We start from the raw sequence: 57,671 nt of genomic DNA on the forward strand, positions 1-57,671 counted from the left end.
CGGGTCAATCAGGCCGGCAGCTGTTGGAAGCCATCAAACAGGTACATGAATATAACGCAATCGCCTTCATAGACGACAACGAAAAAATCCAACGTTCGATTATCTATGATTTAACGGTATACAGCCCTGCTGAAATCAGCAGTCTGATCCAGCGCTATGGGATCAAAAAAATCCTATTGGCCATTCCGAGTGTGAGCGGTGATGAACGCAAAGCCATTATCCGCTCACTAGAACCTTACCCTTGCGAAGTTCTAACTATTCCGGGTATGCGGGACTTGGTAGACGGGAAAATCAGTGTTAGCTCCCTGAAAAAAATATCGGTCGTCGATTTACTCGGCCGTGACCCCGTTGCCCCCCGTCCGGAGCTGATGGCTAAAGATATTCGGGGCAAAGTTGTTATGGTAACCGGTGCCGGTGGCTCAATCGGTTCGGAACTATGCCGCCAGATTATCCGTCAAAGCCCTGCCAAGCTGATTTTGTTCGAGCTGTCGGAATTCTCCCTATACAGTATCGACAAAGAACTGGCCGAACTGCAAAAAGAGTTCGGCTTACAAATAGAAACCATTCCGCTTTTGGGTTCGGTTCAGCATGAAAAACGCTTGTACAGCGTTATGAAGACTTTCGGCGTACAAACCGTTTACCATGCAGCCGCCTATAAGCACGTTCCCATGGTCGAATTCAACACCATCGAAGGTATCCGCAATAATGTTTACGGAACACTTTTCTGTGCCCGTGCCGCGATTGATGCCTTAGTTGAAACCTTCGTGCTGATTTCAACCGATAAAGCCGTACGCCCCACCAATACCATGGGTGCCAGCAAACGTATGGCGGAGCTGGTATTACAGGCTTTGGCGGCAGAACCGAACCAAACCACGCGCTTTTGTATGGTACGCTTCGGCAATGTATTGGGTTCTTCCGGTTCGGTAGTGCCTGTATTTGAGAAACAAATCGCATCAGGCGGGCCGGTTACATTAACGCATGCCGATATCACACGCTACTTCATGACCATACCCGAAGCGGCCCAATTAGTGATCCAAGCCGGTGCGATGGGACAAGGCGGTGATGTATTCGTTCTGGATATGGGCGAGTCGGTAAAAATCATTGATTTGGCACGCCAAATGATCCGTCTCAGCGGTTTGGAAGTTAAAGATGAAAACAATCCCGACGGCGATATATCCATAGAAGTTACCGGATTGCGCCCGGGTGAAAAGCTTTACGAAGAGCTGCTAATCGGCGATGAAGTACAAGAAACCACTCATCCCCGCATTATGACCGCCAATGAAATAATGCTACCTTGGCAGAAGCTTTCCGACATACTTGAGCGTATGGATAACGCCTGCAGACAGTCTGACCAACAGAATCTGCGCGCATTACTGCTTGAGGCACCCACCGGATTTGTCCCTAAAGACGGTATTTGCGACTTGGTATGGCAACAAAACCATGCCGCCTGAATCATTTTTTCAGACGGCCTCATGTTTAAATAAAAAGGATTATTGTGAAACTCAAACGACTGACCATTATCGGTTTTTCGCTGCTGGCACTGACAACCGGCGGCTGCACAGTGATACCCGGCTCAAGCCTGCCCACCAAAAACAAAACTTGGGTATATAACGAAAACCATACAAGAGGCGAAGATACGCTTGATAGCCGTGTAAACGTTTATCCGATTACCCTTAATCTGATTCAGAGTATGCGGCAGCCTCCGCGCACTGCGCAGCATAATCAAGCATTAAACCAGCAGAAATCCGCTTACCGCTACCGTGTCGGCCCGGGTGACGTACTGAATATCATGGTATGGCATCACCCCGATTTGAACTCTCCCGTTCCAAGCAGCATGAATCCGCAAAGCAAACAGGTCAGCAGCGGCGCATGGGTAGATGAAACGGGCCATCTTTCTTACCCTCTGGCAGGGAAATTGTATGTACAGGGAAAAACCCTGCCCGAGATCCAAAATATGCTGGAAGGCCGTCTGAAACGCTACATCAAAACCCCGCAGGTTTCGGTAAACGTTACCGAATTCCGCTCACAGCGTATATCGATAGCGGGAGCTGTCGGACAACCCGGCCAGCTTCCGATTACCAATATTCCGGTTACCCTGCTCGATGCGATTGACCAGGCCGGAGGTTTGGCAGCCAATGCCGATACACAAAACGTGAAACTCACCCATAACGGTGTGGATCGGACTATTTCGCTTCAGGAAATCCTACAATACGGCGACCTCTCACAAAACCAACTGCTCAGTCACGGTGATATCGTTTATGTTCCCACTACCGAAAACAGCAAAGTATACGTAATGGGTGAGGTTAACCAACAAACCTCGTTACCGATCGGTAGTCACGGCCTATCGCTTACTCAAGCTTTAGGAGAAGCCAAGGGTATGAATCAGGCGTTGGCAGACGCAACCGGTGTTTTCGTTGTACGTAATGCACCGCATGATGTTGAAAAACCAATCCATATCTATCAGTTGAATCTGAAAGACGCCACGGCTTATGCCTTAGGCAACGAATTTAAATTGCGCGCCAATGACGTAGTATTCGTAACCGCCGCACCGTTGTCCCGCTGGAACCGCGTAATGTCTTTGCTGACCAATTCGGTTTCCAACCTCTACAATTTGGACAGTACATTTAAGTAAAGGCCGGCCTTTTATGTATCAAAACATCTTGATCGTTTGCGTAGGTAACATATGCCGCTCTCCCACTGCCGAGCGCGTATTACAAAAAATGCTGCCTACCCACCACATCGAATCTGCAGGTATCCGTGCGGTTGTCGGTGCAGATGCAGACTTTCAAGCGATTAAAACGGCACTGAAGCGCGGTGTTATCGTTGCCGGCCATACGGCACAGCAATTAACCGCCGCACTATGTGAAAAAGCCGATCTGATATTGGTAATGGAACCGTCACATATCGAAGCCGTTGCAGATATCCTGCCCTCGGCCCGCAGCAAAACCATGCTGTTTGCACAATGGCTGCCGCGCAAAAGTATTCCCGATCCGTTTCGCCAAAGTGACGAAATGTTTGAATCGGTTTATCAGCATATCGAAGAGGCGTCAATCAGCTGGGCACAAAAACTCAAGGCGGATTCAGGCACTCGGTAAGTAATGCCCCAACGACATATAAATCCTATTTAAAGGCTCATTATGAACCAACCCTATTCAAACTATCCACCCTCAGAAAAAGACAATGAAATTGATGTAAGCAAACAGCTGCATCACCTGTTGGAACACAAAAAAGCCATCGGCTTGGCAATATTATTAGGTGCACTGGCCGGCGGGCTCTATAGTTTTTCCGCATCACCCGTCTACCGTGCGGACGCCATGCTTGAGCTGCAAACTAAGCAAAACCAAATTTTGAATGAAATTAACAGCTTATTTAGTAGCGAACCCTCTCCTTCCGAAGCCGAAATCGAGCTTATCCAATCGCGCTTGGTTATCGGCAAAACCGTTGAAGATTTACAACTGGATCAAAGTGTTACTCCAAAATACTTCCCTGTATTCGGGCAGTTGGCACACAATCTCAGCAGCGATACCGATCCTGAATTAAAAATACAAGCCTTCACCGTATCCGAAGAATGGCACAACAAGCCTATCATCCTTACGGCTGCCGATAACCAACATTACAGTATCAAACTTCCCGATGGCTCGGTATCCGAGGGCCGCGTAGGCCAACCTTTAAAAGTCGACAACCGCTTGGTGCTGCAAATCAACCAGATTTTGGCTAATGCCGGCCAGCAATTTACCCTGACCAAGTTTTCACGCCTCAATACCATCAACCAAATAAATCAAAACTTCTCGGTCATCAGTAAAGGCAAAACCAGCCCTATTCTGAACCTAGGCTATGTCGGCAGCGACCCCAAACAAATCGAAAATATTCTAAACAGCATTATTAACAACTATGTGAGCCAAAATAAAGACCGTGATGTGCAAGTAGCAGCCAACGGCTTGGCTTTTATCAGTGAAGAGCTGCCCCGTTTGCGCGAAGCCCTGCAAGACGCTGAAAACCGCCTGAACGAATACCGCATGAAAAGCGGCTCTTTAGATATCCCGATCGAAGCCAAAAGCGCATTAGAAAGCTTGGCCAGTATCGAGGCACAAATCACCACATTAAAAACCGAAGAGGCCGGTCTGGCAGAGCTCTATACCAAAGAACACCCGGCTCTGAAATCCGTACTCGACAAACTATCTGTATTGGAACAAGCCAAAAACAAAATCAACCGCCAAATTGCGGTTTTGCCCAATACCCAACAAGAAGTCATCCGGTTAACGCGTGATGTTGATACAAACCAAGCCACCTATATGCAGCTTTTGAACAAACAACAAGAGCTGAACATCCTGCGCGCCAGTGCCCAAGGTAATGTCCGTGTAGTTGACCAAGCCGTTACTGCCGAACAACCCATTAAGCCGCGCAAAGGCATGATTATCTTAATGAGCGCCCTCACCGCCGGTTTAGCCGCTTCGGCTTGGTTTTTATTAAGATCCAGCTTCCGCCGTACCGTTACCTCTCCTGAAGAAATCGAGATGCTCGGTTTGGAAGTGGCCGCTGTCATTCCACTATCTGAAACCCAGAAAAAACGTGATGCGCAAAGCAAGCGTCTGAGCCGTAAAAAAACACCTTCTTCATTCCTCTTGGCAGCAGAAGACTCCTCAGATATTGCCGTAGAAGCCATCCGTTCTTTGCGTACCGGCATTCACTTTGCCATGATGAATACCAAAAACAAAGTATTGATGATCTCGGGTGCAACCCCCGAGGTCGGGAAATCCTTCATATCTGCTAACTTGGCAACCGTTATGGCGCAATCCGGCAAAAAAACACTACTGATTGACGCCGATATGCGCAAAGGCTATCTGCACCGTATATTTGGTCTAAACGAAGAAACCGGTTTGGCTGAGATATTAGCAGGCGACACCAACCCGATGCAGGCAGTACAAACTACTAAGATTGAAAACCTTGAATTTATCAGCCACGGTAAAATGCCTGATCATCCGTCCGAGCTGTTAATGAGCAACCGCCTATATGCGATTTTGGAATGGGCCAAACAGCGTTATGACTACGTAATCGTGGATACACCGCCGATTTTGGCCGTAACCGATGCTGCCGTTATCGGGCAATTTGCCGGCAATACCATGCTGGTTGCCCATCATAACCGCACTACGCCGCGAGAATTGGAAATCAGTATGCAACGCTTTGCCCAAAACAGCATTTCCGTAAAAGGCGTGATTTTCAATGGACTATCCCGTAGCGCGCAAAACGGTCACAGCTATTATGCTTACGCCAAATATGCGAAAAAATAATTGATATACAGCCAAAGGCCGTCTGAAAATTATTTTCAGACGGCCTTATTATTTTGAAATAAACAATATTTTAACGTTTTAAATAATTTGCCAACGTATCCGGAAAATCGGTAAAAATACCATCGGCTTTAGCCTTATCAAATAAAACCGCATACATCTCATCAATATCACCCACATATTCCGGCAATGTTTCTTGGCGAACGGTATAAGGATGAAGCTCCAAACCGTTGGATTTGATATCGTCTACCATCGGAGTTGCCACTACTTTCCCTTTAACCGATTTTTTACCGTCTAAAAGCATATACCAAGCCGGTCCTACACCATCGGCATAACGGGCAATCTCCTTCATTGCTCCCGGACGGAACATCCAATCATAGCTGTAATTTACCCAACTGCTACCTTTACGCTCCTGTGTTTCGTTCCAATCGGTATAAGCAACCAATTGAACCAACTTGATATCCATACCCATTTTCGGCATCAAATCGGTTTTAATGCGTTTGAGTTCATTAAAATCAAAAGTTTGCAGGTAAACCGGATCATTCTTTCCGGTATAACCGTATTTCTTCAATAATTCCAAAGTCGCACGGGCGATATCCTTACCCTCCTGATGATGCAGCCACGGTGCCTTGATTTCAGGATAGATGCCGATTTTTTTACCACTGGCCTTTTCCAAACCGCGTATAAACTGCAATTCTTCTTCGAAAGTGTGGATTCTGAAATTACCCTGCCACAAAGGAAACCGTTTGGGATAAACAGCAATCTGTTTGCCGTTTTCCGTTTTAAAATTTTCCGTCATCCGCAAACTGCGTATTTCGGCCAAAGTAAAATCCGGCACATAAAACTTACCGTCGGCACGAGCCCGACCGGGAAATTTTTCGGCCACATCGGTCAGCCCGTCTAAAAAATGGTCATGAATCACAACCAAATGGTTGTCTTTGGTCATCACCAAATCTTGTTCGAGATAATCCGCCTTTTGTCCGAATGCCAACGCTTTACTCTCCAGCGTATGCTCCGGCAAATATCCGCTTGCGCCGCGATGGGCGATAATTAATTTCTCTGCCGCCATAGCTTGTACGCCCAAAGCGGCGAAACATACCGCCAACATCCATTTTTTCATACCGATGCATCCTTTCCTGAATAAATACCATACGGTGAACAAAGCGATTGTATAGCAGCATGATGACAAAAAGATAACAGCATATACCTGCCTTTTATTCCCCTTATCTCCCTCTCTTCAGGTAAAATCGGTAACATCCATTGTTTTCAGACGGCCTATCATCATGTATTCATCCATTATCCGCCCGCTACTCTTTCGTTTAGACGCCGAAAAAGCCCATCACTTTACACTTGAATTGATTAAGCATAGCCATCCGTGGCTGATGCCGGACGCAGGTTTATGTCACACCAATCCTACCCGCCTAATGGGCTTGGATTTGCCCAACCCGGTCGGATTGGCAGCAGGATTGGATAAAAACGGCGAATATATTGATGCACTGGCCGCCCTAGGCTTCGGTTTTATCGAAGTCGGCACTGTTACGCCGCGCCCGCAAGAAGGCAACCCCAAGCCCCGCCTGTTCCGCGTTCCCGAACACGGCGGCATCATCAACCGTATGGGATTTAATAATTACGGCATCGATATCATGATCAAAAATATCGAAACCAGCCGTTACAATGGTATTTTGGGCATTAATATCGGTAAAAATGCCACCACGCCGATTGAGCAGGCTGCGCAAGACTACCTGATCTGCTTAGAAAAAGCCTATGCCCATGCCAGCTATATCACCGTTAATATTTCTTCCCCCAACACCAAAAACCTTCGCGCCCTGCAAGGCGGTGACGAACTCAGCGCGCTTCTGACCGCCCTTAAAGACAAACAGGCTCATTTATCTGCGGCACATGGCCGGTATGTTCCCCTGGCCGTTAAGATCGCTCCAGATTTGGAAGAAGCCCAAATTACCGATATCGCCCACGTTATCCGACAAACCGAGATAGACGGTGTGATCGCAACCAATACCACTATTGATAAATCATCTTTAGGCAACCATCCGCTTGCAAATGAACAAGGCGGCTTAAGCGGCTCCCCCGTATACCGTGCCAGCAATAAAGTTTTAAAAGACTTGGTATCCGAATTGGGCTGCCGTACGCCGGTTATCGGTGTGGGAGGCATCATGAGCGGGCATGACGCCCGTGAAAAATTGAACCTCGGTGCTTCTGCCGTACAAATTTACAGCGGCTTAATCTACAGAGGCCCTGCATTAGTACGGGAATGTTTGAAATTTTGCACCGGACAACCATAAAATCCACCAACCCGATCGGATACATCCCAAAAGCATACTTCCCCCTGGCAGTATGCTTTTTTTAATTAATCTTGCTATCAGCTACTCGCCAGATAAGCCATACCGACCAATGCCGTCCGAAAGTTTCAGACAGCATTATTTACATAAAAATAAAATAAAATGCCTTTTATAACAACTTACTTTCTTCAAAATCATTTAAATCAAACATATATTATCTTTACCTTTCAGCCAAAATCAAAATTAAAAATCCAACATCCTTATTCCATCACGCTTTGCCGCCGATTCATCATTTTTACTAATGGCTGCCATCAAAATTTAAAGTTTTACACTTTTTTCAAAAAAAACTAAATTCAACCCAATAAGAAAAACACTCTAGGAGAAACACCAATGACTACCCTATCTGCCGGTGCGCGTTTCCGCCAAGCCGTCCAAGAAGAACATCCCTTAGCCGTTGTCGGCTGCATCAACGCCTATTTCGCACGCCTTGCCACCCAAAGCGGCTTCAAAGCCCTGTATCTTTCAGGGGGAGGTGTAGCGGCTTGCTCGTGCGGTATTCCCGATTTGGGTATTACCAGCATGGAAGACGTACTAACCGATGCACGCCGTATTACCGATAATGTCGATACGCCGCTTCTGGTCGACATTGACACAGGTTGGGGCGGCGCATTCAATATCGCCCGTACAATCAAGGCTTTCGAAAAAGCCGGCGTTGCAGCCGTACACATCGAAGACCAAGTAGCACAAAAACGCTGCGGCCACCGTCCCAACAAGGCCATTGTTTCCCAATCTGAAATGGTTGACCGTATCAAAGCCGCCGTTGATGCCCGCACCGACAGCAACTTTGTCATTATGGCGCGTACCGATGCACTGGCAGTCGAAGGCTTGCAATCCGCAATCGAACGCGCCCAAGCATGTGTAGAAGCCGGCGCTGATATGATTTTCCCCGAAGCGATGACCGAGCTGGGTATGTACCGCCAATTTGCCGATGCCGTTCAAGTACCGGTATTGGCCAACATTACCGAATTCGGTGCCACACCGCTGTACAGCCAGCAAGAATTAGGTGAAAACGGCGTATCGCTGGTGCTCTATCCCCTTTCGGCCTTCCGTGCCGCCAGTAAAGCCGCACTCGACGTTTATCAGGCTATCCGCCGAGACGGACACCAGCAAAACGTTGTCGACACCATGCAAACCCGTATGGAGCTGTACGATTTTCTCGGCTATCACGATTACGAGCAAAAGCTGGACAAACTATTCAGCGAAAACGCCTGATCCACACCCTTTCCGTGTGGCGGCTTCTCTTGCCGCACGGGCGGGTAACCCCTTTCAGACGGCCTTTATAACAGCCGTTCAAGAGCCATAAGGCCGTCTGAGATATCAATTATAAAAAGTCTGCAAAGGAGAACCGTATGACTACCACTACCGAAACCCCCGTAACCCCGAAGCCGAAAAAATCGGTCGCCCTGTCAGGCGTTGCCGCCGGTAACACTGCTTTGTGTACCGTAGGCCGTACAGGTAACGATTTGAGCTACCGCGGCTACGACATTCTTGATTTGGCCAAGCATTGCGAATTCGAAGAAGTCGCCCACCTGCTGATTCACGGCCATCTGCCTAACAAACACGAGCTGGCCGCCTACAAGAAAAAACTCCAATCGCTGCGCAACCTGCCCAGCAATGTATTGAGCGTTTTGGAAAACATTCCGGCCAATGCCCACCCGATGGACGTGATGCGTACCGGCGTATCCGCTTTAGGCTGCACCACGCCCGAACGCGAAGGCCATCCCGCCAGCGAAGCGAAAGACATCGCTGACAAACTCATCGCCTCATTAGGCAGCATGCTGCTGTATTGGTATCAATACGCGCATAACGGCAAAGTTATCAGCCTCGACAGTAAAGAAGACAGCATCGGCGGCCACTTCCTACACCTCTTGCACGGCAAACGCCCGAGCAAAGAACATGTGAAAGCCATGCATATTTCGCTGATTCTCTATGCGGAACACGAGTTTAACGCCTCTACCTTCACCTCACGCGTGATTGCGGGTACAGGTTCCGATATGTACTCTGCCATTTCAGGTGCGATCGGCGCCTTGAAAGGCCCGAAACACGGCGGAGCCAACGAGGTGGCCTACGACATCCAAAAACGTTACCGCAGTGCCGACGAAGCCGAAGCGGATATCCGCGAGCGCATCGGCCGCAAAGAAATCGTCATTGGCTTTGGCCATCCCGTTTACACCATCTCTGATCCGCGCAACGTCGTTATTAAAGAAGTAGCGCGCGATTTGAGCAAAGAAAGCGGCGACATGTTGCTGTTTGACGTAGCCGAGCGTTTGGAAACCCTGATGTGGAACGAGAAAAAAATGTTCCCCAACCTCGATTGGTTCAGTGCCGTTTCATACCAAAAAATGGGCGTACCTACCGCCATGTTTACCCCGCTGTTTGTGATTTCGCGTACCACAGGCTGGAGTGCCCACATTATCGAGCAGCGCGAAGACGGCAAAATCATCCGCCCGAGTGCTAACTATACCGGCCCGGATGATTTGAAGTTTGTTCCCTTAGACAAACGCTAAGCAGTTTCAGACGGCCTTTCGCAACACAAAAGGCCGTCTGAACAGCTCCAATAAAATAATGATTTAAATGGAAAACTATTTAACATTCCTTAAACCCTTTTCGTATCCGGCCTGTTCATGCGGCTCTTCTTAATCCCGCTGCAGCTGGTAATACAAAAGACGATACAAAATTTTAAGAAATAAAGGTTTTACGATTAGCAACGGTATTTTTGATATTGCGGAACCCTCGGGGCATTTCACCCTAACTTATCCCTGTTTGCATCTACTGGTGAGACCCACCGCGTTTTTGGCACTTTAATCCGCGATTCCCCGATCCCACTAAAACACCTCTGCTTTGAAATTACCGTTACCAATCCTAAAACCATTATTTTTTACCGGCATATTTTTTCTCCAACACCGTCCGCGCCGGAGCCTCAATTCCCAAAGGAGCCCAGCTGACGATAATGGCCATACGATTCTTATCGCATAGCCGTCATAACGGCTGTACGCAGACAGCAACGTTTGCCAAACCATCCGAACCGGCTCTGAAGCGAGAAAAAGCATATTACTGCTCCCGGTAGATTATTGATTTATCGGCATCAACTGCCTTTTATAAGCATGCCGTATAACAGCCGAAACGGATGAACATAACAAATAATAAATTGTATTTGTAAACAAAAAGTCATCCCTATTTTTAATAAACAAAATTTTTCAGACGGCTAAAACAATCGAGGCCGTCTGAAAACAAATGATAAAAACAACTGCAAAGGAACCGCTATGACAACCCATACCCGCTATCTGAAACCTCTGCCCGACACTGATTTGCAATATTACGACGCCCGCGCAGCCTGCGAAGCAATCCGCCCGGGCGCATACGATACCCTGCCTTACACCAGCCGCATTTTGGCTGAAAACTTAGTCAACCGTGCGGAAAACGTTGATCAAGAAACGTTGGATTCATGGCTGCTGCAACTGCTCGATCGCAAACAGGAAATCGACTTTCCGTGGTTCCCCGCGCGCGTGGTGTGCCACGATATCTTAGGGCAAACAGCTTTGGTGGATTTGGCAGGCTTGCGTGATGCGATTGCCGAAAAAGGCGGCGACCCTGCAAAAGTTAATCCCGTAGTGCAAACCCAACTGATTGTCGACCACTCACTGGCTGTAGAATGCGGCGGAGACGATCCCGAAGCATTCTCCAAAAACCGCGCCATTGAAGAGAGGCGCAACGAAGACCGTTTCCACTTCATCAATTGGACAAAAACCGCTTTTGAAAATGTAGACGTGATTCCCGCAGGCAACGGTATCATGCATCAAATCAACTTGGAAAAAATGTCGCCCGTGGTTCAAGTGAAAAACGGCATTGCCTTTCCCGATACCTGTGTCGGCACAGACAGCCATACCCCGCATGTAGATGCTTTGGGGGTGATTTCCGTAGGCGTGGGCGGTTTGGAAGCAGAAACCGTCATGCTCGGACGCGCCTCAATGATGCGCCTACCCGATATCGTCGGCGTCGAACTCACAGGCCGCCGCCAGCCCGGCATCACCGCCACCGATATCGTATTGGCACTGACCGAATTTCTGCGCAAAGAACGCGTTGTAGGCGCGTTTGTTGAATTTTTCGGCGAGGGAGCAGCCAGCTTATCAATTGGTGACCGAGCCACCATCGCCAACATGACACCCGAATACGGCGCCACCGCCGGTATGTTCGCCATCGACCAACAAACACTGGATTATCTGAAACTCACAGGCCGCGAAGAAAGCCAAGTCAAACTGGTGGAAACCTATGCCAAAACCACCGGCTTATGGGCAGATGCTTTAAAAACCGCCGTTTATCCGCGCGTATTGAAATTTGATTTATCTGCCGTTACCCGCAATATGGCCGGCCCATCCAATCCGCATGCCCGTGTCGCTACCGCCGATTTGGCAGCCAAAGGCATTGCCGCACCTTATGAGCAACCGGCAGATGGCAGCATGCCAGACGGCGCAGTCATCATCGCCGCCATTACCTCTTGTACCAATACCAGCAATCCGCGTAACGTCGTGGCCGCCGCGCTGTTGGCCAAAAAAGCCAATGAATTGGGTCTAACCCGCAAACCGTGGGTCAAATCTTCATTCGCTCCGGGTTCTAAAGTAGCGGAAATTTACCTGAAAGAAGCCGGCCTTCTACCCGAATTGGAAAAACTCGGCTTCGGCATCGTCGCTTTCGCCTGCACCACCTGCAACGGTATGTCCGGCGCGCTCGATCCGGAAATCCAGCAAGAAATTATCGACCGTGACTTGTATGCCACCGCCGTTTTATCAGGCAACCGCAACTTCGACGGCCGCATCCACCCCTATGCCAAACAAGCCTTCCTCGCCTCGCCACCTTTGGTAGTGGCCTATGCGATTGCGGGCAGCATCCGTTTCGATATCGAAAACGATGTATTGGGTACGGTAAACGGGCGCGAAATCCGCCTGAAAGATATTTGGCCCTCTGATGAAGAAATCGATGCTATCGTGGCCGAATATGTCAAACCGCAGCAGTTCCGCGATATTTATATTCCTATGTTCGATACCGGAACCGCCGAAAAAGCCGCCAGCCCGCTGTACGACTGGCGCCCGATGTCAACCTATATCCGCCGCCCGCCGTATTGGGAGGGTGCATTAGCAGGTGAACGTACCCTCAAAGGCATGCGCCCGCTGGCGATTCTGCCCGACAACATCACCACCGACCACCTCTCCCCATCCAATGCCATCCTGCCCGACAGTGCCGCAGGCGAATATCTGGCGAAAATGGGCTTGCCCGAAGAGGATTTCAACAGCTACGCCACCCACCGCGGCGACCACCTCACCGCCCAGCGCGCAACTTTTGCCAATCCGAAACTGTTTAACGAAATGGTGAAAAATGCAGACGGCACGGTACGGCAAGGCTCGCTCGCCCGCGTAGAACCGGAAGGCGAAGTGATGCGAATGTGGGAAGCCATCGAAACCTATATGAACCGCAAACAGCCACTGATTATAATCGCCGGCGCCGATTACGGCCAAGGTTCCAGCCGCGACTGGGCGGCCAAAGGCGTTCGCTTGGCAGGTGTAGAAGCAATCGTGGCCGAAGGTTTCGAGCGTATCCACCGTACCAACCTGATCGGCATGGGCGTACTGCCGTTACAGTTCAAAGCAGGCACCAACCGCCATACACTGGAGCTGGACGGCACTGAAACCTACGATGTTATCGGTGAACGCACCCCTCGTGGCGAGCTGACTTTGGTTGTCCACCGCCAAAACGGAGAAACGCTTGAAGTACCCGTAACCAGCCGGTTGGATACTGCCGAAGAGGTATCGATTTACGAAGCCGGCGGCGTATTACAACGTTTTGCACAGGACTTTCTGGCTACCAACACATAATTAATCAGTACGGTAAATGGCAAAAAATACCCCAGATATTGCCATTTGGATTCATACAACATTAGAGGCCGTCTGAAAAAATTTCAGACGGCCTCCTCCATTACACGCTATTGCTCCCGAAACGGCAGCAGTTAACGCATTTCAAACAATTCTTGGTGAAAATCACCCTTTTCCAAACCATTTCGGCGCAAATCAGCAAACAATGTTTTGCCAAATTCCGTAGGGCCGCAAAACCACACACTTCGCTGCCGCCAATCAGCCACCTCTGCGCGCAATATTTCACCATTGAATCGGCCTCTTAATTTGCTGTCGACAATCTGCAAACGAATACCTTTTATTTCGGCAGCCTTGGCCATTTCGCCGATATACTGCTCGCTGCTGTCCGAAACACAGTGATACCAAACCACATCTTGCCCGTACGGCTCAATCTGCTCCAAACGGGCCAAAAACGGTGTTCTGCCGATACCGGCACTGACCCACAGCTGTCGCTTACCGTCTTGAAAATCAAATTTGCCGTAAGGTCCTTCTATACGCATAGCTGTACCGCGCTGCCAGTTCCTGCCTATATGATTGGTATAATCGCCTAAAGCTTTCACCATCACCTGCAAACGGTTGTCGTCACGCCATGCACTGCTTAAGGTAAAAGGATGCGGCGGCTCTTTATCACTGGCCTTGACAAATACAAACTGTCCCGCCTCATGTCCGGGCCAAGCCTGCCTCAGCTCAATACCTACAGTATGAGTTTGGCAGGAAGCATCATAATCCATAGAAACAATTTCACCACGATACTGACGCGACTTTCCCGTTTTCCCGAGTAATACCCATAAGGCACCCGCCACCCCTGCGGCTACTACGCAAATCATCAGCCAACCGATCGGTTTCGACCAATTCTCATATTTAAACAAAACCAAAAAATGGAAAGCCAATCCCAAAAACAAAACCGCCAACAATTGATGAAATTTGACAAACCAACGGTAAGGAATCCTCTTGATTAAAGCCACCACCAATAAAACTACTGCAGCATAAAAAGCCCACTCTCCCACTGTTTCAGCCAAATGCCGTTGCGAACCCAGCCAATCTTTCAAGGTGAGAATCTGGTTTTCCACTCCTTCGGGGCGCCGGGGACGCGGCCCCATCTGCAACAACCCCAAACCCACCAACCAACCCGGACTTTCCTTCACCATCCAATGCAGCACACTGCCGACTAATGCAGTAATACCCAACCATTTATGAAAACGGTACATCTTATCCAAACCATTGAAATACTTCTCCGGCCAGACAGGGCGGACTGCCAAATACATACATCCTGCCATAGCACCCATCGCCCATATCCCGGTAAGCTGCATCAACAGCTCACGCCAAGCCCTAAATTCAGGTTTTACCGAAAACAAGTCTCCGGTCAATAGCCATAAGGCTGTCAAAATACCGTAAAAAATTACTAAATTAAACTTCACAGAACGCATTTATTATCTCCATCATGCAACCGAATCCAATCGAAACCCGGCTTAAGCAAGAGTAATCGATACCTCAATAGCCGACAAAATAATCCGGTTCCAACCGTATTTTTCCGCAGGGTATATAAATACTCATAATTAAGAGCCGGAAAAATCCGCCTGATAGGCGTTATCTTCCCGGCCATCTCTAAATTTCAACCAACTCAGCATAGCTGCTTTGCAACTTTAACGGTTTAAATAAGGCATAGGATCAACCGCCTTGCCCTTAATTCTTACTTCGAAATGCAGTTTCACCCGATCACTGTCACTACTGCCCATACGCGCAATTATTTGTCCGGCGCGTACCGTTTGGTCTTTTTGCACATTCAAACTATCGTTGTGGGCATACGCCGTCAGCGTATTGCTGTTATGCGTAATCAGAATCAACTTACCATATCCGCGCACACCTTCTCCGGCATACAGGACCTTACCGTCTGCCGCCGCTTTCACCGGTGTACCAAGACTGCCGCCGATATCGATGCCCTTATTGGTCGAACCATTGTAATGGCTGAGAATATTGCTGCTTCCTCCGTCAACCGGCCATTGCAAACGCAAGCGGTTCACCGGCTCTAGCGTACGGGCGGCTCCTGCCCCTACTTTGGCACGCACACGTAAAACCTGCCCCACTTCGATTTGCGAAGGGTTGCGTAAATTGTTCCAAGCACTAAGCGTATTAACACTTTGCCCAAACCTCTGACCGATACGGTAAAGCGTATCGCCCGATTGAACCCGATAATACCCTTCGGGAACAGGGCCTGAAGAAGTACCACTGGCGCAAGCCGCAGTAACGATGATAAGAGCGGTTGATAAACCGCTCTTCAAAACAGATAACAAAGAATTTTTCATAAAACGTAGAATATCAAACAGACACCTGCTTACGACACACAAAAAGCACGAGCAACAGCAGCTTTAACTTTTTTTTACTTTAAACCTTACTCTTCAAGCACTCTGTCTGCATACCTCATCTATCCGCTTCATATGAATATGTATCATCTTATAATGATGATAATTAAGCCGTCTGAAACAGCCGGGCTGTATTTAGTTACCTCAAAAAGTTGGCAAACCGTTGTTTTACCCGTTTTCACAACAATAAAACTTGCAACTTGGCAAAAGCGGCCTTATGTTAAAGCCGTTAACCATCATTTCTGATTAAGGAAACACATTCATGCGCTTTTTCGGTATCGGCTTTTTGGTGCTGATTTTTTTAGAAATCATGTCTATCGTTTGGGTGGCAGACTGGCTGGGCGGCGGATTAACCCTGCTGCTGATGATTGCCAGTTTTTTTGCAGGTATCTTTATGCTGAGAAATACCGGCGTGTCCGGCATACTAATGGCCGGTTCTGCCATACGCAGCGGCGGCGATGTTTCGCTCTACCAACTGCTGTGGCCTATCCGTTATACTGTTGCCGCCGTGTTGTTGATGAGCCCCGGTTTCGTTTCTCTGCTAATTGCCCTGATTTTATTGTTACCTATTAAGGGACAACCGATTGCACAAATGAACGGTACGGTATTCACAAATACACAGAATCCCTTCCAACGCCCCCGCCGCCCGGACGACGAAGACATTATCGAAGGCGAATACACGGTAGACGGCGACAACCGCACAAACCACCCGCACATTTAGCATAAAAACAATGATTTCAAATAAAATCATCACCTTAAAATAGATTTGGCAAAGCCCTTATCCGATACTAAAATAGTATCGGATTCATTCCGAATTCAAACCGAATACAAATTACCCACCACTCAAGGAGTACCATATGGCCGTATTAGTTGGCAAACCCGCCCCTTTTTTCCACGACAACGAAAAAACTTTCTCTGCTGTGCTCGGCGATGGCAGCATCGTAGATAATTTCAATTTTGCCGAAGCTACACGCGGAAAATATGCAGTGGTATTTTTCTATCCGCTGGATTTTACTTTCGTGTGCCCTTCCGAAATCATCGCCCACGACCACCGCGTAGAAGCCTTCCGTCAGCGCAATGTGGAAGTAATTTCGGTTTCTATCGACAGCCAGTTTACCCACAATGCATGGCGCAACACCCCCATCAATGAAGGCGGCATCGGCCCTGTGAAATTCACGATGGTTGCCGATGTAAAACATGAACTGATGAAAGCCTATGATGTAGAAAGTGCCGACGGCGTGGCATTCCGCGGTTCTTTCCTAATCGACAAAGACGGCATTGTGCAACACCAAACAGTGAACAACCTGCCGTTAGGCCGTAATGTAGACGAAATGCTGCGTATGGTTGACGCTCTTCAATTCTTCGAAGAAAACGGTGAAGTTTGCCCTGCCGGTTGGAACAAAGGTGACAAAGGCATGCAGGCCAGCCCTGAGGGCGTTGCCTCTTATCTGTCTACTTCAGCCGAAAAACTGTAATAGACGGTATAACTGCCCGCCGCAAAGGCGGGCTTTTCCATATCTCCAATAAATACGCCCTTATCATACGTTGCGATATGAAAGATGCCGTCTGAAAACTTTTCAGACGGCCTGATAAACTGCAATATACAAGCAACGGTTTCAATAAAGCTCGCTTAAAACATTTTATTCCACTATAAGGTTATATCCATCATGAAAACAGCTTTAAGCATTATCGTATTCTCTTTGTTACTTTCCGCTTGCGCGGCCAGCGGCGGTGCGCACAACCAGATATACGGAGAAATCAAAGGCGGTATCGAAACCTCTCATACCAAACGTTGAGGATACCGTTAAACTACGGCATTAAGATCCGATTAAACCGGATGCGATATTAATCATCAGCGCCAATACCGCCGCATTGTAGAAAAAAGCCAGTACGCAATGCACCGTACCTACCCGCCGTACTTTGGCACCGCCAAAAGAAACATCGGCTGTTTGCCCGGATGTACCGATAATATAGGCAAAATACACAAAATCGGCATAGTCCGGCTCTTCCTGCCCCGGAAAAATCAGACATGGCGGCTTACCCAATGCCATATCGCGATAATACATATGGGCATAATGCATCGCAAACATCATATGGGTGAAAAGCCACGATAAAATAATCGTAACGATTGTCAGCCATACATGCGGCCATTTCTCTTGCCCTTGCAAATGTATGCCAAGCCCCAATTCCTTAGCAATAGCCAATAACGAAATACCGGCCGCTGCGATAGCCAATATTAAAATCGTACGGCCGCCTTCGTATTCTTGCTGTACCCGCCTCATCGCGGCATGCGAATCTGCTTGCGTAATCAGCCTCACCATCAGCACTAGATAAACAAGCATGCCCATATCAAATGCCAACACATACCTGCTCACCGCATGTAAATTTTCAAACCGACCAAGCAGCCCATAACACAATAGCCCGCAAACTATTCCCGTAACAAGGCGACGGTGTTGCCGCCATATTGAATGAAGCGAAAAATACATCCCGTATCCAACCTTCTACAAGTCACAACCACCACTCTTCGGAAAAATCTACCGAACCGAACAGACCGAATACTGTACAATTCTCCAACCCGAAGCCATACCGTTCTCGTGCCGTCTGAAAAATCAGCTTTCAGACGGCATATCATAAAATCCACATCTAAATCGGATAAAACCGATTTTAATATCTAAGCCGTCTGAAAATTTGTTCATAGTGTATTTATAGCATATAAAAAGCCGGATTCCGTTGATAACGAAATCCGGCTGTAGAATCAAACCGCCTAAAATATCTGAAATTTTTCAGACGGCCTTTTTCTATCAGTCAGAAAAGCCGAGATACTGAAACGGTTCTTTCCCGACCGCGCTTTTTTAGTTTACAAAACCTCAATCAGGCCTGCCGCACCCATACCTGTACCGATACACATCGTTACCATGGCATAGCCTTTTTCACCACGCAGGCGCATACCGTGGATAGCGGTGGCGGCACGAATGGCACCGGTCGCACCCAAGGGATGGCCGAGGGCGATTGCGCCACCGTTAGGGTTCACCACTTCGGTGTTCAAATCCAAATCGCGGATAACAGCCAGAGATTGGGCAGCAAACGCTTCGTTCAGCTCAATCCATTTTACGTCATTCAACGCCACGCCGGATGACTTCAACACAGCAGGAATCGCCTCTTTCGGACCGATACCCATAATTTCAGGCGCAACTCCGCGCACGGCGAAACCTTCATAGCGGGCAATCGGAGTAAGATTGTAGCGTTTCAACACCTCTTCGCTTACCACCAGCAATGCACCGGCACCATCTGACATTTGCGATGAGTTACCGGCGGTTACGCTGCCTTTTGCAGCGAATACGGGTTTCAGCTTGGCCAAACCTTCAAGCGAAGTATCGGCACGCGGACCTTCGTCGGTATCACACAAGCGGCGTACTTCTTTTACTTCGCGGCTATTCAAATCAGCACTACGGTAAACGGCTTCGATCGGGGTGATTTCGGCTTTAAACTTACCGGCTTCAATGGCAGCCAAAGCCCGTTTGTGGCTTTCATAAGCGAAGGCGTCTTGATCTTCACGGCTTACATTCCACTGCTCGGCAACTTTCTCGGCAGTCAAACCCATACCGTAGGCAATGCCGTAGTTTTCTTCTTTAGCGAAAATTTCAGGGTTGAGTGATACTTTGTTACCCATCATCGGAATCATCGACATGCTCTCGCTACCGGCGGCGATTACCGCTTCTGCTTCACCCGTACGGATGCGGTCGGCAGCAATTTGCAGTGCATTGATGCCCGAAGAGCAATAACGGTTGATAGTAATACCGCCCACGGTGTTGGGCAGCCCTGCCAACAAAGCACCGATACGGGCGAAGTTTAAGCCTGATTCAGCCTCAGGGAAGGCACATCCTGCCACAACATCATTGATTTCGCGGGGATCCAAACCCGGAGCTTGGGCAACGACGGCACGGATAACGTGTGCCAGCATATCGTCGGGACGGGTGGTTCTCAACATGCCGCGGGGGGCTTTGCCGATGGGGGTACGGGTAGCGGCTACAATGTAGGCGTCTCTTAATTGTTTCACAGTGTTCTCCTGTTGCTTGAGGCCGTCTGAAAAATCCAAGCTTCAGACGACCCGATATGCATTTGAATGGATATGGGCGCGGTTTAGTTGCGCAGCGGTTTGCCGGTAGAGAGCATATTCTCGATACGCTCCAGCGTTTTCTCGTTTTTGAGCAGATCGACAAACACTTTACGCTCAAGGTCGAGAATCCATTGTTCGTCTACTACCGTACCGGCATCAACATCACCGCCGGTCATCACCCAGGCAATCTGGCTGCCGATATGCATATCGTATTCACTGATAAAGCCGCCCTCTTTCATGTTCAACAGCTGGCCTTTAATCGAAGCTGCGCCGCTACGGCCAGCTACTTGGAAAGTGGCAGGTACGTCAGGGCGGAAGCCACTGTCGGCCATGGTACGCGCTTCGTTCAGTGCGACATGCAAGAGTTCGTAGCTATTGAACACCACCACATCGCTCGGACGTAAGAAGCCCATTTCTTTAGCTTCGATGGCACTGGTGGCAACCTTCGCCATCGCAAGATTCATATAACGGTCTTTCAAGGCTGCTAACAAATCTCCTTGGCTGGCGCGTGCCGCTTGCAAGGCGAAGTCTTTTGTACCGCCGCCCGCCGGAATCAGGCCGACGCCTACTTCCACCAAACCGATATAGCTCTCCAATGCGGCGACTACTTTGTTACAGTGCATTAAAAATTCACAACCGCCGCCGAATGCAAAACCTTGTGCCGCCGCAACAACCGGAATTTGGCTGTAACGCAGGTTCATAGAGGTGTCTTGGAACAGTTTCACCATACTTTCGATAGCAGCAAAATCACCCGTGGCAAATTCCGGCATCATCGATTTCAAATCGGCACCCACAGAGAATGGTGCTTCAGGCGCATACAACACCACTGCTTTGAAACGCTCTTCGGCAATGCGGATAGATTCGTTAATACCTTCCAAAACCGCACGGCTGATGGCGCGCATTTTGTTGTTGTTTTCAACAATCAGAATTTCGCCGTCAAGAGTGTAGGCACGGATAACGTCTGTTTCGTAAACGGTTTCGCCCAACAGCGGCAGGCTTTCGCCCAATAAAGGCGCAGGGCGGTATTGGCGTTGGTATACATCCAAAGAAGAACGCGGATCGTATTTGCCGGTAGCAAAGTTCAGGCTGCCTTCGTTGGTATGGAAGGCTTCCACACCTTTGAGCCATGCCGGTAACGGTGCATTACTCATGGTTTTGCCTGCATCGATATCTTCCTGAATCCATGCGGCTACCTGTTGTACGCCTGCCGCCTGCCAAATTTCCAACGGACCTTGCTCCCAGCCGTAACCCCAGCGGATAGCAAAATCGATATCGCGGGCGGTGGTGGCGATTTGCTCGGCATGGTATGCGATGTAGTGGAAAGAATCGCGGAAAATCCCCCACAGGAATTGTGCTTGCGGATTCTCACTGGCGCGCAAAGCTGCCAATTTTTTACCCCAGTCTTGCTCTTTCAAAATATCGGTTACTTCGCTGTCGGCTTTTTGGTTGGAAGCCACATATTCGCCCGTTTCGGGGCTGAACATCATGATGCGTTTGCCTTCTTTTTTGAAAATACCGGCTTTGGTTTTGGCACCCAATGCGCCATCTGCAATCAGTTTTTTCAGCCATTCGGGGCTGCTGAAAAAGCCGTGCCACGGATCTTGCGGCAAATTATCTTCCATGGTTTTGGCAACATGGGCGAAAGTATCCAGGCCTACCACGTCCGCCGTACGGTAAGTCGCCGATTTGGCACGACCCAAACGCTTGCCGGTCAAGTCGTCCACCACGTCGAAACGCAAACCGAATTTTTCGGTGTTGTAAATGGTAGCCAGCATCGAGAATACGCCGATGCGGTTACCGATAAAGTTAGGGGTATCTTTGGCTCGAACCACGCCTTTTCCCAATACGCTCACCAAGAAGCGCTCGAGATTGTCGAGGTATTGGGGATCGGTAGCGGCTGTCGGAATCAGCTCTACCAAGTGCATATAACGCGGCGGGTTGAAGAAATGTACGCCGCAGAAGCGGTGCTTCAGCTCGGCGGGAAATTTACTGCTGAGGGTTTCAATCGACAAACCCGAAGTATTGGTTGCAAAAATAGTATGTTCGCCCAAATGCGGTGCTACTTTGCCATATAAGCTTTCTTTGATATCGAGGCGTTCCGCAACCGCTTCAATCACCAGATCGCAATCGCTTAATTTGTCCAAATCGTCATCGTAGTTGGCTGCACTGATATAAGCTACTGCTTCTTTAGTAGCCAGCGGAGCGGGATTTTGTTTTTGCAAAGCGGCAATGGCTTTTTCTACGATACCGTTTTTGGGACCTTCTTTAGCCGGCAGGTCAAACAAAACCACCGGAACTTTGGCATTAGCCAAATGTGCGGCGATTTGCGCCCCCATCACGCCGGCGCCGAGTACGGCGGCTTTGCGGATGACGAAGTTTTTTGCGGTCATAATGTTACCTCTCTATCTCAAAATGATCGGTATCCAAACGACCCCGCTTTCAACCGGGGCCGTCTGAAAATACCGGGTTAAAACTTATACGTGTATTGCAGGCCTAAGATATCGGCGCTGCTCTTGAAGCTGGCACTGCCATTGGTTTTGCTGGATACGCAACCGGTAGAGGCAGCACTTTCCCCGCCGCAATAGCCGTTTACATTGGCTTTAGCGTTTTTAATGAACAGATGGCTGTAAGCCACATTGATACTGTGTTGCTTGCTGATATCGTATTTCGCACCAAGCGATAACCAAATACGGTCGTTATCGGGCAATGTGCTCATACGGTAATTGGCATTTTTAACCGGAGACTGGTCGTAAGCCACACCGAAACGCAGTTGCAGGGGATCGCTGTATTGGTATGATGCGCCCAAGGCTACTTTATAAGTGTTACGCCAGTTGGGTGTCAGTCTGGTAACGTTAGACTGCGTACCGGCCTTGTCGGGATTGGTATCGCCGCTTTCTGCCGGCAATACTGTTTTTTCATTACCCCAGTAAAGATTGGCGGTATTGAAACGCGAATGGCGCGTCCATGTTACGTCACCGAATACGTTCCACTTCGGATTGACCTGATACATACCATGTACAGACAACGATTCGGGGGTGGTGATTTTTACCGAAGCATCTTCTTTGGCTGCATAACCACGGCCGCGGATACCTTGTTGGATCGTAGGGTCGTTAAAGGCTTGTCCCACCAAATGCCATTCGCCATCGCCTTTCAGGGTGTGGCTGATTTTAGAACGGTAGTTCATACCTACGCGGGCACGCTCGTTGATATCCCATAACCAAGCTAGGTTATAACCGAAACCCCAATCGTCACCCTTCACTTCGGCATAGCCGTCTGCCGCACCGTTACCTACTACTGCGGGGCCGAAGTTGGCATATTGGCGCAAACTTGCCTTCGTATGCTGTGCCACCAAACCAACGGCAAAAGAATGTTGATCGTTTAATTTATAAGCAACAGTCGGCTGAATAGCTAAGGTTTGCAAACCCAATTCATTCAGGTTGTAGCGCAATACGGAATTGTGGTCGTATTCAGTTCCCGAACCGAACGGTACATATGCGCCCAAGCCGAGTGTTACTTGATCGTTTAATTTATGCGAAGCATACAAATGGGGAGCAAATGCGATATCGTCGGTAATCTTGCCGCTGGTTTGGCCTGAAACATTCTCTTGCGTACCGCCGTTGGGCGGATACTTTGCTTCGGCATCGTTATATTTCACGTTAGGCGCCACAATATTCAAGTTGATGGTCGCCTGAGTACCCTCCAGTTTGCTCAAACCGGCCGGGTTGTAGAAAATGGTAGAAGGATCTGCTGCTTCGGCTGCCGACGAGTTGGCAGTAGATTGGCTGCTGACAGACTGCGTACCAAAATGGTAGCCCGACGCGAATACCGATTGTGCCAATAATGCGCTGCCGATGATCAATACGCTTTGTTTGATGCGGCGGATTTTCATGCTTTTCATGAGATTTCTCCTGTGGTTTTACGACGTTTTCAAACAAGTTTTTGCGCAAAATGCGACAAAGGTAACGTTATAAAACAATTTCTCCGTTTATGGAATCATTACTTTAATTTTATTTACCCGGGGCTTTACACCCCGGGCTTGTTTTACCAATCTGCTTTCAGACGGCCTTGATTAGCAAGGTTTTCTAGCCGCAAGATTGTGTTTATGATTCCTAGAAAATGTAGCGTTTCAACAAATTCTCATCATGTTTTTCGAGTTTCATATCGAAATCATCTACCATGATGACATTACGTTTGAGCTGCCGGCCTCGGGTAACGAGATCAAACTCTTCTTGGGTAATCACGCCGTTATCCAAAGCTTCCTGCAAACGCAAAGCCGGGGAAGGTGCCTGCAACCGGCCTTCGCGGGTAAGGTTGCGCAATTTTTTCTCTACCGGCTCGGCTGCCAAAACCGCCGTATGGGCAACAGGCAGAAGGCCGACAGGTTCTTCTTCATTTGCCGGAACAAACATACCCTTAGTCAAACGCGCCAACATACCTTCGTTTTTCATCAACTCACCGGCTACTTGACTAGCCAATTTATCCGACGGCGCCTTGATATTGTGACCTAAAGGCATAGTCAGAACACGCAATAACCAAGCCAACGGACGCATAGGCAGGTTGCGCAATAAGCCGTCAAGTGCGGTTTGGGCATCAAACAAAGCCTGTTCGGCCGCGTAGCGCATGATTGCTTCATCCTCTTTCAGGCCGCCTTGGCTTTCAAAGCGTTTCAGTACGGCACTGGCAATAAACAGGTTTGACAACATATCACCCAGCCGTGCCGAGATTTTTTCTTTGAATTTCAAGCTGCCGCCCAAGCTGAACATGGCCATATCGGCAACAAAGGCAAAGTTGGCCGCCACGCGCGTCATACGGCGGTAGTAAGCGGCAGTGGCCGGATGGCTGCCCTGCGGTGCCTTAACAAATGCGCCGTTGGTCAGCGAAAGCCAGAAACTGCGGAAAGCATTGGTAAAGGCAAAATGCAGATGTGAGCCGAAAGCCTGTTTGAAGCCTTTAGCATCGTTATCCATAGCCGCACGCATTTCTTTCAATACATACGGATGGCAACGGATTGCGCCTTGTCCGAAGATAATCATGCTGCGGGTTAAGATATTCGCACCTTCTACGGTAATCGCAACCGGCACGGCCTGGTAAGCGGACGCGAGATAGTTGCGCGGGCCTAAAACAACTGCGCGGCCGCCGTGCACATCCATCGCGTCATTCAAAGTTTTACGCATGCGCTCGGTATTGTGGTATTTCAAAATTGCCGAAATCACGCTTGGCTTCTCGCCGCTGTCTAATGCGGTCAACGCCAGATCTTGTGCCGCTTCCATTTGGTAGGTATACATACCGATGCGGGACAATGCTTCGTCCACGCCTTCGAACTTACCGATCGGCAAGCCGAACTGATCACGGATACGGGCATACAGCGAAGTGGTATAGCTGGCTACTTTACCGGCAGCTACCGAATTGGCAGGCAACGAAATACAGCGGCCTACTGACAGGCATTCCACCAGCATCTGCCAGCCTTTACCGGCATAATCGACACCACCGATAATCCAATCCAAAGGAATAAAGACATCTTTACCCCAAGTCGGGCCGTTCATAAACGCGCTGCCCCCGGGGAAATGGCGGCGGCCGATTTGTACGCCTTCATGATTGGTCGGAATCAAAGCACAGGTAATACCGATATCTTTTTTATCACCCAACAAGCCGTCGGGGTCGTACATTTTGAACGCCATACCCAATACGGTAGCGACAGGCGCCAAAGTAATCCAACGTTTTTCCCAAGAAATACGGATACCCAATACGTCTTCATGCGCTTCGCCGGTGATCGGATCGGTATAGTTGCCGCGGCACACGATGCCGAAATCGGGAATACTGCCCGCATCTGAGCCTGCATGCGGACTGGTCAGAGCAAAACAAGGGATTTCCAAGCCTTTGGCCAAGCGCGGCAAATAATAATCTTTCTGCGCCTGAGTACCGTAATGTTGGAGCAATTCGCCCGGGCCGAGAGAGTTCGGCACCATCACGGTTACGGCGGCGCTGCCTGCACGGGTAGCAATCTTCATCACTACTTTTGCATGGGCATAGTTGGAAAATTCCAAACCGCCGTATTGTTTTTTGATAATCATACCGAGCATGCCGCTGTCTTTGATGAACTGCCAGGCTTCAGGCGGCAAATCTTTGGTTTCGTGCAGAATTTTCCAATCATCCAGCATTTTGCACAACTCTTCCACCGGACCGTCGATAAAGGCTTGTTCCTCGGCAGTCAGCTGGGGGGTATTGAAGTTTTGCAGTTTTTTGAAATCGGGTTTGCCCGAAAACAGCTCGCCGTCCCACCAAACCGTACCGGCATTAATAGCCTCGGCTTCAGTTTCCGACATAGCCGGTGTGATTTTCTTATAAACCGCAAAAATACGGTTCAAAATCATATCGCGCACAGGGGGCACGCAGCATAAGGCGGCAATGAGCAATACCGGAATATATGCCCACCACGCAGCTCCCCCGAGCAGTAATCCGACTACGGCGGCAAGCGCCATGAGCCAGGCCGGGCTGCGGAAATACGCCGCCGCGCCGACAAATACCAATAACAAAATTAAAGCCAACATCTTTTTTACTCCTCCTTATTACCGGACATCGTCCGGGAAAATCCTTATCGCACCGCTTCAAAACTACTGGCAGCAAACCACCTGGCTATCGGCAGGCGCTTTCAAGCCTGCAATGACAAATGGACGTACATAATGCGCCACCTGCTGGACATTTTTCGCACTTACTACGCTGGCTGGAGCCAAGGCCTTCAAGACATCATTGCCTGCGAAAGCATTAAAGAGCGTACTGAGCGCCAAATGCATACGCCAACGCAGCATTTCCGGCGGCAAATGCGGCAACGCCCGTCCGAAAGCAGCATGAAGACGATCCGCCATTTCCGAAAACTGTTTGGCCAGTTCTTCACGGAAAATCTTGTATTCATCCAACATCAACCGTGACACCAACTTTGCCGCCGTTCCTGCCAACTCGCCCTGCTCATTCACTAATTTCAAGCAAGCCGCTATAAAACTGTCGATCAAATCTTCGGGAGTCAAAACCTGCTGCTGTGCTTCGGCTTCTTGCAGCATAGTCAGCAAGTCTTCCAAAAACGGAGCAATACGGCGGTTGAGGACAGCTAAAAACAAAGCCTCTTTCGAACCGAAATGATAATGCGCAGCCGCCACGTTCACTTTTGCATCCCGCATAATCTGCCGCAGCGAAGATGCAAAAAATCCGTGCAAAGCGAAGTGGGACTCTGCAGCGCTTAGGATACGCCCGATCGTTTGGCAGTCTCCGTTAGAGTTCATACGCAAATCATTCAAAAAAATTAAATCAGCTGTTTGATTGAAACATACGTTTTAATTTTATTTGTGTCAACCAGTTAGCAGATACTATTTTAGAGCAGTGCATCCAAATATAGGTAACGTGGCATATGATTATTATTTACTGGTCATAGGTATGCCGCTACAAATAACAAACAACTTGGCTGCAACCATATCCACAAATAAACCCACCCGCTTCGTCCGATACAACCCGGCATTACCCCAACTCGTCCAAAGGTTGATTTCAACTGCACAACACAATAGCCAACCAACCCTTTTGCCGCTACACTAAATGCTTTGCACTATAACTGCCCGCTTGCTTTATGAAACGGATATTCACTTCCCTGCCTGTTTGGATCGTATTGGCCGACATGGCTTACGGCTTCGTACTAAACATTCTCCAAAGCTTAAATCTTTCGGAAGCCCAACTGCCCAAAGACGGCCTGCCCGTATCGCCCGATATTGCTTTCAGCGGCTTACAGGTTGTAGCCAACGGCGGGATGATCGTCATTATCGGCTTCGGTCTGCTGGTACTGTTGCAACTTAACCGCACAGTATTGCGCGGTACTATTCTGCCTATCGGTATTTTCCGCACCCTAGGCCTATTGGCGGTAATGGCATTCAGTCTGCCTTCTTTATGGGAATGGTTTTGGGCCTTGCTGCATTTCGCAGGCGGCAGCAGTACCATTGCCTTTAACAATCCCCGTTACCTCATCACTGCATTCTGCCAACCACTCATTGCCCTGCTGTGCCTCTGGCGGCTTGCAGGTTGGTACCGCTTACACAAACAGCCTGCAGCTATGGCTACTCAAACCACCGCCGATATATAAGTTATACATACCCGGACAATAAAAAATGCCGTCTGAAAATTTTTCAGACGGCATTCTGATTTTCGTGCTGCCTAATTTATGATTATTGGCTGACAGGCCGTTTACGGATTTCTTCGAAAATATCCAAAAGAGGCTGCCATTTTTCAAACAACTCATCTGCCAACCGACCTGATGGAATACGCAACCAAGTAGAAGGTTCCCAGTTTTTTAAATCACCGCTAAGCCACTCATAAAAAGGCCAACTCGAGCTTTTTGATCCATTGGTAGAAACTCTTAATTCCTCAATTTTTTGTGATAAAACCTCATCACTTAGATATGCTTGCTCCTTCCAAACACCATAACAACAACTATGATAATAAGTACCGCTAAACTCAATCCCGACTCCCGCATCATTTTTCAGATAAAACCCAAGCCACATATATCTTGAATACGGCTTAAAATCCGATCCCGATCCGATACTCCACCCTGCCGCTACCAAACACGGATAACGCTCACGGCACTTACAACCCAATTGCTCACAAAGCCGCTGCCACAAATACTTGCGGATTTGCTGCTCCGCCGCAATAACTTCTAATGCAGACTCCAGATTTTTCTCATCACCGACAATATGTTCTACCAGCTCATTGGTATCTACGGTTTCTCCCATTACATCTTCCTTTAAAAACTGTATAAAGTACTCAACAAACTGGCGTATCTTGGGTGCGATTATCGGTGCCTCTTGAAGCCAATCTATCAAGCCGCCCGCATCCAACACCTTTAAATGGCCGTTCGTGGATACTAACCCAAAATTTTCTTTACTAATGGAGTGCTCGGACGGGATGCGCTCCAAAGAAGGCAAATAAACCAGGCAATACTGATCTTTAGATTTGCTCTTCAAATCCTCAATATAATCTTGTATTTGCTGTGGCTGATCTGCCGCATCGCGTAATTTATTTTCTATCGATAAAGCCCAAACACTCTTCGAACCGATAAATCCTTCGATAAAAATATCGTGCCGCCGCTTGCTTCCTATGGTTTTTTCCAACGAAACCCCAACGCTTTCATAGCCTAAAAACGAATACAGCTTCATTCTTTTCAAAAAAGCATTCAACAGCAAATCGCCTTGGCCATGGCTTTCCTTCGGATCCAATAAAAAAGCCAATACTGCCGACAAACCGTTTTCATTAGTAGTGAAAAAGCGGAACGGATTAAATCGGTAAGCATCATGCAATTCCGTTTTCCGTGCTTCTCTCCGCTGCTCTTGCAATGCCTTGTAAACCGACCGGAGAAAATCAAGATGTTTTCTAATAGATTCAGACATATTCACACTTAATTTATGATGAAAAAATTTACCCGTTATATCGACATTTTTTCAAACCAAATGTCGCCTGAAAAGCTTTCAGACGGCATTCAGTAACCCTGGTTGATAGTGCTTATTCAACTTTAAAAGGCAGAAAGGATAAATCCATAATATAGGCTTCTGGGTTTTGCCAATCCACCGTTACCTGCACGCTGTCGGCCAGATATGGTGCGGGATCTTCCCCCATAGGCGGGCTGACGAACTGCTGGATTTTACCGGTGTTTGGATTAGGTGCAACGGCAATGATTTCATAGCGGTCAACCACCGTTTCGCTACGCTTTTGGTTCCAATGTCTTACCTCTTGTACCGCAGCTTGTATCTTCACGCCGTATTGCGCAGCCTGTTGCTGGCCATCATACTTCGGCCACAACACGAAATACAGTAATGCCCCCATCGCAATGGTCATCAGCCAAGTAATCGGGTTGGGTAGTGCCAAACTCACCAGTAGTAAAACTATGGTGAAAACGGCGGCGATAATCAGCGTGGTCAGTGAAATCATTTCAGGTACTTCCTAGTGATGTTTAGATGCAAAGTTAAGAATCCTGCCGCACCGGCTTGTTTTGCCGTAACAGGCTTTTCCGATTTGCCAACTATTGTTATTGTTACCCACTCTGCAACATACACCGCCAACCTTTAAATCCATCAAAGACAACATAGGCTGGCTTATCGGTTACAGATTTCCGGTTTCAAAAAGCCCGACAATTCAAAAGGCCGTCTGAAATTTTTAATATAAAAGTTTCTTACGCGGTTTAACAGCAGTTCCGGCACTCGCCGGTTTCGCTTGAAGCGCGCCCAAAACGGCAATATCCAAAGTGCTTTCATTTGCACAATCCAGGCCCAAAGCATCTTTGTAGTGTGCGACTATTTTGACGATACCGTTAAAAGGTGCCGGTACAGAGCGGGAAGCCAACGTATCGAAAGCCGCAAAAACACTACCGTACGTTTCCCCTGCCGCCAACATATCGAGGCCGTCTGAAAAAGCCGTCAAAGGTTTTACACTCTCGCTCAACACATCGGCAGCAGCACTACCGGCTATGCTTTAATAGTTATAGATTAGATATAAAATTTTCACTTTAAACAATTCAAAGAGAGTTATCAAACTCTCTTTGAATTGTTTAAAGTTAAGCTGCCATAGCTCAGCTTAAAAAGATTCGTATAGATTTAATCAATATGTATGCGCAAGCTAGGCAAAATTTTTCAAAGCCGTTAATAAGTATTCTCTTGCTTTTCGACTTTCATAATTTATTGAACTAGGATGCTGAATACGATAGCCTTTTATTTCGTCACAGCCATCTATAAATATCTTACAACTTTCTAAATATCTTTTATGCAAATCCGCCCCATCAACTGCGAGTCCAGAAAACTGAACATTGAGGCATTCATCACGAGTTTTTCTTGTTACCTTATCTACCCCACACGCAATAATAATTAATTTTGGCTGCAACACTTTAATTTGAGCAACTAAGAGTTTTTTTGATACCTCTTCAATTTCCCTAAAGTACTCACTCTCTTTCGGATGACTTTTTTTATATGAGAAAGCATAAAGGTTACCCCAAAGAACTTTTTCTCTACCAATATTTTTTGCCACATTGCTAAAAAATCTAAAAAAAGAACAACCTTTCCCAGTTTTTTTATTCAATATTTTTTCTGCATACATTTTCTCCGACCATGATTTGGATTTTTCCATCGAATTCTCTATGTATTTTTCATTATAGTCACCTTCCAAGCCATACCATCCACGCGTTTCACGCCCAAGAATAAAGACATTAAAATTTTCTTTTCTAAATCCATCAGGGACAAATCCTAAATGAACTTGACTGAAATAATTTTCAGTATTTTTTAAAAATTCTGTATTTTCACTTTCAAATTCTTTTAAAATTCTAAGGTACTCTTTCGCAAGTTCTTGATTTAAATACTCCATTTTACTCCTTAAAATTATTTCAACATTCATCTAGCTTTTGACAGGTTACAACAGAGAAATCATCTCTAAACGCCTCTCTCTTAACTTCACATTTCAATGCAAATAACCGCTCAGTATGTGTTGAATACTTCCTCCAAATCGCTTCTCGCTTTTCGGCTGAAATATAATTTGTTAACCCATCAGAACACAGTAATAAGGTTTCCCCTGATTTTAGAACTGTCTCGGTTTGAAATATATTAAAATCATTTTCAGCATAATCAGCGATTAAACAATCTGTTAAACCATAATACATACCAGCATAGTCTTTCGATTCACAATTTTCAGACTCAACTAATTCGTTTAATAAAATATGATCATAACTTAATTGTTGCCAGTATCCTGCTTCAGTAATTTTATACGCTCGGCTATCTCCAACATTTAAAATCACTGTTTTTCCTGAAGAAAAAACCTGACAAGCAACAAATGTTGTACTTGCTCCATAAGCTGACCGAACAAAGAGATCACAAAATTGTGAGTGTGTCTCTTTTAGCCATGATTTTGATAATTCTTGACTTGTTTTTAATTGCTCTGCCCAGAAATAACTTGCCAAGTACCCTTGTGGGCTGCTTGAAACACCATCCATTACTCCTAAAATAAAACCATCTTGATTTAATTGAAAATCTTCAACTTTTTTATTTTTAAATTGATATGTTTCAACGCCATTAAATAAGGCATCTTGATTTCGTCTATTAGGACACGCCATTTGGGTAAAGGTAATACTATACATATATACACAATTTTATTAAAATAGGTCATATTAAATAGCTTAATAAGCAAAAATACTAATAATAACCTCTTCGCCTAAGTCTCTATTCACGCTTATGGACCTCCCTAAACCTATATTTAGTGTTTCACCCCTAAACGCTCTTCAATATACTCCATAACTATATCAGATCCATATGGAAATTCTAAATCATTAGCTGAAGAAAAATTAACTAGAATAATTTCTTTGTTGGACTTTAACCAAGCATCATTAGGAAAATTAAAATCCAATCTTTTTTAATAGAAAAACGGTAATATTTGATCCACTTTCTGCCTAAAAACATACTACTAATATCTGCAAAATCCACATTAATTATTCCTTGCTCTAAAATTAACTCCAGCATAGTATTTATTATTTCAGCACATTGCGGTATTGATTAATCATCTAATTTAAAAGCAATAATTTTTTCTTTTGGAATCTTTATTTCCAATTCATCAATTTAACTTTCACTCTGACAAAAAACAAAAATACAATCAACACTCTCACTATATTTACTCTCTAAATCAAATTCGACCAAATCAAGAATCTCACTTTCTATGCTCAGTTTAACGGCATAAGCCGCTCCCTTTCCGTGGCTGGATAGCGATATCGATTAAGTGCAGCGCATCGGCAGCCGGCTGCAATACGGCATGCAGTACGGGGCGGATATTCTCATGCTGCAACAAGGCCAAACGTTCGCTTTCCTTTTGACGTCTCATCAGTGAAAAACGGCAAAACAAATAGCCCAACAAGACCATTGCCAAAGCCGCCACCGCTGTAAGTACGGTAGCAAAATCGGCCGGATAGCCGTTCGGATTAAACCATACGGCAGCAGTGAGAAATCCGAGAAAGAAAATCACAACATATAAAACCGGCGCAAACACTTGCTGTAATTTATCTGCCATCGTTATCCCTTGAAAATGCTTTTGGCAGAGCCTGCAACTCAGAGTACCGCCTCCCTATTACTAAGCTTCAGCAACGAAATCCCGCGGGAAGGTTTTTTCGCAATAGTGGCATTTTAGTTTGGTTTGGCCACCGCTACCGCGTACATAAAAGCGGCTTTTTACCGGCTCGCCGTGACTGGCGCAATTGGTATTGGGGCAGCGCAATACTTCACTGATGGTATCCGGCAACCTCAGGTGCATTTTTTGAACCACTTTGAAGTCTTCAATCACATTCACAGTGGCTTCGGGAGCAAACAAAGCCAAGCGGTTGGCGGCTTTTTCATCCAAATGCACACCCGAAATCTTGATGATATCTTTGCTGCCTTGTGTTTTACTGGGCAGATTAAAGCCGACGGTGACGGCACTACCGTAATGCAGCAATTTAAACTGGCGCAAAATCGCCAAACCCCTGCCTGCGGGAATATGGTCGATAACGGTACCGTTTTGAATCGCTTCAACGCTGTATTGTTTTTGAGTCATCCCGCGCTCCTTATACTTCTTCGTTCAAAATCAAAGACAAAATCGCCTGCCGTGCATATACGCCGTTGGCTGCCTGCTGAAAATAATAGGCATAGGGCGTATCGTCGACATCAGGGTGGATTTCGTCCACGCGCGGCAGCGGATGCAGAATACGGAAATTGTCTTTGGCATTAGCCAACATAGATGCCTCCAAATTGAACTTGCCTTGGATTTTGGCAAACTCCTGCTCGTCAAAACGTTCGCGCTGCACGCGTGTCATGTAGAGAATATCCGCCCATTCCACTGCTGCTTCCAGCGAGGGCAACACCTGATAACGGCAGCCGGCTTCGTCCAACTCTTCGGTAATATAATCCGGCATAGCAAGACTGGGAGGAGAAACAAAAGCGAATTCGCAACCCCAACGCTTAAGCGCCTGTGCCAGAGAATGCACCGTGCGGCCATATTTGAGATCGCCGCACATGGCGATTTTCAAACTATTCAAAGTACCTTGGGTTTCGTAAATGGTCACCAAATCAAGCAGGGTTTGGCTCGGATGCTGGTTGGTTCCGTCGCCCGCGTTAATCACGGGTACGCTTGAAAATTCGGCCAACACCCGCGCAGCTCCGTCTTTGGGATGACGCTGAATAATCGCATCGGTATAGCTGGAAATCATGCGGGCGGTATCCGCCAGCGTTTCGCCTTTTTTCGCACTGGTATTGGCACCATCGGCAAATCCGATTACTTTGCCGCCCAAACGCTGCACGGCGGTTTCAAAAGAAAGACGCGTACGCGTAGAAGGCTCAAAGAAACACGAACCGATTAATTTGCCTTCCAGCAAATCGTTGCGCGGTTCGGCCTTGAGCTTGAGGGCAGTATGCAACAGCAGCTCAAGCTGTTCGGTAGATAAATCGGCGACAGAAATCAGATTTTGTCTGTAAAGCGGATTTGGCACGGGCTACTCCTTTTGCTTTTCCGAAAAAAAGCCCGTTTATGCACGGGCTTTCAATATTGGCAAACAATAAAACCGCTGCGGCGGGCAACGCACGAAAAAATGGCGGATGCGCGGGTTGGAATCATCATAGCGGCTTAAATAATTATCAAACAAACGCCTAGGATTATCGCATAAATCAAAGGCCGTCTGAAAGCAAAGTTTTCAGACGGCCTGCTGGTATATTCCAATTACTCAAACAAATTGGGATAAGCCGCCGCCAATCAGCACCGAAGTCATACTTAAAGACTTACCGATGATTTCATCATTGAAAAACACCAAATCCTCACCGGCTTGCCGAACTGCCGCAATATAGAGCAACGGCCAAAAGTGTTCGGGGGTAGGTACGGCAAGGGCGAAATCGCCCGAATAAGCATTTTCGTCAACCAACGCGGCAACATCGTGGTTTTCCAACCAGCTGTTCACCTGTTTCCGAACAGATTCGGCCCATGGGTATGGCTCATCAGCAGTCTCGCTTTCCCGCCAATCCATCATACGCAGATTATGTACGATATTGCCGCTGGCGATAATCAGTACGCCGCGCTGACGCAAAACCGCCAAACGCTGTCCCAGTTCGAAATGGCCGCGAGCATCCAGATTCATATCCAACCCCAACTGCACCACCGGAACATCGGCTTCAGGAAAAACATGGCGTAGCACGCTCCACACTCCATGATCCAAACCTTGCCCGAAATCGGCGCGAACCCGCTCCGTTCCCAATAGCACCGCTACCTCCGAAGCGAGTTCCGGGCTACCGGGAGCAGGATAACGCACATCAAACAAAGCCCGGGGAAAACCACCGAAATCATGCACCGTATGCGGCCGCTCCGATGCGGTAACCGCCAAGCCTTCGGTACACCAATGGGCCGATACGGCCAAAACAGCACAAATACCGCCGCCGTAATGGCGACGCAAGCCCTGTCCGACTCGTACCCACGAAGCCGAATAAGCGTTCTCTTGAAGTGCGTTCATCGGGCTGCCGTGACCGAAAAAAATTGCCGGAAGTTTCATAATGCTTTTTCACCATGCTATTTGACAGATACGGCAATATAAACCTTTCAGACGGCATGAAAAACCCTCTTTTCATTGATGCAGGATTTCCTGTCAAGAAACAAAGATCTCCGTATCAAACCAAACTTAAAACTTCAAGCAATAACAATAAGTGGAACTCTATCGTTCTTCACCTACACCCACGCGGCAATACCTTGAGAATCAGCCGGTTTGGCTTATGAGCCTGCTACCGTCATCCCCTCTACCCATACCGAACCGATTTTATTGGCCGACCGTTTCAACGCATCGTCGGCCACGCCGGCGATATTCAGATACATATCCTGTAAACGCCCGGCAATGGTGATTTCCTGTACCGGATAGGCAATAACACCGTTTTCTACCCAGTAGCCTGCTGCACCACGGGAGTAATCACCGGTCAGCATATTCACGCCCTGCCCCATCAATTCGGTAATCAACAGACCGCTGCCCATTTCCCTCAACAAATCGCTTTGGGAAGCATGGCTGGCAGACGCATAAAGATTATGTGCGCCACCGGCATTGGCTGTGGTTTGCATTCCGAGCTTGCGGGCGCTGTAACTGCTGAGGAAATAGCCTTGCACCACACCTTTTTCAATTACAAAACGGGGTTTTGTCGCCACACCCTCCGCATCGTACCAAGCGCTGCCGAGTGCGCGCGGGATATGCGGTTCTTCGCGCAAATCAAACCATTGCGGCAAAATCTGCCGGCCTAAGCTGTCAACCAGAAAACTGCTTTGACGATACAGCGCACCACCGCTCAAGCCACCGACCAAATGCCCGAACAAACTACCTGCCACCGTAGTATCGAACACCACGGAATAGCTGCCAGTAGGCACGCTGCGGCCACCCAAGCGGGCCACCGTGCGCGCCGCTGCCGTCCGGCCTATATTATGCGGCGTATCCAAATCATTCCGACTGCGGGCAAGGTCATACCAATAATCCCGCTGCATACCGCTTTTATCCGCAGCCACGACACTACACGAGATACTGTGGCGCGTACCCTTTGCATGATGCAGAAAGCCGTGGCTATTGCCGTATACATACTGGTAATGCCCCGTATGGATCTCTGCACCTTCCGAATTTTCAATACGCGGATCAAAGCCCAAAGCCGCCGCTTCGCAGTCCCTAGCCAAAGCCGCCGCCTCATCTGCCGGCAAATCCCATTCATGATACGCATCAGGTTCCCCGAATTCCGTAGCCATCAACCCGGCATCGGCCAAACCTGCACAATCGTCTTCAGCCGTATATCGGGCAATGGCCAAAGCGGCCTGCACGGTATCACGCAAAGCATTATCCGAGAAATCGGCCGTACTGGCGCGGCCTTTCCGCTGCCCTACGTAAACGGTGATATCGAGAGATTTATCCTGTTGAAACTCAATCTGTTCGATTTCCCCCAAACGCACGTTTACACTTTGGCCCAAAGACTCGCTCAAATCGGCTTCGGCCGCCGTTGCCCCGCCGCTGCGTGCCAAGTCGAGAGCTTGTGTACACAATACAGCCAATTCGCTTTTCTGATGATTAAACATGGATTTTCCGAAGTAATAGTTTGCTTGTATTTTAACCGTTTTCAGACGGCCTCTGCCAAAAATGTGCCTATCATCCGGATTGTGCTTTACACGGCTGTGATACAATCCTGCTTTATTGGCTATTGCATCCGGCACAAAATATGAACAATCAAAACGAACAAGAGTGGATCAGTAAAACCCGCATGAAAAAGCAGATGAACGATCTGCAGGACTTAGGCGTACAGCTCACCAAGTTATCAGCCGAAACACTCAAAAAAATCAATCTTCCCGAGGAACTGCTCGAAGCGGTATTAGCACATAAAAAAATTACTTCGAACGGCGCGCTCAAACGCCAAACACAATATATAGGCCGATTGATGCGTGACATCGATCCCGCCCCGATCGAAGCTTATCTCGCCCGCCTCAGAGGAGATAATGCCGCACACAACGCACTGATGCAGCGCATCGAACAAGCACGCGTGCGCCTGATTGCCGATGATAATGCCATTACGGCATTCATTGCCGACTACCCGAATGCCGACGTTGGCAAATTACGTACGCTAATACGCAATACGCGCAAAGAGCAGGAACAAAACAAACCGCCGAAAAATTTCCGCGCACTCTTCCAAGAATTAAAAATCATTATGGGCGGTGAAAGCGAAACCATACAAAATAATGATTACGATGCCGATGAGGGCTGATGTGATATAAAGCCCCTACGCACAAACAAGCCGCCTGATCTTAAGATAGGCGGCTTTTAAATTTTTATAAATTGAAAAACTGGGAATCCGCACCCCGCACTATGGTTTCAGACGGCATTAAATAACCTACGCGTACACACCCCTCAAACATACAAAAATTAACATAACGTCGGTTTGTGTAATAAAAAAAATAAAGCTTGCTTATCTCCGCCATAACACCCATACTGCGTACTTGTTCGATGTACGAAGTTTCTGGTTCTTGTTTTTCTTTGTGTTTCTTTTGGCATTCTGTTTCAGTTTCCCCAAGCATTCCTTAGTCTTCAGTACCCTTAATTTTGCAGTTCGGCAGTTTTTAATATTTTGACTAAGGAAATTCTTATGAATACCCAACAATTCGGCGCAGTAAAATGGTTCAACGAGAGCAAAGGCTTCGGCTTCATTACCCCTGATGCAGGCGGTGCAGACCTGTTCGTACATTTTTCAGCCATTGAATCCGACGGCTTCCGTACCCTCCAGGAAAACCAACGCGTAAGCTATACTGCCGGTACAGGCGCCAAAGGCCCCCAAGCCTTGAACGTAAAGGCCGCATAATGAGTGCTGCCCAGCGCAGAGTCCGGATTTTCTATATGCTGCAAAAGCAAAAAGAAATTCCCGTAAGAGACTCGAAAAATTAATAAAAAGCCCGAAGCAAACGCTTCGGGCTTTTTTACACCCTAACTTTCTATTTAAGCTCCTTTTTCAACCGTGGGCCGGCTGCTACCGCTTTCCCAACGGTATAGGGGCATAAGACAGTTGTGGCTTAGTTCGGTCTGGTCATCACGCTTTCTGCCTGCCATGCACATTTTGAATCCGTTTCTGCACGATAATCGACCACACAAATAAAAAGTTCAACTGTACAAGCAATACGATACCCACTACCTCAAGTACCTCTTGCAGTGTCCAACTGCCTACCAATGGTCGAGAAAGCAAAATATGGTATTTATCCACCAAGTAGTAAATTCCATATAACCATAAAGCCCAAGTCAGCATCATCAGAAGCCAGCTTTTCAGGGTAATCTTCATACAGGGTTTACGCGCTTTATTAATCACCATTTGTTTGCATAAGATTTGATCCGCCATGTTTCTCTCCTATTATTAAAGCAGATATCCCCTTTTACCTGCTTACTGTATGCCCCTATCAGGGCTAACCCAAACCGCTAATGTGTTTTTATTGCGGAACACCGCTTTCGGAAAGCCGTGTACCAATGTGATACTGTTAATCAGCCAAAATGCATACGGATACCAAATGCAACTGAGGAAATAACGGCCTAATCCGCGCTCGTATCTGTTGTCGATCGCCATCGACACGGAAAACTGAATGACAAACAGCATCAAAGTAATCAGGCTGCTTACCTCCAGCAGATGTAGGTTGAAATTACCGCTGTACAGGCTCTGATAAATACCTACCGCCATCAGGGCAAACAAGGAATAGGCCCAAATCAGGGTCACGAAATATTCCACATAAAGCGGCCACAACCGGAAATTGCGTAACCTCCATACCCAGCTGAAATATTTCAAAATCACTTCGGCGCCGCCTTGCGCCCAGCGCAACCGCTGTTTGTAAAGGCCACGTAATGTTTCTGGCATCAATACCCAGCACAAGGCTCTGGGCTCGTAGGCAATGTTGTAGCCAGCGGTTTGGATTTTCCAACTGACATCAATATCGTCGGTTACCATATTGGTACTCCATCCGCCCACTTGTGCCACCACATCGCGGCGCAATCCGACGATGACTCCTGAAACGGTGAATAACGTACCCATGATGCTTTGAGAGCGTTTAATCAGGCCGATAATCGAGCTGAACTCGGCCACTTGAAGCTTGCCTAATACCGTACTGCGGTTACGTACGCGCGGATTACCGGTAACCGCACCCAGCATGGGGTTTTCCTCCAAGGTTTGCACGATATAATCGAGTGCGTAGTAATCGAGTACCGCATCACCATCTATACCCACTATGTATTCGCCGCGAGCCTTCATTAAACCGTGATTCATGGCTGCCGCCTTACCGGAATTTTCCTGGGTGAGCGCAACTACCTTTGGATTAATTTCGGCCCATCGACGGATAATCGATAGCGTTTCGTCTTTGCTGCCGTCGTTGATAAAAATCAGCTCGTAATTCGGATAGTTCAGCTTGAGCAAATGGGGAATCGAATGATCCAAATTGTCGGCCTCGTTAAAACACGGTATCAACACACTCACCATGGGCATTTCTTCTTGCCCGTATTCGAAAGCCGGCTCCGAAGCTTGGTTTTCGAAAAAAATGAAATACAAGATCCCTGAAAGAGTCCAATAAACCGCCATTACGCCCGGGTAGAGCATGACGAAAATGCCCAACCATTCATACCATTGCAAAGTCATAATTCATTTCGCCGCATATTCAGGCCCCGCCTATATGCCGGAGGCCGTCTGAAAGAAAAGTTTTATCGTTTTATAGAAAAGTAAGGGTGTAATGCCTGCCGGTTTGGTTGATTATTAATAAAATCATCCGGGTAATAGCCGATATTGCGTATGCCTTCTTGGCGCAGCATTTTGATCCAGCCGACAAACTCTTCATCGGAGACAAGCTGTCCGGTACGCCAATTAACCGTTTGCAATTCGAAAATGGTTTTATCTTCGGATACGCCAGCCTCACGCACTTTTTTCACCAGTTTGCCTAGCCAATGCTTCGCTTCTTTCTGGTTGATATGTTGCTCGTTTTCCATATAAGGCATAGCCATAATGGGCGTATAGTCGTAAGCGGCCACAAACTTCGGCAGGCTTTGCGCAAACCATTTTTCGGCTTCGGGATTCATTACCACGCCGGCGTAAATGTTGCGGGCGGTTTTGAGCATATCGCTACCGTTGAAGGTATATTTCAATACCGATTGTTTAAGTGCTTTCGAATATTCGATAAGGTCGTCGGTTTTCTGAGAAGCTTCTTTTAACGTTTTCGTTTGGCGGCCTTTCCTGTTTTCAAAATCTGTCAGGAAGCCGTCGTCATGAAAGAGAATTCCGTTAAAACGGCTATGGAATGCCAAATCCTGATAAATTTCAGCGACTTTTTTACGGTTTATTTCGCTATAGGGTGACAAGCGCAAATAGTGTTCGGTATCCGGCCGGCCGGTACGGTAATTGGATACATAGTCGTAGCCTTTACCCAAATCAAATGCCATCATCGGCATCCACGCATAAACCTCCACATTAGCCCGGGTCATCAGCTGCCAAGCTGCGCGGCTGAACAAATCAGCCTTCATTTTGATATGGCGGTTAGGAAAGTACACGGATTCGGCTACACCGTTACCGTCTTCATCTGCATAAGCCTGTAGGTAAACGGTACTGATGCCGTAATCGGCTATACGCTGTACCAACTTATCGAAATTACGTTCAACCTGCTTGGGGTCCGGATCGTATACATAGTCTAAATCCACATGCACTACCCGCTGTATTGAGGGCTTGAAAACTTTGCCTTCGAGATATGCTTGGATAAAGTCCAAACGGCTTTCCTGATCAATAAGCTCCCGCCCCTGACGGCGTTGGTCGGCGGTGTTCAGATTTTTGTCTATCAACGTGAAGTTGCTGTCCAAACCTTCTTCACGGGCAATCCGCTCAGCTGTTTCGTTAAACTGCCCGTATGGCCAAACCAATACACGCGGCTTAACCCCCGTATGGCGGGCGATAGACTCTACCGAACGGCGGAAATCGCGACGCAGGCGATCGGCATATTCCTGTTCGGTTTCATAGCGGCCGTTACGGTAATTGCCCGGTTGGATAGCTGCAAACTGCGATCCGAACGGGTTACCTGTCAAGCTGTAATGCATATTGTCGGTATGCGAAGCAATTTCGACCAAACCGCTGTCATGCATTTCCTTAATCTGCTGCCAGCTCACAAATGCGCTGCGCGGTAGTTTTTGCCTACCGTAAGTAATCAGACTACCTTCCGGGCTATTCAACCAACTGGTTACAACGGCAAACACGGCAGGATATTGATAAGCTTTTAATAATGGGTAGACCAGCCTGTAAAAGCTTTCGTATCCATCATCAAAAGTAAGCAATACGGGTTTTTCCGGGAGACTGCCGCGGCCTTCGCGCGCATCGATAACCTGCTGCCAGCTCACCGGTGTATAACCGTTGGCTTTCAACCAGTTAAAGTGCGCCACCAGCTTTTGTACGGTAATGGTTTGCGGGTAGTATTTACGCTGCAAATCACCTTCGCGCTGCTCACCTATATATTCGATACCCGGGCGGGTTTCATCCACAATATCGTGATAACACAATGCCCCGTAACGCACCTCTCCCGCTTGCTTGGCAATTTGACCGGAAGCTTGCGCAGAGATATTGAGTAAGCCGAAAACAGCGGCAACTATAAGAGATCGGAATTTCATTTTTCAGACGGCCTTTTCAATCTATTCGAAACGGAAGTTAACGCCGATATTGCCGAAGTTCTGATATTCGGCTTCACCGTCATAAACGGTTTTTTTACGGCCTGCTTCGTAAGACACCCCTAAGCGTTTGCCCAAACTCCAATCGTGGCCGAGTTTCACCATCCAGGTATTCTCAGCCAGCTCTCCCGCCTGCCAGTAACGGCCCGCACCTACGCCCAGGGTTTGGCTAAAGCGGATGTTGTTGTCCAGCGGCAAGGAATAAGTCAGGCCCAAATCACCGCTGAGCGTTTTACTGCTTTTCGGGTTGTAGTAGTAAGTGCCGGCAATTTCATCATTACGACTGAAGTCCGCCCATAAAGAACCGCCTATGCGCCAACGGTTGTGTTGCCATATATCTTGCGATAACCATACATAGCCGCTACGGCGGCGGTTGCCATCGTCAAAAGCCAAAACCCCTAATCCAAAACCTGCCCGGGTTGCGCCGGAATGGGTATAGTTGGCCGATATGCCGTATTCGTTGGCATAAACGCCTTGCTCCCAGGCTTTAGTGGGCGTATTGGCACTATTGGTAGCCGCACGGGCATGAAATGACCAATTCTGGTTATGACGGTAACCCACTCCGGCCGAAACATAGGCTTTATCGTTCAATTGGGTGCCGCGCCCGCTTTCTATATTCACGGTAAACGGATAAAGGCTGAATTCTCCTCCCGCTCCTATTCTGCCGTAACGCAATTCATTACCGTGATTGGGAACAAAACCGCTTTGTTGGGTAATGTATGCGCGATGCCCGCCTTCGCTACGAGGTGAGTATAAAGTTGCGTTTTGCGACCACTCATTACCACTGTCACTTGGCGAAGTCGTTTTGTTAACGCCGCCTGAAATACTCAAACGTGCGGCACGCGCCTCATCGTAACGCTGCCAAAAACCTTTATAGTCGGGATCGTTTCGGTCAATACTGGCAGCCATTTCTTTCACGCCGGCCCAGTTGCCGTTATTCATAAGGATCGAGCCGCGGTTGGTTTGCACCCACACCCGGCTATCCGGGGGTATCCAAGGCATAGCTTCAGCGAACCATTTCTCCGCCTCATCGTTACGGCCGTTCCATTGCGCCAATTCACCGCGCAATATCATGGCCCACGGATCCGCCGGATGCTCGGCAAGCCATCTATCCATCATGCGGATAGCAGCTTTCATATTGCCGTTCCAAGCTTCCAAACGCACCTGCCAGAAATATTGCTTGTCGAAATAAGGATTTTTTACCTCTGAAGTATGAGTAAAGTCGGGCACCATCTTTTTGCCGGAGGGGTTTAAACGTGTCAGCTCTTCGTGCGCCCGGCTGTACAACCCCAAATCAGCAGAAGTTTGTACTTGTTTTTCAACTATTTCAGTTGTAACTTGCCCTTCGGCTGCATCTTGCCGCGCTGCTATTTCCTGATAAATCCGTGCGGCACGGTGAGGGCTGCCCTCGGCAGACAATGCTTGGGCATAAGCATCGCGTACGAAATCGGGCTGCTCTCCCCAACGTTCCAGCTTCTGATAATCTTTTTGTGCCTGACGGTAACGTCCGATCATCACACCCGCTACTACACGATCCCGCAAGGCACGCAAATAAAGCTCGCTACCCGGCTCGCTTTGCTCAACCACCTCTCCCAAAGCCTGAAAAGCATGCAACGAGTTTTGATGCGACATTGCTTCTCTAGATGCACGCAAATGACTGACCGACTCGGTGTAAGTCAGCCACATACGGTCTTTTTGATTAAAAAATTGCGGATAATCTGTCAGCAACTGCTCCAACATTGGATAAGCATGCAAACCTGTCGCAGTGCGATAAAGCTCCACCACAGTGTTTTTATCACCGGGAGACTGCTTCAGCCGGCTTTGCAAAACGCCCAGACGTTCTGCCAATGATTGTGTTTCTAACTTCAAATAATCTTCAGCCGCGCTGATATCGCGATCGTTACCAAAGCGTTTGCGGTAAGCGGCGATATGATTTTGGGCGGCGGTATAATCACCTAGCTCGACAGAAGTCAGGGCTCCACCCAACCAGCCGATTTTCTGTTTCGGATCACGCTGCTGGAGTATTTGATATAACGACAAAGCCTTTTCAAACTGACGGCTGTCGCGTGCGGCCTTAGCCAAGTTTTCCAACTCGTCCGTACGGTAATCGGCAGGCGTACACGAAGGACAAACCGCCAAAGCATCCCCCTGGCGTCCTTGACGCAGTAAAAGTGCTGTCAAATCGGCACGCACGCGCGCATCACTGCTCTGCTCATAAAGGCGCTGCAAAGCAGAAACGGCTTCCGCCAATTGGGCTTCGCCCGTACGCGCATAGGCTGCCCAATGCTCGCGTTCACTTTGTATGTCGGCCGCGATGGCAACAACAGGCATACCAAACCCGGCCAAAGCGAGTACCGTTTTCAAACGATACAAAAATGTACCCATGTTTATCTAACCAAATTGTTTTGTAAGAAATATTTTCAGACGGCCCGATAAAGGGCATCTGTACCTAAAAATACGGGATGCAAACTTATTCGAACTGTAAAGTTCGTTTCCAACCCATCTTTGTAAAGGTAGAGTGAGTCGTAAAACCGGCCCGGGTATGACTACCGTAGCGCCGTTGGGAAGCGTCAGATGTGTGTAACTGCAATATTTTTTTAGAATATTCGGTGCATAAAACCGGGCAAATCAATCCACCTGATTCCAAGTGGGCCCCATACTAATAATTTCCTTAACACGCTTATGTGACAGATAACCAAACGGCAGAACAAAACGATAAGCGGATAGCATTAATTTATTTAAAAACAAAAATTAATAAAATAATTAATTTAGAAATAATTTAACTATTTGCAAAATTCATCCGCTACACCATTCGATTAATGGCCTACCGGAAAAAAATCTTTTAAAATACCGAAATGGCGAATTACAGCCTGATACCCGATAATCAGCAACGGTCGGAAGAAATTTGGCCGGCCGCCACAACTTCCGCATTACAGGAAAACACCAAAATGGAACTAACTCACTTTAATGAAAACAGCGAAGCCCACATGGTTGATGTGGGCGAAAAAAATATTACTACCCGTACTGCACGCGCCAGCGGCCGTATCCATATGAGCCATGAAGCAATTACCCACCTGACCCAAGGAAGTGCAAAAAAAGGCGATGTATTGGGTATTGCCCGTGTCGCCGCCATTCAAGGCTGCAAACAAACAGGCTTTCTGATTCCCTTATGCCATCCCGTTGCACTCACCCATGTACGCGTGGATTTCAACGTGGATGTGGAACTGTGCATGGTGAAAGCAACGGTTACCGCCAAAACCGATGGCAAAACAGGAGTAGAAATGGAAGCGCTAACCGGCGTCAACATCGCCTTACTGACTATCTACGATATGCTCAAAGCCGTAGATAAAAACATGAGCTTTACCAATATCCACCTGGAAGAAAAAACAGGTGGTAAGGGCGGGCATTTCCTTTTCGACAACCGCTACGAGAATATTTCTTTCTAAATTGCCCCCGATATGGATGACCGCGATTTACTGCGCTACAGCCGCCACCTACTATTAGATGAAATCGGCATTGAAGGCCAGCAAAAACTGCTGGATGCCACTGTTTTAGTGGTAGGCTGCGGCGGCTTGGGAACAGCCGCCCTGCCTTATTTGGCTGCAGCCGGTGTCGGCCGTCTTATCATTGCCGATCACGACAACGTAGACGATACCAATCTGCAACGCCAAACTGCTTTTAGCGAATCTGACATCGGCAGAAATAAAGCACTGGCTTTAAAAAACCGCCTAAACGCTCTTAATAGCCGTACCCTTATTACTGCGCTCCATGAGCGCTTAGATGAATCCCTTCTCGTCACACTGGCTGCAGAAGCGGATCTCGTACTCGACTGCTGCGACAACTTTGCCACCCGCCAAGCCGTTAACCACGCATGTATCCTTACCCGGACACCGCTGGTGTCGGGAGCTGCCGTACGCTTCGAAGGGCAAATCGCGGTTTACCGCCCCGATTTACCCGATACACCCTGTTATGCCTGCCTGTTCGACGGAGAGCACACCAATGACGGCGCTTGCGCGCTTTTCGGCGTTTTCTCGCCCTTGGTCGGCATTATCGGCACGACCCAGGCCGCCGAAGCCCTAAAACTGCTAATGGGCATAGGTCACGACAGTCATAGTGAGCTGCTTACTTATGATGCGCTTGCCAACGAATGGCAACGTTTCTCTTTCCAGAAAAATCCTGCCTGCCGTGTGTGCGGCCATACCTAGCCATCTGTTTCCAAACCTATAAACTATATTTCAGACGGCCTGTTCCACTCTGGCAGTTACTCTGAAGGTTATTGATTATGCGTGCCGTTATCCAAAAAGTTACCCAAGCCGAAGTCCATGTTATCGAATCCGATGCCCGCCAAAGCAAGGGTAAAATCTCAAACGGCTTTATGGTACTTCTTGGCGTCGCCCACGATGACAATGAAACCGATGCCCGCTATATTGCCGATAAAATCGCCGGTTTGCGGATTTTTGAAGATGAAAACGGCAAACTGAATTTATCGCTTAAAGAAACCGGCGGTTCAGTATTGCTGGTATCTCAATTTACACTTTATGCCGATGCGCGCAACGGACGCCGCCCTTCTTTTTCAGCAGCAGCCCGTCCTGAAACCGCCCTCCATTTATACGAGACGGTTGCCAGTATGTTACGCGGACACGGGCTAACAGTAGAAACTGGAAAATTTCAAACTCATATGCAGGTAGAACTGTGTAACGATGGCCCGGTTACACTGCTGCTTGATTCCAAAAAACTGTTCTAACTTTGCCGTTATTTAAGCCGTAAACAGCGTTAAACCTTTTTCAGACGGCTTTTCCCTACTTACAAAACAATAGTCCTATGCGCCAACCCATTTACCGTTTCAAATGATAAAAGGCCGTCTGAAAAACTTCAGACGGCCTTTTCAAATACATCAGGCGATAACCATAAAGTAAACGACCGGTATTAATCACAATTCTTTATTCTGTGGCCTGCTCCGCAATAAAACCGATTTTACCGACACCAGCCTCTCGCGCAGCATTCAAAGCCTTGGCGACAAAGTCATACGGTACTTTTTTATCGGCGGCAATAGCCAATACTGTATCTTTATCAACCGCATGCGCTTTTTTCAATTCGGCTTCCAATGCCTGTAAATCCTGCTTTTTATCCGATTCTGCCCCCAAATAATAAGCACCGTTTTCATCAATCGTTAAACGCAGCGGCTCCTTAGGCGGACTCTCCTGCTCTGTATTTTTTGATATTTCCGGCAGTTGCAAAGGAATAGAATGCGTCAGCACCGGCATAGTTACCATAAACACAATCAACAGTACCAACATCACATCAACCAGCGGTGTCATATTGATATCGGCCATTGGCGAATCATCACCGGAATTCATCGAACCGAATGCCATGATTTAATCCTTATCATTTAACAATTGCACATGTAAATCATGGGCAAATACATCCATATCCTGCCACAAGGTTTTATTACCTCGGTTAAGGAAGTTGTATCCCAATACAGCCGGAATAGCTACAAACAACCCTGCCGCAGTTGCCACCAAAGCCTCACCGATCGGCCCGGCTACCGCAGCAATACTCATCTGCCCGCTCTCACTGATATTAATCAAAGCATGGTAAATACCCCATACCGTTCCAAATAGTCCGACAAACGGCGCGGTGGCGCCAATCGAAGCCAATGCGGTCAGCCCGCCGTCGAAACGGCGCAAAATCCGGCTCATACAGTTACGGATATGGCGTACAAGATATTCATTTAAAGGAAGTGCGGCTGCCATATTTGCAAGTTGCCAACGATTGTAATTCCGATATGCCTCTACGGAATCCGCTGTCAGCTCGCTGATGGGCGCACCGGCATGATCACGCGCGCGTGCCAATGCCTCATCCAAACTACCTGCTTCCCAAATCAACTGCCGCACAGCCGCATTTTCCTTTTTAGCACGGTAAAGCTTAACTGCACGAATAATCAAAACACACCAGCTGACTATACTCATCAGCACCAAAATCAAAAACGTACCGATTAAAACAAAATCACCTGATGCAAATACCAATCCTAAATTCATTGTTTACTTCCGTTACCATGTTAATTTTTTTTGCAGACCGCCAGTCATTTTCAGACGGCCTTCACACTTAACTTGAACCGATCCGTTTTACCTACTAGTAAATCAACAGCAGTAGAACACCAAACATAGACAATAGTACGGCCAAGCCTTAATCCAACTTAAAAGATATGGGTATCGTATAAAGCGTCCATCCGCGAGGCTGAAAACTACCTTTTTGCGCTGCACGGCGGGCGGCATTATCCAATATTCTAGATCTACTGCTTTTCACAACCTTCACATCAGATACTTTACCATCGGGTGCAACCAAAACAGACAAAACAACCGTACCGTATTCACCGTTTTCCCTTGCCAGATCAGGATAAGGCGGAGTCGGAATCGAACCTTTTGCCTTTAATGGATTGGCAGCACTCGATCCTGCTCCCATACCTTCACCGCTTCCCGCTTTACTACCATTTCCCATACCATGCCCTTCGCCATCGGTACTCTTTCCACTACCGCTTTTATTACCAACAACAGCAGAACCTTCGACTATTGCGGAAGAAACAGTATTTGCTTCTTGCCGCGCCGTTACTACGGACTCAGCCGAAGTTTCTTTGGCAACCTGCCGATGCGTCTGCTTTGCCGTTATTTTTTCAACTGCCTTCGGCTGCTTGGTTGGAGAAATATCTGTTGCCGGTTTATCCGTTATTACAGCTTTCACTTGCGGTCTAGGCTGCGGGGAATGTACGGCGGCAGCCTTACTTTTCTTCACTATGTTTTTTTCAACCGGCTTGTTTGTTTGAATACTCGACCCTTTATCTTTTTGTATCGCACCTCCTCCCACAGGTACTCCAAAGCCGCCGAGATCGACAAACTGAATACTGTGCCCCGTAGCTATACGGACAGGGCTGTGCTGACGCCATAGCAACATTGCCAAAACAGCATGTATCAACATAACTGCCCCAACAATATAAATATTAAAAACAACTTCATTTCTCATAATAAAAATATATTAATGCAAATTGTTTCTATTTGCAATTAATTTATAAAAAAACTGAAAACTACTGACAGCCTGCTCTTACTCACACTAAATTTCAGACAAAATATCTTGATCTGCTGATGATACATACCCATACCGTATTCAAGTTTTAAAAATATTCCCCACCCTATCAGAAATATTCTGTATTTCACCAATAAGGCTAATGCCTGCGCATATAAAACTTTCAGCTGAAATTCTGTTTCGTACGATTAACCAAAGCCTATCTGCCGTGCATAAAACGACACAACAACCAATCAAGATCACAAAAAAGGCCGTCTGAATTTTCAGACGGCCTTTTTTGTTTGGAAAGTAAAAATACCAATTGCTTTACAAACTGCTACTGCCCGTATTCCTCCCACAAATCATTTTGTAAGCTCACCGCAACATCCCCTTCAGCGAAAGGCGCACGGATATATGTGCCGTCTGGCTGCATCAACCATGCTTGCTGATTATCCTCCAACGCCAAAGTCAAACCTTCACGGATTACCCTTGCTTTCAACTCTGGAGCTTCTATGGGGGTACAGGTTTCGATACGGCGGTAGAAATTGCGGCCCATCCAATCGGCACTAGAGATATAAGTGTTTTCCGCCCCACCGTTATAAAAATAGAATACGCGGGAATGCTCAAGCTGGCGGCCGATAATCGAGCGTACACGGATATTTTCCGATAATCCTTCTACGCCCGGACGCAATGCGCACATACCGCGTACAATCAAATCAATTTGCACCCCTGCCGCACTGGCCGCATACAGTGCTTCGATAATATTCGGTTCAATCAGTGAGTTCATCTTAGCAATAACTCGCGCCGGCAAACCGTTTTTAGCATTTGCAGATTCCTGTTCGATTCTCTCCAACAGCATTTTATGTAAAGTAAACGGGCTTTGATACAGTTTGTGCAAACGGTTGGGCTGGCCGAGTCCGGTAATTTCCATAAACAACGTATTCACATCGGCAGTAATATCTTCATCAGCGGTAATCAAACCGAAATCAGTATAAATCCGCGATGTACCCTGATGGTAATTACCCGTTCCGAGGTGAGCGTAACGTTTCAATACACCGTCTTCCCGCCGCACCACCAAAGCCATTTTTGCATGGACTTTATAACCGAATACGCCGTACACCACATGAGCACCCGCATTTTCAAGCTGCTGCGCCCAATTCACATTATTGGCTTCGTCAAAACGCGCCATCAATTCCACCACAACGGTAACCTGTTTGCCTGCCAAAGCGGCGGTCATCAAAGCTTGCGCCAATTCGGAATTGGTACCTGTGCGGTAAATCGTCATTTTCAAGGCGACTACGTCGGGATCACGGGCAGCATCTCGGATAAACTGCACCACAGGTTCAAACGACTGATAGGGATGATGAAACAGAATATCGCCACGGGCGGCGGCATCAATAACCGAATCGCCTTTACGTAAACGCTTCGGCACACTGCCGCGGCGGGGGCTGAATTTCAAATCCGGCCGGTTCACCATATCCGGAACCGACATCAACCTTACCAAGTTGACCGGGCCTTTCACTTGATAAAGCTCGGCCTGAGTAAGTTTGAAATGACTGAGTAGGAATTCGTAAATATGGGCCGGGCAGGTTTCGGCGACTTCAAGCCGCACGCCATCGCCGTATTGGCGGTCGTGCAACTCGCTTTGGATGGCGGTACGGAGGTTTTTCAAATCCTCTTCGTCAACCGTCAAATCACTGTCGCGTGTCAGGCGGAACTGGTGGCAACCCTTAACCGTCATGCCGGGGAACAGGCGGTAAACATATTCATGAAGAATAGAAGACAAAAATACGAAACCATTGTCACCATTACAAATTTCCTCGGGCAGCTGCAAAACGCGCGGAAGAATCCGCGGTGCCTGCACAATCGCCATGCCCGAAGCACGCCCGAAAGCATCTTTACCGTCTAATTCAACGGCAAAATTCAGCGATTTGTTGAGCGGGCGGGGAAAAGGGTGTGACGGATCCAAGCCGATAGGGGTAAGAATCGGCAACAGTTCGCGGTTGAAATAATCTTCGATCCAAGCGCGCTGTTCTGGCGTCCAATTGCGGCGGCGGTAAAAGTGAATGCCTTCGCGGCTTAATGCCGGCTGTAATTCTTCGTTAAATAAAGCGTATTGCTCGCTGATGATAGCGTGCGCTTCGGCCGATACCGCAGCAATGGTTTCAGACGGCGTTTTACCGTTGGCCAAACGCATGGCGGGATTGAGCTTGTGCTGCCGCTTGAGCCATGCCATCCGCACTTCGAAAAACTCGTCCAAATTAGAGGATACGATACATAAAAAACGCAAACGTTCGAGCAGGGGCACCCGCGCATCTTGAGCTTGTGCCAATACGCGGCGGTTAAAAGCCAACAAACTGAGTTCGCGGCACAACAGACGGCTGTTTTCAGACATATCCATCTCCTAAAGATTTTCGATTAAGCTTTCCAGTATAACTGGTTTTGATTAAAGATTCATAAAAGCGGCAGGCGGTTGCTTCCCTTATCCCGTCGGCTTGATCAGTTTCGCTGCAAACAAGAAAAATATTATTATTTTTCTAATGCTTGCCCGAACGCCAAATCGACCAAATAATCCAAAGACTGTTGGTAAATGCCAGCAAATAACCTACAAAACCGATAAATTTCGAACCGGTATCGATACTCATCACAATAGAAGAGCCGATAATCAATGCCGCCGTCACTATACCCATAGTCAGGCGGTTGGTGGCCTTATCAATTTGATGCATTATTTGCTCGGAGCGTTTCAACTCGATGCTCACGCCCAACTGTCCTTTTTGTATGCGACGGCTCAAGCGCAATAGGTTTTGCGGCAATTCGTCTGCCGCCTGCCATAAAGTTTGCAGGTGCATTTTGCTTTTACGCGCCATGTGTTCAGGCGAAACACGCTCTTTAAACACTTCAGCTACAATCGGTTTGGCCTGTTCAAGCAGCTCTGCACTGCCGTCCAAACGCTTCACTACGCCCTCAAGGGTAATCAGCGTTTTAAACAGCATTACCAAATCTCCGGGCAGAGTCAGCCCGTGTTGGCGCATAATTTGGGTAATGTCGTTAATCACTTGGCTGATACGCAAATCGCGCATCGGGGTATGCTCGTAGTTTAACAGCATTTCCAGAACATCCGCCCCCAACAGGTTCTCATCGGGCAGCTCACCTTCAGCCCAATTACTCAGCACATACTGCATGGTGAATTGGTCGCGGCGGGCCAACGCGGTAATCAAGTCGATAATCTCGCGCCGGCGTGTACTGCTCAAATGGCCGACCAAACCGAAATCAATCAGGGTAATGCGCCCTTGCGGGCTGACAAAAATATTACCCGGATGCGGATCGGCATGGAAAAAGCCCTGTTTCAAAATCATGGTAAACAGCGTATCGGTAATGCCGTTGGCGAGTTTGCGGCGCATACCATCTGATAGACTTTCAGACGGCATGCTTTTGAGCAAGGTATCGCCGATATACTCTTGAACCAAAATATGTCGGTTGGAATACTCCTGATAAACCTTGGGAATATGAATAAAGGGATGCCCTGTAAAAGTGGTTTCAAACCGCTGCATATAGCGCAGCTCTACCGACAAATCAGTCTCTTTGGCCAAACTACGGGCAAAATACTGAACCATCTGTACAGGTTGGTAGCGGCGCGTTTCCGGTATTTCCGATTCGATAAGGCCGGCCAAATGAGTTAAAATACGCAAGTCGGCCTGAATAGTGCGCTCGATATCGGGGCGTTTCAGCTTTACGGCTACCGTTTCACCATTTAACAATTCGGCACGGTGTACTTGAGCGATTGAAGCACTTCCTATCGGGCGGGCATCAATATGCCGAAATACTTCGCCGGTCGGTCGTTCCAAATAACTTTCCACCAATACGCAGATATCATCGCTATTGATGGGGGCGACATTACTTTGCAACTGTTCAAATTCCTCTATCCACTCGGCATCAAAAATGTCGACGCGGGTAGAGAGCACCTGACCGAGTTTGACGAATGTCGGCCCCAGCTCTTCAAAAGCCAAACGGAAACGGCGCGGCGTGCTCATATAACGGCTTTCAAGCGCAGCCTCCCCTTCTCCATCCAAGGCTTTATGGGAAAGTTTGATGCGCTGCACAAACTCGCCTAAGCCGTGTTTGGAGAGTATGGTGATAATTTCACGCATACGCGCAAAATCTCGCATGGCAAGTAATGTTGGAATCATCATGGTTTTTGCTGTATTGTTGCGCCTAACAATATAAAAACCTAAGCATAACACAAAGCAGACCGCCAAACGGCGCAACGGGAAAATCTGCCGTCTATTGAAATATACAATATCGGTATGGCTTTCATATCAAAACCTTAGCCTACAATACCGTATATTTCAAAATACCCGAAACCTGCCGTCTGAATTTTCAGATGCCGGCTCCTGCCAGCCGGAAAATTACGGAATACTGATGCATGAATTTTTGGAAATATTTTTTGGCCGCCCTCTCAACCGTGGTTTGTCTGCAGATATCGGGCATACCGTCTGCCCATGCCGATGAATTGGAAAATCTGATTAACCGCCAAATGGTCGCCGCCACCGATACCCAAAGTAGCAACCGCAGCGATGCCGACCAGCTGATCAGCAGCGCCATGGGGTTATTAGGCGTAGCCTACCGTTACGGCGGCACCTCGGCCAGTACGGGTTTTGACTGTAGCGGTTTTATGCAGCATATTTTCCGCCGCAGTATGCAAATCAACCTGCCCCGCACCTCCGCCGAACAGGCACGCATGGGCGTAGCCGTAAGCCGTAGCGATTTACAGCCGGGCGATATGGTTTTTTTCAGCACGGTAGGCGGGCGTATCTCACATGTAGGACTTTATATCGGCAACAACCGCTTTATCCACGCCCCGCGAACGGGAAAAAGTATCGAAATCACCAGCATGAGCAACAAATACTGGAATGCCCGCTATGTGACGGCCCGACGCGTGAAGAAAAACGACCCTTCCCGTTTTTTGCAATAAGGAGTGAATATGAATATGCCCGAAATGCCGAAATGGTATGACGATAACGGCCAAATCGTTTCATGCACCGAAAAAATCAAAGTCATGCAGGAAAACATGAGTGAACTCTACCAAACCGCACAAGATGCGTTTGAAGATGCGCTCCTAATGGGCTGTAATGAATCCCAATTGCGCGATTACCTCAGCCGGCTGATTGAAAATCTCGAAAACCCTTACAAATAAATTATTTAGAACCCCAGTATCTTTTAATAATAACGGAACCTTTTGACAGTGTTCCGTTTTTTATGGCCGTCTGAATATAAAACGTCTTTTCAGACGGCCTCTTAGCCGTTATCATTTACATAGTTTAACCTTACGGCACGATACAGTATTTTTTACCATTTCGGTAAGGATCATTGCGGTATGCCGACACACAGCCACAGGCTCCCAGCACATCAAACAAGGATAAAAACATGATTCGGGCTCTCAGTATTATTTTCGGGTTTCTGGCACTCGGAGAAGCCTTCATTCACTTTAGCGGCCTTCCCTTGCCCGGCAGCATCATCGGTATGGGGCTTTTATTTGCTGCCTTGCAGGCCGGATGGGTTAAGGCTTGTTGGCTGCAACAGATCGTCGATGTACTGATGGGCAATTTGGCGCTGTTTCTGGTTCCGCCCTGTGTTGCGGTGATGAGTTATCTGGATGTGGTTGGAAGAGATGTCGTATCTATTGTAACCGCTACGATCATCAGCACTTTTTTGGTATTGTTTGTAACGGGGAAAGTGCATGAATTGGTACGGAGGTACTGGTAATGGAAATGCTCGCCCATCCTGCCACTCTGCTTTTTGTAACCGTAACCGTTTACTGGATTACCAATATCGTCCGCGCCCGCACCGGCAGTTTTCTGTTTAATCCGGTGGTGCTGAGCTCAACCGTGATGATTTTGTATCTGCTAGCCTTCAAAATCGACTATGCCACTTATCACGAAGCCGCACAGATGATCGATTTTTGGCTAAAACCGGCCGTAGTTTCTTTAGCGGTGCCGCTCTATATCAACTGGAAAAAAATCCGCAGCCAATGGTTGCCGATTATCATTTCCCAAGCGGCCGGTAGTGTAACCGGTATCGTAACCGGGGTTTATATTGCCAAATGGATGGGCGCCGAACGGGAAGTCGTACTCTCTTTGGCTGCCAAATCCGTAACCAACCCGATCGCCATCGAGATCACCCGAACCATAGGCGGTATTCCCGCCATTACTGCCGCCACGGTGATTTTAGCGGGTATGATGGGGCAAATGATCGGTTACCGCCTATTGCGTGCCAGTACCATCCGCACACCGACATCGCAGGGCATGTCTATCGGCGCTGCCTCACATGCTATGGGCATCGCCGCCTCTCTTGAGCGCAGCCGGAAATTTGCAGCCTATGCCAGTTTGGGATTAATTTTTAACGGCGTACTGACGGCAGCTCTAGTACCGATTTTAATTCCGTTAATGGGTGTATAAATCATTTTCCAAGTGATGTATTAAATAATCAGGCCGTCTGAATTTTCAGACGGCCTGATTATTTAACAATACTGATGCCTTAAGAATATACAACTGACTGCTTCAAAATATCCGTCAAAACCGTACGGGAAGGCTGAAATATCTTGTTCCAGCCTATTCGCAAACAGAACTGGTTATTTACCACTCTACTGATAATAAGCTGATTCCGATACTCTCTACCGATTTAATGGGTTTAACCTGTTATCACTATCCACCGGTAACCACACAATCATCTGCCAGCCCCCTGCATCGACTACGGGAAAAGCCAAACGGCTGAAACGCTTGCTGCCTTTTGGTGTATGAAATACATACTCCAAACTCGGTTTGTACCGGCGTTTGGCAACAAAATGTCGGTAGATTTTTTCAAACATCGGGCTTTGAGCGCGGCGTTCAGCTACAAAAGCGGCGACCTGTTCATCATTTTGAAACTGTTCCGTAGTACCTAAAAAATGCCCTACCCACAGCGAAGTACATTTTTCCCAATTTTGGATAAACAGGCGGCTGTGCGGATCAAGCAGCAGATAGTCAATAAAATTAGTGTATTGCACCTGTTTCCCCAACCAATGGGTAAACAAACGGGCGGCACTTTTATTCCAACACACCCGCTCCCACAAAGAATTGACTACATACGCCGGATGTTCCAAACCATCGAGCATTTTTTGCAAATACGGCACCAACTGTCGCTCTGGCACGTCTTGCCAACTTTCAGGTTGCCAACCGGCTTGCCGTAACAAAACTTCCTGCTCTTGTTTTTCAAAACACAACGTTTGCAATACCCGCCGCAAAGCAGCCGTATCGGTTGCCTTGAAGGTGCCTTGCTCCAAACGCGACAGCCAACGGGTTGTTACGCCGCTCAATACGGCTACCTCCTGTTGGCTCAAACCTTTCCTACGCCCTCCTACCTGGGGTAGGCCAACATCACCCGGTTGTAATACCAACCTCTTTTGCTTTAAGGTTTCTCCAAGTTGCTTTAATAAATCCGACATCTATTTTCCTTCTTGTATGTATGTGCAGATCTCTAAAAGCCACCTTCATCCGTATCAATATAATCAGCTTTAACCTAGAGCTATGACGCAGCCCTCGAACACTGATTTTACGCCCGCCATCAATACAAAATACGGATTAAGCGCGACTTTACTTTATTAATATTTTATCTTTATATTTAAAGCACCCCATTCATCACAGGGTAAAGTGGAACTATTCGAGAAATATTGTTATCCGCCCAAATAAAACATAGTTTTAGCCAAAACTACAATGGCAATCATATGTAGTAAAACGGCTATATGAATATATTTGGACCAAGCTGCCGTCAGCGTACCTCGCCGCATCTTAACCACAGCTATCAGAAAATGTATCAATACGCTAAAAGCCAGCAGGATTTTCAAAGCCAGCTGAACGGCAAAAGCACTTCCGAACGGAGACGATAATACCGCTGCATAACGGTGCGCCATAGCCAAACCCGAAATAAAAAGTAGCCCGACTACCCACGGCATCACGCGCGGCGCCCGATACGATAAAGCTCTGTCAACCTCGCGCCGTACTTCACGCCCAACTTTATCGGTATGCAGTACCGACAAAACCAAAGCTTCGAAAAAAACACCGCCTACAAAAATAACGGCGCAAAATAAATGCACAATGTGGGCAACGGCATAGGCAGACATAACTACTCTCTAACAAATAAAGTGGAACTTTAGCATAGGTTTAACCGTCTTTACGCAGTTGAATATACGTATTGCAACTAATTTATGCCATACTGCCCAAGTATCAGCAAACTTATACCGACTTACATTCTATTTAACTTAACCCGTCCTTATTCCAATAGGAGCATAAAATGAAAAATATCGTAACCAAAACTT

At 47.6% G+C, this 57,671-nt stretch carries 52 protein-coding genes (2 of these 52 running past the window's edge); 22 read left to right on the plus strand and 30 right to left on the minus strand.

Annotated elements, in window-relative coordinates; all coding sequences use genetic code 11:
- The 4 genes in view from ACEPPX_RS04375 to ACEPPX_RS04390 are tightly spaced (at most 44 nt apart) and all read left to right on the plus strand, a layout consistent with a single transcriptional unit that may run on beyond the window.
- Positions 1-1,451 carry the 3' portion of a polysaccharide biosynthesis protein gene (locus ACEPPX_RS04375; protein WP_416623082.1) on the plus strand. Its footprint begins 448 nt before the window's first position, so 1,451 of the gene's 1,899 nt are visible here — the last part of the coding sequence; its start codon lies off the left edge, out of view; its stop codon occupies positions 1,449-1,451.
- A 44-nt stretch (positions 1,452-1,495) separates the two neighbouring features.
- Positions 1,496-2,632, plus strand: a complete 1,137-nt coding sequence (locus tag ACEPPX_RS04380) for a polysaccharide export protein (RefSeq protein ID WP_416623083.1) — start codon at positions 1,496-1,498, stop codon at positions 2,630-2,632.
- 13 nt (positions 2,633-2,645) lie between these two features.
- Positions 2,646-3,095: a low molecular weight protein-tyrosine-phosphatase gene (locus ACEPPX_RS04385; RefSeq protein ID WP_416623084.1), complete on the plus strand. Its 450-nt coding sequence runs from the start codon at positions 2,646-2,648 to the stop codon at positions 3,093-3,095.
- A gap of 42 nt (positions 3,096-3,137) precedes the next feature.
- Positions 3,138-5,288, plus strand: a complete 2,151-nt coding sequence (locus ACEPPX_RS04390; protein WP_416623085.1) for a polysaccharide biosynthesis tyrosine autokinase — start codon at positions 3,138-3,140, stop codon at positions 5,286-5,288.
- A 70-nt stretch (positions 5,289-5,358) separates the two neighbouring features.
- On the opposite strand, the gene glpQ is transcribed toward ACEPPX_RS04390, so the two are convergent.
- The gene (gene glpQ, locus ACEPPX_RS04395) at positions 5,359-6,405 is read right to left on the minus strand and encodes a glycerophosphodiester phosphodiesterase (RefSeq protein ID WP_416623086.1); all 1,047 of its coding nucleotides are present in this window, start codon (positions 6,403-6,405) and stop codon (positions 5,359-5,361) included.
- 163 nt (positions 6,406-6,568) lie between these two features.
- Here glpQ and ACEPPX_RS04400 point away from each other — a divergent pair, with 163 nt between their 5' ends.
- The 4 genes from ACEPPX_RS04400 (at position 6,569) to acnD (ending at position 13,509) form a co-directional block, all read left to right on the plus strand.
- Positions 6,569-7,585 carry a quinone-dependent dihydroorotate dehydrogenase gene (locus ACEPPX_RS04400; RefSeq protein ID WP_416623087.1) on the plus strand — a complete coding sequence of 339 codons (1,017 nt, stop codon included), beginning with the start codon at positions 6,569-6,571 and terminating at the stop codon, positions 7,583-7,585.
- A gap of 387 nt (positions 7,586-7,972) precedes the next feature.
- Positions 7,973-8,854: a methylisocitrate lyase gene (prpB, locus tag ACEPPX_RS04405; protein WP_047759954.1), complete on the plus strand. Its 882-nt coding sequence runs from the start codon at positions 7,973-7,975 to the stop codon at positions 8,852-8,854.
- Positions 8,855-8,991: 137 nt separating this feature from the next.
- On the plus strand, positions 8,992-10,149 hold the full coding sequence (gene prpC, locus ACEPPX_RS04410) for a bifunctional 2-methylcitrate synthase/citrate synthase (RefSeq protein WP_047759955.1): 1,158 nt from the start codon (positions 8,992-8,994) through the stop codon (positions 10,147-10,149).
- A 756-nt stretch (positions 10,150-10,905) separates the two neighbouring features.
- Positions 10,906-13,509, plus strand: coding sequence for a Fe/S-dependent 2-methylisocitrate dehydratase AcnD (gene acnD / locus ACEPPX_RS04415; RefSeq protein WP_416623088.1), 2,604 nt, complete (start codon positions 10,906-10,908; stop codon positions 13,507-13,509).
- A 131-nt stretch (positions 13,510-13,640) separates the two neighbouring features.
- On the opposite strand, the gene ACEPPX_RS04420 is transcribed toward acnD, so the two are convergent.
- The gene (locus tag ACEPPX_RS04420; RefSeq protein WP_416623089.1) at positions 13,641-14,972 is read right to left on the minus strand and encodes a ferric reductase-like transmembrane domain-containing protein; all 1,332 of its coding nucleotides are present in this window, start codon (positions 14,970-14,972) and stop codon (positions 13,641-13,643) included.
- 216 nt (positions 14,973-15,188) lie between these two features.
- The gene (locus ACEPPX_RS04425; protein WP_416623090.1) at positions 15,189-15,848 is read right to left on the minus strand and encodes a peptidoglycan DD-metalloendopeptidase family protein; all 660 of its coding nucleotides are present in this window, start codon (positions 15,846-15,848) and stop codon (positions 15,189-15,191) included.
- Positions 15,849-16,167: 319 nt separating this feature from the next.
- Between ACEPPX_RS04425 and ACEPPX_RS04430 the strand changes: the two genes are divergently transcribed.
- The 3 genes from ACEPPX_RS04430 to ACEPPX_RS04440 all read left to right on the plus strand — a co-directional run bounded on the left by ACEPPX_RS04430 (position 16,168) and on the right by ACEPPX_RS04440 (position 17,701).
- Complete coding sequence (locus tag ACEPPX_RS04430; RefSeq protein ID WP_416623091.1) at positions 16,168-16,626, plus strand: FxsA family protein; 459 nt, start codon at positions 16,168-16,170, stop codon at positions 16,624-16,626.
- Between the two features lie 136 nt (positions 16,627-16,762).
- Entirely contained in the window at positions 16,763-17,380 is a 618-nt protein-coding gene (locus ACEPPX_RS04435; protein WP_416623092.1) for a peroxiredoxin, read from the plus strand.
- Between the two features lie 192 nt (positions 17,381-17,572).
- The gene (locus ACEPPX_RS04440; protein WP_416623093.1) at positions 17,573-17,701 is read left to right on the plus strand and encodes a hypothetical protein; all 129 of its coding nucleotides are present in this window, start codon (positions 17,573-17,575) and stop codon (positions 17,699-17,701) included.
- Positions 17,702-17,722: 21 nt separating this feature from the next.
- Here the strand turns inward: ACEPPX_RS04440 and ACEPPX_RS04445 are convergent, their stop codons facing one another.
- From ACEPPX_RS04445 to ACEPPX_RS04470, 6 genes are all read right to left on the minus strand, one after another.
- Complete coding sequence (locus ACEPPX_RS04445) at positions 17,723-18,391, minus strand: DUF1345 domain-containing protein (protein WP_416623094.1); 669 nt, start codon at positions 18,389-18,391, stop codon at positions 17,723-17,725.
- Positions 18,392-18,762: 371 nt separating this feature from the next.
- The gene (locus tag ACEPPX_RS04450; RefSeq protein WP_047759962.1) at positions 18,763-19,962 is read right to left on the minus strand and encodes an acetyl-CoA C-acyltransferase; all 1,200 of its coding nucleotides are present in this window, start codon (positions 19,960-19,962) and stop codon (positions 18,763-18,765) included.
- 83 nt (positions 19,963-20,045) lie between these two features.
- Positions 20,046-22,412: a 3-hydroxyacyl-CoA dehydrogenase/enoyl-CoA hydratase family protein gene (locus ACEPPX_RS04455; RefSeq protein WP_416623095.1), complete on the minus strand. Its 2,367-nt coding sequence runs from the start codon at positions 22,410-22,412 to the stop codon at positions 20,046-20,048.
- A gap of 77 nt (positions 22,413-22,489) precedes the next feature.
- Positions 22,490-23,911 (minus strand): OmpP1/FadL family transporter, encoded by a 1,422-nt coding sequence (locus ACEPPX_RS04460; protein ID WP_416623149.1) that lies wholly within the window; start codon positions 23,909-23,911, stop codon positions 22,490-22,492.
- Positions 23,912-24,131: 220 nt separating this feature from the next.
- The gene (locus ACEPPX_RS04465; RefSeq protein WP_416623096.1) at positions 24,132-26,570 is read right to left on the minus strand and encodes an acyl-CoA dehydrogenase; all 2,439 of its coding nucleotides are present in this window, start codon (positions 26,568-26,570) and stop codon (positions 24,132-24,134) included.
- 63 nt (positions 26,571-26,633) lie between these two features.
- The gene (locus tag ACEPPX_RS04470) at positions 26,634-27,296 is read right to left on the minus strand and encodes a TetR/AcrR family transcriptional regulator (RefSeq protein ID WP_416623097.1); all 663 of its coding nucleotides are present in this window, start codon (positions 27,294-27,296) and stop codon (positions 26,634-26,636) included.
- 338 nt (positions 27,297-27,634) lie between these two features.
- Between ACEPPX_RS04470 and ACEPPX_RS04475 the strand changes: the two genes are divergently transcribed.
- Complete coding sequence (locus tag ACEPPX_RS04475; RefSeq protein ID WP_047759966.1) at positions 27,635-28,141, plus strand: hypothetical protein; 507 nt, start codon at positions 27,635-27,637, stop codon at positions 28,139-28,141.
- 82 nt (positions 28,142-28,223) lie between these two features.
- Here ACEPPX_RS04475 and ACEPPX_RS04480 read toward each other — a convergent pair whose 3' ends face one another.
- From ACEPPX_RS04480 to pmbA, 10 genes are all read right to left on the minus strand, one after another.
- A complete protein-coding gene (locus ACEPPX_RS04480) occupies positions 28,224-29,441 on the minus strand; it encodes a PD-(D/E)XK nuclease family protein (RefSeq protein WP_416623098.1) in 1,218 nt (405 codons plus the stop codon).
- 112 nt (positions 29,442-29,553) lie between these two features.
- Complete coding sequence (locus ACEPPX_RS04485; RefSeq protein ID WP_416623099.1) at positions 29,554-29,979, minus strand: hypothetical protein; 426 nt, start codon at positions 29,977-29,979, stop codon at positions 29,554-29,556.
- 225 nt (positions 29,980-30,204) lie between these two features.
- Positions 30,205-30,489, minus strand: coding sequence for a hypothetical protein (locus ACEPPX_RS04490; RefSeq protein WP_416623100.1), 285 nt, complete (start codon positions 30,487-30,489; stop codon positions 30,205-30,207).
- A 174-nt stretch (positions 30,490-30,663) separates the two neighbouring features.
- Positions 30,664-31,401 carry a hypothetical protein gene (locus ACEPPX_RS04495; RefSeq protein WP_416623101.1) on the minus strand — a complete coding sequence of 246 codons (738 nt, stop codon included), beginning with the start codon at positions 31,399-31,401 and terminating at the stop codon, positions 30,664-30,666.
- Between the two features lie 19 nt (positions 31,402-31,420).
- Positions 31,421-32,167: a PP2C family protein-serine/threonine phosphatase gene (locus ACEPPX_RS04500; RefSeq protein WP_047759970.1), complete on the minus strand. Its 747-nt coding sequence runs from the start codon at positions 32,165-32,167 to the stop codon at positions 31,421-31,423.
- A gap of 581 nt (positions 32,168-32,748) precedes the next feature.
- Complete coding sequence (locus tag ACEPPX_RS04505) at positions 32,749-33,087, minus strand: hypothetical protein (protein WP_416623102.1); 339 nt, start codon at positions 33,085-33,087, stop codon at positions 32,749-32,751.
- 60 nt (positions 33,088-33,147) lie between these two features.
- Entirely contained in the window at positions 33,148-33,606 is a 459-nt protein-coding gene (gene pyrI / locus ACEPPX_RS04510; protein WP_416623103.1) for an aspartate carbamoyltransferase regulatory subunit, read from the minus strand.
- A 10-nt stretch (positions 33,607-33,616) separates the two neighbouring features.
- Positions 33,617-34,537 (minus strand): aspartate carbamoyltransferase, encoded by a 921-nt coding sequence (gene pyrB, locus ACEPPX_RS04515; protein WP_047759972.1) that lies wholly within the window; start codon positions 34,535-34,537, stop codon positions 33,617-33,619.
- Positions 34,538-34,768: 231 nt separating this feature from the next.
- On the minus strand, positions 34,769-35,584 hold the full coding sequence (gene ygiD / locus ACEPPX_RS04520; RefSeq protein ID WP_416623104.1) for a 4,5-DOPA dioxygenase extradiol: 816 nt from the start codon (positions 35,582-35,584) through the stop codon (positions 34,769-34,771).
- 215 nt (positions 35,585-35,799) lie between these two features.
- Entirely contained in the window at positions 35,800-37,128 is a 1,329-nt protein-coding gene (gene pmbA / locus ACEPPX_RS04525) for a metalloprotease PmbA (protein ID WP_416623105.1), read from the minus strand.
- 140 nt (positions 37,129-37,268) lie between these two features.
- On the opposite strand from pmbA, the gene yjgA reads away from it, so the two are divergent.
- On the plus strand, positions 37,269-37,808 hold the full coding sequence (gene yjgA / locus ACEPPX_RS04530; protein ID WP_047759975.1) for a ribosome biogenesis factor YjgA: 540 nt from the start codon (positions 37,269-37,271) through the stop codon (positions 37,806-37,808).
- Between the two features lie 378 nt (positions 37,809-38,186).
- The gene (locus ACEPPX_RS04535) at positions 38,187-38,399 is read left to right on the plus strand and encodes a cold-shock protein (RefSeq protein ID WP_047759976.1); all 213 of its coding nucleotides are present in this window, start codon (positions 38,187-38,189) and stop codon (positions 38,397-38,399) included.
- 225 nt (positions 38,400-38,624) lie between these two features.
- Here the strand turns inward: ACEPPX_RS04535 and ACEPPX_RS04540 are convergent, their stop codons facing one another.
- The 4 genes from ACEPPX_RS04540 to pgaA form a co-directional block, all read right to left on the minus strand.
- On the minus strand, positions 38,625-38,927 hold the full coding sequence (locus ACEPPX_RS04540; protein ID WP_416623106.1) for a hypothetical protein: 303 nt from the start codon (positions 38,925-38,927) through the stop codon (positions 38,625-38,627).
- Positions 38,928-38,969: 42 nt separating this feature from the next.
- Positions 38,970-40,205: a poly-beta-1,6-N-acetyl-D-glucosamine synthase gene (pgaC, locus tag ACEPPX_RS04545; protein WP_416623107.1), complete on the minus strand. Its 1,236-nt coding sequence runs from the start codon at positions 40,203-40,205 to the stop codon at positions 38,970-38,972.
- A 62-nt stretch (positions 40,206-40,267) separates the two neighbouring features.
- Positions 40,268-42,208, minus strand: a complete 1,941-nt coding sequence (pgaB, locus tag ACEPPX_RS04550) for a poly-beta-1,6-N-acetyl-D-glucosamine N-deacetylase PgaB (protein WP_416623108.1) — start codon at positions 42,206-42,208, stop codon at positions 40,268-40,270.
- Between the two features lie 21 nt (positions 42,209-42,229).
- A complete protein-coding gene (gene pgaA, locus ACEPPX_RS04555; protein ID WP_416623109.1) occupies positions 42,230-44,650 on the minus strand; it encodes a poly-beta-1,6 N-acetyl-D-glucosamine export porin PgaA in 2,421 nt (806 codons plus the stop codon).
- Between the two features lie 563 nt (positions 44,651-45,213).
- Between pgaA and moaC the strand changes: the two genes are divergently transcribed.
- The 3 genes from moaC to dtd all read left to right on the plus strand — a co-directional run bounded on the left by moaC (position 45,214) and on the right by dtd (position 47,009).
- Positions 45,214-45,711 (plus strand): cyclic pyranopterin monophosphate synthase MoaC, encoded by a 498-nt coding sequence (gene moaC / locus ACEPPX_RS04560; RefSeq protein ID WP_416623110.1) that lies wholly within the window; start codon positions 45,214-45,216, stop codon positions 45,709-45,711.
- A 12-nt stretch (positions 45,712-45,723) separates the two neighbouring features.
- Positions 45,724-46,470: a HesA/MoeB/ThiF family protein gene (locus ACEPPX_RS04565; protein ID WP_416623111.1), complete on the plus strand. Its 747-nt coding sequence runs from the start codon at positions 45,724-45,726 to the stop codon at positions 46,468-46,470.
- A gap of 77 nt (positions 46,471-46,547) precedes the next feature.
- A complete protein-coding gene (gene dtd, locus ACEPPX_RS04570) occupies positions 46,548-47,009 on the plus strand; it encodes a D-aminoacyl-tRNA deacylase (protein ID WP_416623112.1) in 462 nt (153 codons plus the stop codon).
- Positions 47,010-47,205: 196 nt separating this feature from the next.
- Here the strand turns inward: dtd and ACEPPX_RS04575 are convergent, their stop codons facing one another.
- The 5 genes from ACEPPX_RS04575 to ACEPPX_RS04595 form a co-directional block, all read right to left on the minus strand.
- Positions 47,206-47,637, minus strand: coding sequence for an ExbD/TolR family protein (locus tag ACEPPX_RS04575; protein ID WP_416623113.1), 432 nt, complete (start codon positions 47,635-47,637; stop codon positions 47,206-47,208).
- A gap of 3 nt (positions 47,638-47,640) precedes the next feature.
- Entirely contained in the window at positions 47,641-48,303 is a 663-nt protein-coding gene (locus tag ACEPPX_RS04580) for a MotA/TolQ/ExbB proton channel family protein (RefSeq protein ID WP_047759984.1), read from the minus strand.
- A gap of 148 nt (positions 48,304-48,451) precedes the next feature.
- Complete coding sequence (locus ACEPPX_RS04585) at positions 48,452-49,237, minus strand: energy transducer TonB (protein ID WP_416623114.1); 786 nt, start codon at positions 49,235-49,237, stop codon at positions 48,452-48,454.
- A 421-nt stretch (positions 49,238-49,658) separates the two neighbouring features.
- Positions 49,659-51,716 carry a polyphosphate kinase 1 gene (ppk1, locus tag ACEPPX_RS04590; RefSeq protein ID WP_416623115.1) on the minus strand — a complete coding sequence of 686 codons (2,058 nt, stop codon included), beginning with the start codon at positions 51,714-51,716 and terminating at the stop codon, positions 49,659-49,661.
- Between the two features lie 142 nt (positions 51,717-51,858).
- On the minus strand, positions 51,859-53,511 hold the full coding sequence (locus ACEPPX_RS04595; RefSeq protein ID WP_416623116.1) for an ABC1 kinase family protein: 1,653 nt from the start codon (positions 53,509-53,511) through the stop codon (positions 51,859-51,861).
- 233 nt (positions 53,512-53,744) lie between these two features.
- Here ACEPPX_RS04595 and ACEPPX_RS04600 point away from each other — a divergent pair, with 233 nt between their 5' ends.
- The 4 genes from ACEPPX_RS04600 (at position 53,745) to ACEPPX_RS04615 (ending at position 55,776) form a co-directional block, all read left to right on the plus strand.
- Entirely contained in the window at positions 53,745-54,293 is a 549-nt protein-coding gene (locus tag ACEPPX_RS04600) for a C40 family peptidase (RefSeq protein ID WP_416623117.1), read from the plus strand.
- A 9-nt stretch (positions 54,294-54,302) separates the two neighbouring features.
- Positions 54,303-54,515, plus strand: coding sequence for a hypothetical protein (locus ACEPPX_RS04605; RefSeq protein ID WP_416623118.1), 213 nt, complete (start codon positions 54,303-54,305; stop codon positions 54,513-54,515).
- A gap of 230 nt (positions 54,516-54,745) precedes the next feature.
- Positions 54,746-55,084 (plus strand): CidA/LrgA family protein, encoded by a 339-nt coding sequence (locus ACEPPX_RS04610; RefSeq protein WP_416623119.1) that lies wholly within the window; start codon positions 54,746-54,748, stop codon positions 55,082-55,084.
- Positions 55,084-55,776, plus strand: a complete 693-nt coding sequence (locus ACEPPX_RS04615) for an LrgB family protein (protein ID WP_416623120.1) — start codon at positions 55,084-55,086, stop codon at positions 55,774-55,776. Before ACEPPX_RS04610 ends, ACEPPX_RS04615 begins: the two co-directional genes overlap by 1 nt.
- Before the next feature lie 215 nt (positions 55,777-55,991).
- Here ACEPPX_RS04615 and ACEPPX_RS04620 read toward each other — a convergent pair whose 3' ends face one another.
- Positions 55,992-56,801 carry a helix-turn-helix domain-containing protein gene (locus ACEPPX_RS04620; RefSeq protein ID WP_416623121.1) on the minus strand — a complete coding sequence of 270 codons (810 nt, stop codon included), beginning with the start codon at positions 56,799-56,801 and terminating at the stop codon, positions 55,992-55,994.
- Between the two features lie 228 nt (positions 56,802-57,029).
- Positions 57,030-57,476, minus strand: a complete 447-nt coding sequence (locus ACEPPX_RS04625) for a CopD family copper resistance protein (protein WP_416623122.1) — start codon at positions 57,474-57,476, stop codon at positions 57,030-57,032.
- A 170-nt stretch (positions 57,477-57,646) separates the two neighbouring features.
- On the opposite strand from ACEPPX_RS04625, the gene ACEPPX_RS04630 reads away from it, so the two are divergent.
- A protein-coding gene (locus ACEPPX_RS04630; protein ID WP_047759992.1) for a glycine zipper 2TM domain-containing protein crosses the window boundary here: on the plus strand, positions 57,647-57,671 show its beginning. 179 nt of this gene lie beyond the right edge of the window; 25 of the gene's 204 nt are visible here — the first part of the coding sequence; the start codon lies at positions 57,647-57,649; its stop codon lies beyond the right edge, outside the window.

This window comes from Neisseria sp. S1, from assembly GCF_048060015.1.
Classification (GTDB): Bacteria; Pseudomonadota; Gammaproteobacteria; order Burkholderiales; family Neisseriaceae; genus Neisseria; species Neisseria arctica.

Bases quoted from the DNA above. Each gene is read 5' to 3' on its own strand.
- ACEPPX_RS04385 (WP_416623084.1), top strand. From the start codon at position 2,646: ATGTATCAAAACATCTTGATCGTTTGCGTAGGTAACATATGCCGCTCT.
- ACEPPX_RS04390 (WP_416623085.1), top strand. From the start codon at position 3,138: ATGAACCAACCCTATTCAAACTATCCACCCTCAGAAAAAGACAATGAA.
- glpQ (WP_416623086.1), bottom strand. From the start codon at position 6,405: ATGAAAAAATGGATGTTGGCGGTATGTTTCGCCGCTTTGGGCGTACAA.
- ACEPPX_RS04400 (WP_416623087.1), top strand. From the start codon at position 6,569: ATGTATTCATCCATTATCCGCCCGCTACTCTTTCGTTTAGACGCCGAA.
- prpB (WP_047759954.1), top strand. From the start codon at position 7,973: ATGACTACCCTATCTGCCGGTGCGCGTTTCCGCCAAGCCGTCCAAGAA.
- prpC (WP_047759955.1), top strand. From the start codon at position 8,992: ATGACTACCACTACCGAAACCCCCGTAACCCCGAAGCCGAAAAAATCG.
- acnD (WP_416623088.1), top strand. From the start codon at position 10,906: ATGACAACCCATACCCGCTATCTGAAACCTCTGCCCGACACTGATTTG.
- ACEPPX_RS04420 (WP_416623089.1), bottom strand. From the start codon at position 14,972: ATGCGTTCTGTGAAGTTTAATTTAGTAATTTTTTACGGTATTTTGACA.
- ACEPPX_RS04425 (WP_416623090.1), bottom strand. From the start codon at position 15,848: ATGAAAAATTCTTTGTTATCTGTTTTGAAGAGCGGTTTATCAACCGCT.
- ACEPPX_RS04430 (WP_416623091.1), top strand. From the start codon at position 16,168: ATGCGCTTTTTCGGTATCGGCTTTTTGGTGCTGATTTTTTTAGAAATC.
- ACEPPX_RS04435 (WP_416623092.1), top strand. From the start codon at position 16,763: ATGGCCGTATTAGTTGGCAAACCCGCCCCTTTTTTCCACGACAACGAA.
- ACEPPX_RS04440 (WP_416623093.1), top strand. From the start codon at position 17,573: ATGAAAACAGCTTTAAGCATTATCGTATTCTCTTTGTTACTTTCCGCT.
- ACEPPX_RS04445 (WP_416623094.1), bottom strand. From the start codon at position 18,391: ATGTATTTTTCGCTTCATTCAATATGGCGGCAACACCGTCGCCTTGTT.
- ACEPPX_RS04455 (WP_416623095.1), bottom strand. From the start codon at position 22,412: ATGACCGCAAAAAACTTCGTCATCCGCAAAGCCGCCGTACTCGGCGCC.
- ACEPPX_RS04460 (WP_416623149.1), bottom strand. From the start codon at position 23,911: ATGAAAATCCGCCGCATCAAACAAAGCGTATTGATCATCGGCAGCGCA.
- ACEPPX_RS04465 (WP_416623096.1), bottom strand. From the start codon at position 26,570: ATGTTGGCTTTAATTTTGTTATTGGTATTTGTCGGCGCGGCGGCGTAT.
- ACEPPX_RS04470 (WP_416623097.1), bottom strand. From the start codon at position 27,296: ATGAACTCTAACGGAGACTGCCAAACGATCGGGCGTATCCTAAGCGCT.
- ACEPPX_RS04475 (WP_047759966.1), top strand. From the start codon at position 27,635: ATGAAACGGATATTCACTTCCCTGCCTGTTTGGATCGTATTGGCCGAC.
- ACEPPX_RS04480 (WP_416623098.1), bottom strand. From the start codon at position 29,441: ATGTCTGAATCTATTAGAAAACATCTTGATTTTCTCCGGTCGGTTTAC.
- ACEPPX_RS04485 (WP_416623099.1), bottom strand. From the start codon at position 29,979: ATGATTTCACTGACCACGCTGATTATCGCCGCCGTTTTCACCATAGTT.
- ACEPPX_RS04495 (WP_416623101.1), bottom strand. From the start codon at position 31,401: ATGGAGTATTTAAATCAAGAACTTGCGAAAGAGTACCTTAGAATTTTA.
- ACEPPX_RS04500 (WP_047759970.1), bottom strand. From the start codon at position 32,167: ATGTATAGTATTACCTTTACCCAAATGGCGTGTCCTAATAGACGAAAT.
- ACEPPX_RS04505 (WP_416623102.1), bottom strand. From the start codon at position 33,087: ATGGCAGATAAATTACAGCAAGTGTTTGCGCCGGTTTTATATGTTGTG.
- pyrI (WP_416623103.1), bottom strand. From the start codon at position 33,606: ATGACTCAAAAACAATACAGCGTTGAAGCGATTCAAAACGGTACCGTT.
- ygiD (WP_416623104.1), bottom strand. From the start codon at position 35,584: ATGAAACTTCCGGCAATTTTTTTCGGTCACGGCAGCCCGATGAACGCA.
- pmbA (WP_416623105.1), bottom strand. From the start codon at position 37,128: ATGTTTAATCATCAGAAAAGCGAATTGGCTGTATTGTGTACACAAGCT.
- yjgA (WP_047759975.1), top strand. From the start codon at position 37,269: ATGAACAATCAAAACGAACAAGAGTGGATCAGTAAAACCCGCATGAAA.
- ACEPPX_RS04535 (WP_047759976.1), top strand. From the start codon at position 38,187: ATGAATACCCAACAATTCGGCGCAGTAAAATGGTTCAACGAGAGCAAA.
- ACEPPX_RS04540 (WP_416623106.1), bottom strand. From the start codon at position 38,927: ATGGCGGATCAAATCTTATGCAAACAAATGGTGATTAATAAAGCGCGT.
- pgaC (WP_416623107.1), bottom strand. From the start codon at position 40,205: ATGACTTTGCAATGGTATGAATGGTTGGGCATTTTCGTCATGCTCTAC.
- pgaB (WP_416623108.1), bottom strand. From the start codon at position 42,208: ATGAAATTCCGATCTCTTATAGTTGCCGCTGTTTTCGGCTTACTCAAT.
- pgaA (WP_416623109.1), bottom strand. From the start codon at position 44,650: ATGGGTACATTTTTGTATCGTTTGAAAACGGTACTCGCTTTGGCCGGG.
- moaC (WP_416623110.1), top strand. From the start codon at position 45,214: ATGGAACTAACTCACTTTAATGAAAACAGCGAAGCCCACATGGTTGAT.
- ACEPPX_RS04565 (WP_416623111.1), top strand. From the start codon at position 45,724: ATGGATGACCGCGATTTACTGCGCTACAGCCGCCACCTACTATTAGAT.
- dtd (WP_416623112.1), top strand. From the start codon at position 46,548: ATGCGTGCCGTTATCCAAAAAGTTACCCAAGCCGAAGTCCATGTTATC.
- ACEPPX_RS04575 (WP_416623113.1), bottom strand. From the start codon at position 47,637: ATGGCATTCGGTTCGATGAATTCCGGTGATGATTCGCCAATGGCCGAT.
- ACEPPX_RS04580 (WP_047759984.1), bottom strand. From the start codon at position 48,303: ATGAATTTAGGATTGGTATTTGCATCAGGTGATTTTGTTTTAATCGGT.
- ACEPPX_RS04585 (WP_416623114.1), bottom strand. From the start codon at position 49,237: ATGTTGATACATGCTGTTTTGGCAATGTTGCTATGGCGTCAGCACAGC.
- ppk1 (WP_416623115.1), bottom strand. From the start codon at position 51,716: ATGTCTGAAAACAGCCGTCTGTTGTGCCGCGAACTCAGTTTGTTGGCT.
- ACEPPX_RS04595 (WP_416623116.1), bottom strand. From the start codon at position 53,511: ATGATGATTCCAACATTACTTGCCATGCGAGATTTTGCGCGTATGCGT.
- ACEPPX_RS04600 (WP_416623117.1), top strand. From the start codon at position 53,745: ATGAATTTTTGGAAATATTTTTTGGCCGCCCTCTCAACCGTGGTTTGT.
- ACEPPX_RS04605 (WP_416623118.1), top strand. From the start codon at position 54,303: ATGAATATGCCCGAAATGCCGAAATGGTATGACGATAACGGCCAAATC.
- ACEPPX_RS04610 (WP_416623119.1), top strand. From the start codon at position 54,746: ATGATTCGGGCTCTCAGTATTATTTTCGGGTTTCTGGCACTCGGAGAA.
- ACEPPX_RS04615 (WP_416623120.1), top strand. From the start codon at position 55,084: ATGGAAATGCTCGCCCATCCTGCCACTCTGCTTTTTGTAACCGTAACC.
- ACEPPX_RS04620 (WP_416623121.1), bottom strand. From the start codon at position 56,801: ATGTCGGATTTATTAAAGCAACTTGGAGAAACCTTAAAGCAAAAGAGG.
- ACEPPX_RS04625 (WP_416623122.1), bottom strand. From the start codon at position 57,476: ATGTCTGCCTATGCCGTTGCCCACATTGTGCATTTATTTTGCGCCGTT.